53 protein-coding genes and 1 tRNA gene (2 of these 54 only partly in view) are annotated in these 57671 nt (G+C 34.3%); 31 read left to right on the forward strand and 23 right to left on the reverse strand.

Features of this window, described 5'->3' with window-relative positions; all coding sequences use genetic code 11:
* Positions 1-653 carry the 5' portion of an NAD(P)/FAD-dependent oxidoreductase gene (locus MQX03_RS14745; protein WP_242803963.1) on the reverse strand. Its footprint begins 403 nt before the window's first position, so only the first 653 of its 1056 coding nucleotides appear in the window; its start codon is at positions 651-653; its stop codon lies off the left edge, out of view.
* A gap of 154 nt (positions 654-807) precedes the next feature.
* On the opposite strand from MQX03_RS14745, the gene MQX03_RS14750 reads away from it, so the two are divergent.
* Positions 808-1578 carry a DUF3108 domain-containing protein gene (locus tag MQX03_RS14750; protein ID WP_242803964.1) on the forward strand — a complete coding sequence of 257 codons (771 nt, stop codon included), beginning with the start codon at positions 808-810 and terminating at the stop codon, positions 1576-1578.
* Positions 1579-2170: 592 nt separating this feature from the next.
* Here the strand turns inward: MQX03_RS14750 and MQX03_RS14755 are convergent.
* The 4 genes from MQX03_RS14755 to MQX03_RS14770 all read right to left on the reverse strand — a co-directional run bounded on the left by MQX03_RS14755 (position 2171) and on the right by MQX03_RS14770 (position 6413).
* Entirely contained in the window at positions 2171-2812 is a 642-nt protein-coding gene (locus tag MQX03_RS14755) for a response regulator (RefSeq protein WP_242803965.1), read from the reverse strand.
* Entirely contained in the window at positions 2809-4401 is a 1593-nt protein-coding gene (locus MQX03_RS14760; protein ID WP_242803970.1) for a sensor histidine kinase, read from the reverse strand. Before MQX03_RS14760 ends, MQX03_RS14755 begins: the two co-directional genes overlap by 4 nt.
* Before the next feature lie 214 nt (positions 4402-4615).
* Positions 4616-5626, reverse strand: a complete 1011-nt coding sequence (gene pheS, locus MQX03_RS14765) for a phenylalanine--tRNA ligase subunit alpha (protein WP_242803971.1) — start codon at positions 5624-5626, stop codon at positions 4616-4618.
* 127 nt (positions 5627-5753) lie between these two features.
* Positions 5754-6413 (reverse strand): YceI family protein, encoded by a 660-nt coding sequence (locus MQX03_RS14770; RefSeq protein WP_242803973.1) that lies wholly within the window; start codon positions 6411-6413, stop codon positions 5754-5756.
* A 73-nt stretch (positions 6414-6486) separates the two neighbouring features.
* Between MQX03_RS14770 and MQX03_RS14775 the strand changes: the two genes are divergently transcribed.
* Positions 6487-7422 (forward strand): sulfate/molybdate ABC transporter ATP-binding protein, encoded by a 936-nt coding sequence (locus MQX03_RS14775; RefSeq protein WP_242803975.1) that lies wholly within the window; start codon positions 6487-6489, stop codon positions 7420-7422.
* A 262-nt stretch (positions 7423-7684) separates the two neighbouring features.
* Here the strand turns inward: MQX03_RS14775 and MQX03_RS14780 are convergent, their stop codons facing one another.
* A complete protein-coding gene (locus tag MQX03_RS14780; RefSeq protein WP_242803976.1) occupies positions 7685-8029 on the reverse strand; it encodes a zinc ribbon domain-containing protein YjdM in 345 nt (114 codons plus the stop codon).
* Between the two features lie 206 nt (positions 8030-8235).
* Here MQX03_RS14780 and MQX03_RS14785 point away from each other — a divergent pair, with 206 nt between their 5' ends.
* The 18 genes from MQX03_RS14785 to MQX03_RS14870 all read left to right on the forward strand — a co-directional run bounded on the left by MQX03_RS14785 (position 8236) and on the right by MQX03_RS14870 (position 26085).
* Positions 8236-9441 (forward strand): RsmB/NOP family class I SAM-dependent RNA methyltransferase, encoded by a 1206-nt coding sequence (locus tag MQX03_RS14785; protein WP_242803977.1) that lies wholly within the window; start codon positions 8236-8238, stop codon positions 9439-9441.
* Between the two features lie 99 nt (positions 9442-9540).
* Positions 9541-11208 (forward strand): GLPGLI family protein, encoded by a 1668-nt coding sequence (locus MQX03_RS14790; RefSeq protein WP_242803978.1) that lies wholly within the window; start codon positions 9541-9543, stop codon positions 11206-11208.
* A gap of 315 nt (positions 11209-11523) precedes the next feature.
* On the forward strand, positions 11524-13191 hold the full coding sequence (asnB, locus tag MQX03_RS14795) for an asparagine synthase B (RefSeq protein WP_242803979.1): 1668 nt from the start codon (positions 11524-11526) through the stop codon (positions 13189-13191).
* Between the two features lie 143 nt (positions 13192-13334).
* A complete protein-coding gene (locus tag MQX03_RS14800; RefSeq protein WP_242803980.1) occupies positions 13335-14150 on the forward strand; it encodes a hypothetical protein in 816 nt (271 codons plus the stop codon).
* Between the two features lie 84 nt (positions 14151-14234).
* Positions 14235-15635 (forward strand): DHA2 family efflux MFS transporter permease subunit, encoded by a 1401-nt coding sequence (locus MQX03_RS14805; RefSeq protein ID WP_242803981.1) that lies wholly within the window; start codon positions 14235-14237, stop codon positions 15633-15635.
* Between the two features lie 126 nt (positions 15636-15761).
* Positions 15762-16637, forward strand: coding sequence for a pirin family protein (locus MQX03_RS14810; RefSeq protein ID WP_242803982.1), 876 nt, complete (start codon positions 15762-15764; stop codon positions 16635-16637).
* Between the two features lie 137 nt (positions 16638-16774).
* Positions 16775-17092: a GNAT family N-acetyltransferase gene (locus MQX03_RS14815; protein ID WP_129536240.1), complete on the forward strand. Its 318-nt coding sequence runs from the start codon at positions 16775-16777 to the stop codon at positions 17090-17092.
* Positions 17093-17169: 77 nt separating this feature from the next.
* A complete protein-coding gene (locus MQX03_RS14820; protein WP_242803983.1) occupies positions 17170-18069 on the forward strand; it encodes a pirin family protein in 900 nt (299 codons plus the stop codon).
* Between the two features lie 34 nt (positions 18070-18103).
* Positions 18104-18979 carry a subclass B3 metallo-beta-lactamase gene (gene bla / locus MQX03_RS14825; RefSeq protein ID WP_242803984.1) on the forward strand — a complete coding sequence of 292 codons (876 nt, stop codon included), beginning with the start codon at positions 18104-18106 and terminating at the stop codon, positions 18977-18979.
* Between the two features lie 44 nt (positions 18980-19023).
* The gene (locus MQX03_RS14830; protein WP_242803985.1) at positions 19024-19557 is read left to right on the forward strand and encodes an NADPH-dependent FMN reductase; all 534 of its coding nucleotides are present in this window, start codon (positions 19024-19026) and stop codon (positions 19555-19557) included.
* 3 nt (positions 19558-19560) lie between these two features.
* Entirely contained in the window at positions 19561-19779 is a 219-nt protein-coding gene (locus MQX03_RS14835) for a (4Fe-4S)-binding protein (RefSeq protein WP_129536236.1), read from the forward strand.
* Positions 19779-20177 carry an OsmC family protein gene (locus MQX03_RS14840; RefSeq protein WP_242803986.1) on the forward strand — a complete coding sequence of 133 codons (399 nt, stop codon included), beginning with the start codon at positions 19779-19781 and terminating at the stop codon, positions 20175-20177. Before MQX03_RS14835 ends, MQX03_RS14840 begins: the two co-directional genes overlap by 1 nt.
* Before the next feature lies 1 nt (position 20178).
* Positions 20179-20460 (forward strand): GNAT family N-acetyltransferase, encoded by a 282-nt coding sequence (locus tag MQX03_RS14845; RefSeq protein ID WP_242803987.1) that lies wholly within the window; start codon positions 20179-20181, stop codon positions 20458-20460.
* Positions 20461-20572: 112 nt separating this feature from the next.
* On the forward strand, positions 20573-22147 hold the full coding sequence (locus tag MQX03_RS14850) for a sodium:solute symporter (RefSeq protein ID WP_242803989.1): 1575 nt from the start codon (positions 20573-20575) through the stop codon (positions 22145-22147).
* Positions 22148-22266: 119 nt separating this feature from the next.
* On the forward strand, positions 22267-23259 hold the full coding sequence (locus tag MQX03_RS14855; protein ID WP_242803990.1) for a PD-(D/E)XK nuclease family protein: 993 nt from the start codon (positions 22267-22269) through the stop codon (positions 23257-23259).
* A gap of 244 nt (positions 23260-23503) precedes the next feature.
* A complete protein-coding gene (locus tag MQX03_RS14860; protein WP_129536233.1) occupies positions 23504-24355 on the forward strand; it encodes a transketolase in 852 nt (283 codons plus the stop codon).
* A 69-nt stretch (positions 24356-24424) separates the two neighbouring features.
* Positions 24425-25372, forward strand: a complete 948-nt coding sequence (locus MQX03_RS14865) for a transketolase family protein (RefSeq protein ID WP_242803991.1) — start codon at positions 24425-24427, stop codon at positions 25370-25372.
* A gap of 158 nt (positions 25373-25530) precedes the next feature.
* On the forward strand, positions 25531-26085 hold the full coding sequence (locus tag MQX03_RS14870; protein WP_242803992.1) for a hypothetical protein: 555 nt from the start codon (positions 25531-25533) through the stop codon (positions 26083-26085).
* 72 nt (positions 26086-26157) lie between these two features.
* Here MQX03_RS14870 and MQX03_RS14875 read toward each other — a convergent pair whose 3' ends face one another.
* The 3 genes from MQX03_RS14875 to MQX03_RS14885 all read right to left on the reverse strand — a co-directional run bounded on the left by MQX03_RS14875 (position 26158) and on the right by MQX03_RS14885 (position 32008).
* Positions 26158-26547 (reverse strand): hypothetical protein, encoded by a 390-nt coding sequence (locus MQX03_RS14875; RefSeq protein ID WP_242803993.1) that lies wholly within the window; start codon positions 26545-26547, stop codon positions 26158-26160.
* Positions 26548-26615: 68 nt separating this feature from the next.
* Positions 26616-27086: an Lrp/AsnC family transcriptional regulator gene (locus tag MQX03_RS14880; protein WP_047446659.1), complete on the reverse strand. Its 471-nt coding sequence runs from the start codon at positions 27084-27086 to the stop codon at positions 26616-26618.
* 134 nt (positions 27087-27220) lie between these two features.
* The gene (locus tag MQX03_RS14885; RefSeq protein ID WP_242803994.1) at positions 27221-32008 is read right to left on the reverse strand and encodes a translocation/assembly module TamB domain-containing protein; all 4788 of its coding nucleotides are present in this window, start codon (positions 32006-32008) and stop codon (positions 27221-27223) included.
* Between the two features lie 4 nt (positions 32009-32012).
* Here MQX03_RS14885 and tsaD point away from each other — a divergent pair, with 4 nt between their 5' ends.
* The 3 genes from tsaD to MQX03_RS14900 all read left to right on the forward strand — a co-directional run bounded on the left by tsaD (position 32013) and on the right by MQX03_RS14900 (position 34237).
* Positions 32013-33029 carry a tRNA (adenosine(37)-N6)-threonylcarbamoyltransferase complex transferase subunit TsaD gene (gene tsaD, locus MQX03_RS14890; RefSeq protein WP_242803995.1) on the forward strand — a complete coding sequence of 339 codons (1017 nt, stop codon included), beginning with the start codon at positions 32013-32015 and terminating at the stop codon, positions 33027-33029.
* 71 nt (positions 33030-33100) lie between these two features.
* Positions 33101-33511 (forward strand): hypothetical protein, encoded by a 411-nt coding sequence (locus MQX03_RS14895; RefSeq protein WP_242803996.1) that lies wholly within the window; start codon positions 33101-33103, stop codon positions 33509-33511.
* Positions 33512-33541: 30 nt separating this feature from the next.
* On the forward strand, positions 33542-34237 hold the full coding sequence (locus tag MQX03_RS14900) for an RsmE family RNA methyltransferase (RefSeq protein ID WP_242803997.1): 696 nt from the start codon (positions 33542-33544) through the stop codon (positions 34235-34237).
* Here MQX03_RS14900 and MQX03_RS14905 read toward each other — a convergent pair.
* Together MQX03_RS14905 and MQX03_RS14910 are read right to left on the reverse strand one after the other, a co-directional pair.
* Positions 34234-34893, reverse strand: a complete 660-nt coding sequence (locus MQX03_RS14905; protein WP_242803999.1) for an XAC2610-related protein — start codon at positions 34891-34893, stop codon at positions 34234-34236. The genes MQX03_RS14900 and MQX03_RS14905 overlap by 4 nt on opposite strands.
* Positions 34894-34902: 9 nt before the next feature.
* A complete protein-coding gene (locus tag MQX03_RS14910) occupies positions 34903-35565 on the reverse strand; it encodes a TrmH family RNA methyltransferase (RefSeq protein ID WP_242804001.1) in 663 nt (220 codons plus the stop codon).
* Between the two features lie 83 nt (positions 35566-35648).
* Here MQX03_RS14910 and MQX03_RS14915 point away from each other — a divergent pair, with 83 nt between their 5' ends.
* Positions 35649-36674, forward strand: a complete 1026-nt coding sequence (locus MQX03_RS14915; protein ID WP_242804003.1) for an asparaginase — start codon at positions 35649-35651, stop codon at positions 36672-36674.
* Between the two features lie 49 nt (positions 36675-36723).
* A tRNA-Ser gene (locus MQX03_RS14920) sits at positions 36724-36810 on the forward strand.
* A 134-nt stretch (positions 36811-36944) separates the two neighbouring features.
* Here MQX03_RS14920 and xerA read toward each other — a convergent pair.
* The gene (gene xerA, locus MQX03_RS14925) at positions 36945-37784 is read right to left on the reverse strand and encodes a site-specific tyrosine recombinase/integron integrase (RefSeq protein ID WP_242804004.1); all 840 of its coding nucleotides are present in this window, start codon (positions 37782-37784) and stop codon (positions 36945-36947) included.
* 164 nt (positions 37785-37948) lie between these two features.
* Here xerA and MQX03_RS14930 point away from each other — a divergent pair, with 164 nt between their 5' ends.
* The 5 genes from MQX03_RS14930 (at position 37949) to MQX03_RS14950 (ending at position 41751) form a co-directional block, all read left to right on the forward strand.
* Positions 37949-38368, forward strand: coding sequence for a hypothetical protein (locus MQX03_RS14930; protein ID WP_242804005.1), 420 nt, complete (start codon positions 37949-37951; stop codon positions 38366-38368).
* Positions 38369-38564: 196 nt separating this feature from the next.
* Positions 38565-38963: a nuclear transport factor 2 family protein gene (locus MQX03_RS14935; RefSeq protein WP_129536221.1), complete on the forward strand. Its 399-nt coding sequence runs from the start codon at positions 38565-38567 to the stop codon at positions 38961-38963.
* A 166-nt stretch (positions 38964-39129) separates the two neighbouring features.
* A complete protein-coding gene (locus tag MQX03_RS14940) occupies positions 39130-39645 on the forward strand; it encodes a hypothetical protein (RefSeq protein ID WP_129536220.1) in 516 nt (171 codons plus the stop codon).
* Positions 39646-39795: 150 nt separating this feature from the next.
* The gene (locus tag MQX03_RS14945; protein ID WP_242804006.1) at positions 39796-40788 is read left to right on the forward strand and encodes a dienelactone hydrolase family protein; all 993 of its coding nucleotides are present in this window, start codon (positions 39796-39798) and stop codon (positions 40786-40788) included.
* 168 nt (positions 40789-40956) lie between these two features.
* A complete protein-coding gene (locus tag MQX03_RS14950) occupies positions 40957-41751 on the forward strand; it encodes a GLPGLI family protein (protein ID WP_242804007.1) in 795 nt (264 codons plus the stop codon).
* Between the two features lie 369 nt (positions 41752-42120).
* Here the strand turns inward: MQX03_RS14950 and MQX03_RS14955 are convergent, their stop codons facing one another.
* The 5 genes from MQX03_RS14955 to MQX03_RS14975 all read right to left on the reverse strand — a co-directional run bounded on the left by MQX03_RS14955 (position 42121) and on the right by MQX03_RS14975 (position 49225).
* On the reverse strand, positions 42121-42819 hold the full coding sequence (locus MQX03_RS14955) for a hypothetical protein (protein WP_242804008.1): 699 nt from the start codon (positions 42817-42819) through the stop codon (positions 42121-42123).
* 154 nt (positions 42820-42973) lie between these two features.
* A complete protein-coding gene (locus MQX03_RS14960) occupies positions 42974-44416 on the reverse strand; it encodes a TolC family protein (RefSeq protein ID WP_242804009.1) in 1443 nt (480 codons plus the stop codon).
* Positions 44403-47597 (reverse strand): efflux RND transporter permease subunit, encoded by a 3195-nt coding sequence (locus MQX03_RS14965; RefSeq protein ID WP_242804010.1) that lies wholly within the window; start codon positions 47595-47597, stop codon positions 44403-44405. Before MQX03_RS14965 ends, MQX03_RS14960 begins: the two co-directional genes overlap by 14 nt.
* Before the next feature lie 7 nt (positions 47598-47604).
* The gene (locus tag MQX03_RS14970; RefSeq protein WP_242804068.1) at positions 47605-48687 is read right to left on the reverse strand and encodes an efflux RND transporter periplasmic adaptor subunit; all 1083 of its coding nucleotides are present in this window, start codon (positions 48685-48687) and stop codon (positions 47605-47607) included.
* Positions 48688-48835: 148 nt separating this feature from the next.
* Positions 48836-49225: a hypothetical protein gene (locus MQX03_RS14975; protein ID WP_242804011.1), complete on the reverse strand. Its 390-nt coding sequence runs from the start codon at positions 49223-49225 to the stop codon at positions 48836-48838.
* A 246-nt stretch (positions 49226-49471) separates the two neighbouring features.
* Between MQX03_RS14975 and MQX03_RS14980 the strand changes: the two genes are divergently transcribed.
* Positions 49472-49849: a putative periplasmic lipoprotein gene (locus MQX03_RS14980; RefSeq protein ID WP_242804012.1), complete on the forward strand. Its 378-nt coding sequence runs from the start codon at positions 49472-49474 to the stop codon at positions 49847-49849.
* Between the two features lie 38 nt (positions 49850-49887).
* Here MQX03_RS14980 and MQX03_RS14985 read toward each other — a convergent pair whose 3' ends face one another.
* The 6 genes from MQX03_RS14985 to glmS form a co-directional block, all read right to left on the reverse strand.
* Positions 49888-50919 (reverse strand): NAD(P)/FAD-dependent oxidoreductase, encoded by a 1032-nt coding sequence (locus tag MQX03_RS14985; protein ID WP_242804014.1) that lies wholly within the window; start codon positions 50917-50919, stop codon positions 49888-49890.
* Positions 50920-50973: 54 nt separating this feature from the next.
* Positions 50974-51912: a type IX secretion system ring subunit PorN/GldN gene (gene porN / locus MQX03_RS14990; protein ID WP_242804016.1), complete on the reverse strand. Its 939-nt coding sequence runs from the start codon at positions 51910-51912 to the stop codon at positions 50974-50976.
* Positions 51913-51934: 22 nt separating this feature from the next.
* Positions 51935-53527 (reverse strand): type IX secretion system motor protein PorM/GldM, encoded by a 1593-nt coding sequence (gene porM, locus MQX03_RS14995; RefSeq protein WP_242804017.1) that lies wholly within the window; start codon positions 53525-53527, stop codon positions 51935-51937.
* A gap of 40 nt (positions 53528-53567) precedes the next feature.
* Positions 53568-54260, reverse strand: coding sequence for a type IX secretion system motor protein PorL/GldL (gene porL, locus MQX03_RS15000; RefSeq protein WP_129536209.1), 693 nt, complete (start codon positions 54258-54260; stop codon positions 53568-53570).
* Between the two features lie 64 nt (positions 54261-54324).
* Positions 54325-55737, reverse strand: a complete 1413-nt coding sequence (gene porK, locus MQX03_RS15005; protein WP_242804018.1) for a T9SS ring complex lipoprotein PorK/GldK — start codon at positions 55735-55737, stop codon at positions 54325-54327.
* A 107-nt stretch (positions 55738-55844) separates the two neighbouring features.
* Positions 55845-57671, reverse strand: partial view of a glutamine--fructose-6-phosphate transaminase (isomerizing) gene (gene glmS / locus MQX03_RS15010; RefSeq protein WP_242804019.1) — the 3' portion only. It continues 27 nt past the right edge of the window; 1827 of the gene's 1854 nt are visible here — the last part of the coding sequence; its start codon lies off the right edge, out of view; the stop codon is at positions 55845-55847.

Consider the following 57671-nt stretch of genomic DNA (forward strand, 5'->3'; position numbering starts at 1 on the left):
CCTTTGATGGCCGTAACTTCTGCTGGAGTAATTAATTTAATTTTACCCTGATTCTTTAAGTCCTGAACTTTTTCTACAGAATCTAAAGCTCCACGGAATTCGTTTCTTCTGTGAATCAACGTTACTTCACTTGCTACATTGGATAAGAAAACGCTCCAGTCTAAGGCAGAATCTCCACCTCCTGCGATCACTACTTTTTTATTTCTGAAATGTTCAGGTTCTTTTACGAAATATTCCAGACCTTTTTCTTCGTAGTCAGCCACATTATCCATCGTTGGTTTTCTTGGTTCGAAAGTTCCTAAACCTCCAGCAATTGCGATAGCTTTACATCTGTGAACAGTTCCTTTATTGGTTACTACTTCAAACCATTCATCGTCTACTTTAGTATAAGAAATTGCTGTTTCACCCAAAGTGAATCCCGGCTGAAACTGTTTGATCTGCTCCATTAAATTATCTACTAACTCCCCTGCATTTACAGACGGATAACCAGGAATATCAAAAATCGGTTTCTTAGGATACAACTCTGCCAATTGACCTCCAGGCTGAGGAAGTGCATCGATGATGTGGCATTTCATTTTAAGCAAACCTGCTTCAAATACAGCAAAAAGTCCGGTTGGTCCAGCTCCGATAATTAATATATCTGTAGTAATCATAATATGATGATAATTTAATTGTATGTAACTGCAAATTTACTAATTTTAATGCGAAGCATATTTAATCGAACTTAAATAAAAAACTGAGATTTATCAAATCTCGTACTTAAGAAAACTGCAATTTATTTGGCAGTGTTTTTGTAAAATTTATAACATGAAGAATTTTTTTAATATTATAGCAATATTTGCTTTCTTTTTCAGCTATTCTCAAATCACTAATATTGCGAATGGCGAATCGATTACATTGCGAATTCATTATGGATTTTTAAATGCCGGAAGTGCTAATTTATCTGCACGCACCACCAATTTCCAGGGAGCACAACATCTTTATGTGAGAGGAACAGGACAAACCACAGGTGCTGTAAAAGCTTTCTTTAAAGTGGAAGACGTGTATGAGAGCTACATCAACATGGCAACAGAACTGCCTACTTACTATGTAAGAAATGTGAAGGAAGGAAGTTACTCGCAGCATTTGCAAACGGTTTTTAATCATGATAATCAAACGTTGCTCTTAACAGATAAGAAAAATCCTGCTAATGGAGTGAAAACCATAAAATCTGTGAAAGGCGTGCAAGATATGCTTTCATGTTTTTATTTTTTGAGAAGTAAAACCCCTGCAGAACTCAAAACCGGAACTATTTTTAATATGAATGTTTGGATTGATGACGAGATGTTTCCTTTTCAGCTAAAGGTTGTAGGAACAGAAAATTTAAAGACAAAATTCGGAACAATAAATGCACTGAAAATTATTCCGTCTGTAAAAAGCGGAAGAGTTTTTAAAGAAAAAGAAGGCGTGACGATGTGGGTTTCTAATGATAACAATCACATTCCTTTACTCTTGAAAGCGGAATTGGCTGTGGGATCATTAAAAGCCAGTATTGATGATTATAAAAATGTAAAATATCCTCTGAAGTTTTCTAAATAATCTGAAATCATATCAAAAAAAAGTAAGCCAAAGCAAAAAATATCGCTTTGGCTTTTTCCTGTATCGGTAACAAGCTTTGCAGTTTGTAATTATACTAAGGATTCATCATTCGTGTTTTAGAAACTTTTTCTCAATTTGTGTTTTAGTTTTTTTTTAGTATCTCATACAGAGCCTTTCGACTCTGCATGGCGATACTTTATTTTTTCATCATTAGTGTTACTTGATATAAAAAATCATCATTTGCGGCTTCTAAGCCATCATGAATTTGTGTTTCATTTTTTAGTATCTCATACAGAGCCTTTCGGCTCTGCATTTTGATACTTTTTTTTCATCACTTGTGTTTCATTCTGAAGTTTGAAATCATCATTTGTGTTTTTTGAACCAAACCTCACATTATTTTTCGGATATGATTATATAATCGATTATCTTGATACAAAAATACCAACATATTGAAATACAATTAGCATAAATAGCTTAGATATACATCGATAAGTCTGTAGATATTTATCTACAAAAAACAGAATCGTTGATGATTCTGTTGATAATTTATCGTAAAAATGAGTGGCAAGTAGTAAGTGAAATTTTAAAATTATCAATTATTTTTGATCAATTCAATAAGCTCAACAATATTTTCAATTTCCAGCTTTTCAAAAATTCTCTTTTTGATGGTGCTGATGGTATTTTGTTTTACATCTAATTTATTAGCAATTTCAAGATTACCAAAACCTTCGGCGTACAATTCTGCAATCTGAAATTCTCTTTCCGTTAAGCGTGACAATGGGTTTGCTCCTTTTGGATTGCGCAAAGAATTCAACAATAAACTTTGCGTTAGCGGAGAAATATATTCCCCGTACTGCAGCATTTTTCGCAACGCATTTTCTATCTCATCCTCTTCACTCATTTTGCTAAGAAACCCGTTAGCACCAGCGTTGATGTATTTTAATGATTGCATATTTTCGTCAATTCCCGTAAAAACCAGAATTTTAATTTTTGGTCTTATCTTTTTGATCTCCGGTAAAATCGTAAGGCTGTTTCCATCAGGAAAATGAGCATCGATGATTGCAATATCAATTTCATTAGTTTTCACCGATTCCAAAGCCTGCTGAAGATTAGATGCCTGAAAAATCTTACTGTCTGGAGAAATATCTTCTATCACAAACAAAAGCCCCTGCCTAATCAGGCTATGATCGTCTGCAAGTAAAAAAGTGATTGGCTTTTGATCTGACAAACTCATTGATTCAGTTTTAAATTAATAACAAAAGAAACCGTCGTTCCTTCATTCTGCTCGCTGGTTACAGAAATATTCCCACCATACAATTCTACAATTTCCTTACACAAACTCAGTCCCAAACCAGCTCCGAGATTTTCTACCTCATTAGACAATACACCTTGATAATAAGGTTCAAATATTTTTTCCAAATCAGATTTTGAAATTCCTGCACCAGTGTCACTTATTTTAGTGGTTAAAGTCACGGTATTTTCATCTGTTTTTTCTGCGGAAGTATCAACACTGATTTGCCCGTTCTCTGTAAACTTATTGGCATTCCCCAGAATATTCATAAAAACCTGATTGATTTTAGTATTATCAGAAAAAACGACAATATTCGGATCAATATTTTCCAGAACAATAAACTTGTTGTTTCTGGTTTCTATGTAAGGATCAATCGAAGTTAAGATCGATGTAATTTCATTTTTAAGATTAAAAACTACAGGAATCAGTTTATTTTCAACGTGTTGATTTTTGGTATACTCCAAAATTTGATTGGCCTGCATCAGTAAAGTGTTATTGGTAAAGCTTATTGACTTTAAATATTCTTTAATGCTTTCGTCAGTTGTCTTTTTATTGATTCTGTTGATGAAAATTCCAATAATTTTCAAAGGAGATCTCAATTCATGACTGAGCATTCCTAAAATTCTGTTTTTAAAATTCAGGTTTTCACTGATTTGTTTATTGGCAGCATTCAATTTTCTTTCATATATAAAAGCAATTCTTGTAAAATACATGATTAAAATGGAGACGATGAACATCAAAACCATTAATCCCAATACCAGATATCTTCTGATTTTGCTGCTCTCAGAATTTTGGTCGGCATATTCTTTTTCTAAGTCTGCTTTAGAATCTTTCACAGCAAACTCATAAATACTCATCAACTGATTGCTGTAAATCAAAAGATTACTAAATGTTGTATAAAATTTACCGCTGCTATCGTTATTTTTGGTTACGTTAAGCTGTATTTTTTGAATTTCCTTTGAATAATGATTGTTAATAGAATTTACAATACTATCCACTTCTCCTTTAATCGTGGGAACATCCAATGGCTTACCACTTTTCACGGTAACTACCACACTGTCTTTACGCACATTTTCTTTTCCGGATATTGCATCGCCTAAACGACCAAACAAACCTTTTTTCTTTAAAGTATCAGAAAATGTTTTAGTCTGAACCTCAAACTTGTCAAAATCATAATTTAGATTATACTTCGTAGCTTTTGGTAAGTCATCACGTACTCTGAAATTTGATTTGGCAGAAAACTGATAGGTAGAATCTACCAATAGTTTCAAGTCTTTTGTTTCTCCGGTATCTCTCTTATGTGAAGCTAAAATCTTTTTAAGTCTCGGATTTTGATATTTAAAATGATTGATACTGTCTAAATTTTTGGTAAGCTTGTTGACAGAGCTGAAGTAAGATTCCAAAAACTGCTTATCCTCACTCATCACATATTTCTGGAAAAAATCCTGAGCATTGATCAGTTCTTTTCTAGAATCATCGGTAAGATTCTCAAGCTGGTGAACTTCTTTGATTTGTTTCTCAATGAAAGTCAAATTTTTATTATTAACAAACTCGTTATAAAAAAATCCAGCTATGATACACTGTATTAGCAAAATGCAAAAAATAAGAGAATATTGCACAACTTTTCTCAATCTGAAACTCATTGATTTTCTAATCATTCTTGTGTGTAATTATCGTATAAATTTAATAAAAAATCCTGTAAAAACTTAATTTACAGGATTTGAATTTATTTTAATTATAAATTGATTATAATGACTTAAATTGTTCTAGTGTTCTAATGTCGTTTTCGAAGAACATCCTGATGTCGCTCATTTGGTAAAGAAGCATTGTAATTCTTTCAATACCCATTCCGAAAGCATAACCGGAATATTTTTCAGAATCGATATTTACGTTTTTCAAAACTGCAGGATCTACCATTCCGCAGCCCATAATTTCCAGCCAACCCGTTCCTTTTGTGATTCTGTAATCTGTTTCAGAGTTTAATCCCCAATACACATCAATCTCTGCACTAGGCTCTGTAAAAGGAAAATATGAAGGTCTCATTCTGATTTTTGACTTTCCGAAAAGCTCTGTTGTAAAAAACTGAATAGTCTGCTTCAAATCTGCAAAACTCACTTTCTCATCAATATATAAACCTTCAATCTGATGGAAAATACAGTGCGAACGTGAAGAAACTGCTTCATTTCTAAACACTCTTCCCGGAGACAAAATTCTGATCGGCGGCTGATTTTCTTCCATGTAACGAATCTGAACCGATGATGTATGTGTTCTCAACAAAATATCAGGATTCTGCTCGATGAAAAAAGTATCCTGCATATCTCTCGCCGGGTGATATTCTGGTAAGTTTAATGCCGTGAAGTTGTGCCAATCGTCTTCAATTTCAGGTCCGTCTGCTACAGCAAAACCGATCGATTTAAAAATATCGATAATTCTGTTCTTCACGATATTAATCGGATGTCTTGAACCCAATTCTAAAGGAAAAGCGGGTCTTGTAAGGTCTTCTTTTTCAAGAATTATAGAAGACTCAGAAGATGCTTTAAAATCTTCCAACTTGGCAGCCACAGCTTGCTTCAAAGAATTGATTTTTTGTCCAAAATCTTTTTTCTGGTCATTCGGAACGGTCTTTAATGATTCATAAAAATCATTTAAAACTCCTTTTTTACCATTATACTTGATTCTGAAGTTCTCAATCTCATCTTTGGATGTTGCGCTGAAGCCGTTTACTTCGATTAGTAATTCTTCTATCTTTTCTGTCATTGTTTTAACCCTTTCAAAAATGTATCTGCAAAAATAAGGTTTTCCAATTAAAAAAGTTTTGAATTTATCATAAAAAAACTGTCTTTTTACAGAGACAGTTTAATTTGGTTTATTTAGTATTAAATAATTATTTCTTTTCTAAGGCTTTCACATTAATCTGAAGACTTACCTCATCTTTAATCACGCCATTCTCAGCAGGACTTTGAAATTTCACCCCAAATTCTTCCCTCATAATATCCTTCGGCTCTGTCGCAATGCTTACAACACCTTCGTTTATCGAAACATTTGCTTTAAACTGGATAGGTTTAGAAATACCTTTTATCGTTAAATTACCATCTAAAAGCGTATTGTAATCACCTTCTGCAGACGGAGTTACTTTAGTTATTTCGTAAGAAGATGTTGGGAATTTTTCTGTTTCGAAAAAATCTCCGCTCTTCAAATGACCATTTAATTTATTTAATTGTTCTGCATTGTCTTTTAAATCAACAGAAGTTAAAGAATTCATATCTGTTACGAATTTTCCGCTTTCAAGTTTTCCATCTTTTACCGTAACGTCACCACTTTCAAAAGTAATCGTCCCGAAATGACTAGTATTTTCAGATTTAAAAACCTTATAACCCTTCCACTCTACCCTACTATTCAAAGTATCTAGCACATATTGATTACCATCTTTTGTTGTCGTAACTTCAGTCCCTTCACTAGTCACAGGTTTTTCCTTCTGACATGAAACAAAAACGGCTGCTGCAAAAATCGCGGGAACTGCCAAGGAGAATAATTTTCTATGCATGATTATAAATTTTAAGTCACTGCAAAATTACTAAAAATATGCCAGTGTTTTCTAAAAACCGTATTTTTGCCTAATGCTATTAGAGATAAACAATTTATATTTTTCGCATACATCAGAAAAACCTCTGTTCCAAAACTTTAACCTAAAATTAGGGGAAGGAAAAATAATTGCGTTGGCAGGCGAAAGCGGTTGCGGAAAATCTACATTATTAAGTCTTATTTATGGACTTCTCAATTGGGAGCAAGGAGAAATTATATTTGAAGGCACAAAATTGATGGGTCCAAAAGGAAATCTCGTTCCAGGAGAAGCTGAAATGAAGTTTGTAGCGCAGAATTTTGACTTGATGCCCTATGCGACCGTGGCTGATAATGTGGGGAAGTTTCTTTCTAATATCAATTTAGCCAAGAAAAAAGAAACGGTCTATGAACTTTTAGAAGTTGTGGGATTGGTAGAATATGCCAATGTTTTACCTAAAAATTTAAGTGGTGGACAACAACAAAGAGTCGCCATCGCAAGAGCACTTTCAGTTTTACCTAAATTACTTTTACTGGACGAACCATTCAGTCATCTCGATTATGCAAGAAAAATTGAACTTCGCGAAAAGCTTTTCAGATATGTAAAAGAAAAAAATATTTCGCTAATTATTTCTACTCACGAATTGCAGGACATTATTCCGTGGCTTGACCAGATTGTTATTTTGGAAAATGGTCGACTCATACAGAATGACCATCCGGAAGAAACCTACAAAAACCCTTACAACTCGTACGTTGCGAAACTTTTCGGCGAGGTCAATATTTTTACGGAATCTGAAATTAACGATTTTAGACTTTCAAATTTTGCGTATTACCCGCAACAGATACAAATTTCAGAAAATGGTTTGGATGCAGAAGTTATAGAAAGCAGATTCGGCGGAAATCACTATTGGAATAAAATTATTTCAAAAAATAAAGAACTCATTATCCAGACCAACGAAAAAATCGAAGGTTCATTGAAAATTTCATTCAAATAATTAACAATTCTTTAGCATCCTTAATGTTAATTTGTGGATAAATTAAACAGATTTATCTATCTGATTTTCAATATTATTAATACATTTGAGTCAGCAACAACATAAGGAAACTTTTGGTTCAATTCTCTTCCGCCAAAATAGACTGAAATTAGCTTTCTCCTGCAATGAAGTCTTGGAAGTTTACACTGTCCAATCTTTTCCTTTTTTTATGCAAAAAATGCGTCCGGATTAGAACGCATTATATATTATAAAAAAAATATTCTTAAGCCTTTTTCACAAATTCAGATTTCAAAGCCATAGAACCAAAACCATCAATCTTACAATCAATATTATGGTCGCTGTCTGGTCTTAAACGGATATTTTTCACTTTAGTTCCTGCTTTTACAGGTTTTGGAGCACCTTTTACCGGTAAATCTTTTACAACGACTACAGAATCTCCGTCTTGCAACTCATTTCCATTAGCATCTAAAATCTTTCCTGAATTATCAGTTTCAGCAACCGCTTCTTTAGGATTCCATTCGTAAAAACACTGCGAGCAAACCATCAAATCATCCTGCTCATAAGTAAACTCCGAACTACATTTCGGACAAATAACTACGTCACTCATATTTTTAAATTTTTGCAAAGGTAATTTTTTTGAATTACAAGTTTCAAATTGAAATTTAAGTAAAAAGAAATTCATTTTATAAAAGATGAATTGAATGAATCCTCAAATTAAATCCAAAAACCCACACTAATATAACTCATACGTATAAACTCCTAACTCTCAACTTAAATTCGTATTTTTGCAAGTTCAAACAGCATACTGCAACAATGGAATTAATACACAGAAACTTGGCTATCGGAATTCACGATGCTTTACAAGAAACTTTTTTTGAGAAAAATAAATACGCCGATAAAGTAATCGAAAGACTTTTAAAGGCTCACAGAAAGTGGGGAAGCCAAGACAGAGCAGTTGTTTCTGAGATTTTCTACAACATCATCCGTTGGAAAAGACGCCTTGAATATTACATGGGTGAAAGTGTAAAACCTAACAATGTTTATAAATTAATTGTTGCTTACTGTCTTTATAGTAAAACTAACTACAAAAGATTTGAAGAATTTGAAGGTATCAAAATCGCTGACATCACAACCAAACTAAAAAAAGGTACTGTTCCTACAAAGTCTATCGAATATTCAATTCCTGAATGGTTGGCAGAAACTTTGGAAAAAGAATTAGGTCCAATTTGGGAAAAAGAGATGAAAGCTTTGAACGAACAAGCACCTACCGTTTTAAGAGCAAATTCATTGAAAACTTCAGCAAAAGAATTGATTTCAGATCTTGCAGTTGAAAATGTAGTGGCTTACACGGTAAAAAACTATCCCGATGCAGTACAATTAGAAGAAAAAAAGAACGTTTTTCTTACCACTGCTTTCAAAGACGGATTGTTTGAAGTTCAGGATGCAACATCTCAGAAAATCGGATATTTTCTTGATGTAAAAGAAGGTCAGAGAGTGGTTGACGTTTGTGCCGGAGCAGGTGGAAAAACTCTTCACTTAGCCGCATTGATGGGCAATAAAGGCCAGATTATCGCTTTAGATATTTACGAATGGAAATTGGCTGAATTGAAGCGTCGTGCAAAAAGAGCCGGAGCTCACAATATTGAGACTCGTATGATTTCTGATAACAAAGTAATCAAACGTCTTCACGAAACTGCTGACAGATTGTTGATTGATGCGCCTTGTTCTGGTTTGGGAGTTTTAAAAAGAAACCCAGACAGCAAATGGAAAATCGATCAGGCTTTTATCGACAGAATTAAGAAAGAACAACAGCAAATCATTCAGGATTATTCTAAAATCCTTAAAAAAGGCGGAAAAATGGTGTATGCTACATGCTCTATTCTTCCTTCAGAAAACAACGAACAAGTTGCTGAATTTTTGAAAAACAATCCTGATTATAAATTAATCAAGGACGAAAAAATAATGCCAAGCCAAGGCTACGACGGATTCTATATGGCTTTGATCGAAAGATTGGCGTAAAATTATTTAAAATACAATATATAAACTACTCTATTTTTTAGAGTAGTTTTTTTTATTATCTAAATCAAACATTATCTTTGTAAAAACCATCAAGACATCATGATCAGACCAATATTACTCAGTTTTCTCACATTCTTCCTATCTGTTTTAAATTTCGCCCAGACTTACGAAATTCAATATGAAAGTTCTTACAACGGAAAAGTTCAGCCTAACCAAAACCCTACAATCATTTGGGTCAGTGAAAATGAAAATTATATTTTAAACTCTAAAACTAAGGAACAGAAAAACGACTATCCTTTTGAAATTAACAAAATTGAAAAACCTTCTAATACGATTGTATCTTACGGATTTTTAAAGCCTGGAGATATAATTTCTACTTCTGATTCACAGTCAATTGCCAAGCAAAGTTTTGAATTCACAGATAAAACCAAGAAAATTTTAGGCTATAACTGTAAACAGGCAGTTACCAAAATCAATTCAAATACGATTGAAGTTTGGTACACGAATGATCTGAAACTAAAAGGAGGACCTTCAAGTCTTGGACAAAATTTAGGTTTAGTTTTAGAAATCGAACGAAACGGAAACTCTGCAACGACTGCAACTTCTCTGAAAAAAATCAAAAAATCAGGAATTGAAAATATAATCAACAAACCTATCTCAACTACAGATCTTTTAAGCTACAAAGATTTACTTTGGAAAAGCAGATTTACCACATTGAAGGTTTTTGAAAATGAAATTATCAATTTCTCAGATCAGTCAAAATCAGATGAAAACATTAAAAGATTTGCTAATGGAACGATTATTTTAAGGAAAATCAAATTTCCAAAAATTTCTCAGGGTGAAAATATTTTTGCAGAATTAAAACAGCAATCCAACGGTGATGCTTACGACAGAACAGGAACCGTATTTTTTATTCCGGAAGATAAATCGCAATCTTTTTTTGATGGATTGGAAAAAGGAGTAAAAACACTTCCTGTATATGAAAACGGAAACGGGAAACAGTATTTTGGGATCATTTCAAACGAAAATTACCAGCCAACTGTCGAACTGATGAGATTTTTCACAGCATTTGGAATCAATAAGTTTAATAATTTAGAATTAAAAGATAAAATGTGGCAAACGGTAAGTCCGTTTCGACAGGACATTACTGAACTGAAACCTGCTCTTTCCGAAAAAGAAATCTGGGTCGGAACCTTCATCGGAAATTACGATAAAGGTGGTCACAAGGTCAGTTTAGACATTACCATTCACAAAAGTGATCAGATGGTCAACAAAAACAACAAAGTGATTCCGCTTTTTAACACGACCAATATTATGGAAATGGCCGGACAAGATTACGCGACGATGTTTAATAATGACAAAGGTTTATTTGTGGAATTCACTTTGGAAAAAGATTTAAAAGATGCGCAATTAAGATACATCACAACAGGTCACGGTGGCTGGGAAAATGGCGACGAATTTATTCCTAAAGCCAATTCTATTTATTTAGATGGAAAAATGACTTTCTCATTTATCCCATGGAGAACAGATTGTGGATCTTATCGTTTGTACAATCCAGCATCTGGAAATTTTCCGGACGGACTTTCTTCTTCAGATCTAAGTAGATCGAATTGGTGTCCGGGAACGATTACCAACCCGAACTATATTCAATTAGGAAATTTAAAGGCTGGAAAACACACCATTCAGGTAAAAATTCCACAGGGAGAACCCGAAGGAACAAGTTTCAGCGCATGGAATATTTCGGGTGCTTTATTAGGAGTTGAATAAAAACAAAACCTCCTTGCAATATTATTACAAGGAGGTAAAAACACAAATGATGAAAAAAAATTATTTCGAGCCACAAAGTAATGGAAAATAATTGAATAATTAATTATCATACATCAAGATTTTATAACTTTTTTTCACTTAAAAATAATTCTTCATTATCTCACAGAAAAAAATCAAGTTCAGACTAACAAATCCAGTCTTAAAAATTAATTTTTAAACCAAAATAATTTAATTAATTAAAAATATTAACTTTACGCAAACTTTTGTTTTAAAATTTATACACTATTCTTAATTTCGCTTCTAAATAAAAATAACATGTGTGGAATTGTATGCTTGTTTGATGCCAAACAGCCAACTGAAATATTAAGGCCTCAGGTCTTGGAAATGTCTAAAAAAATCCGTCATCGAGGTCCGGACTGGAGCGGTGTTTTTCAAAATGAGAAAGTTTTATTTTCTCATGAAAGATTGGCTATTGTTGACCCAACTTCAGGAAAGCAGCCTTTATTTTCTAAAGACGGCAAACTAGTTTTAGCTGTAAATGGCGAAATTTACAATCATAGAGAACTTAAACAAGAATTTCCAGACTATGAATTTCAGACTCAATCTGACTGCGAAGTGATTTTGGCATTGTATGAAAAATACGGAAAAGATTTTATCGAAAAACTCAACGGAATTTTTGCTTTTGCATTATATGATATTGAAAACAACATCTATCTGATTGCCCGTGACCACATGGGAATCTGCCCACTTTATCAAGGTTGGGACAAAAACGGAAACTATTACATCGCTTCTGAACTGAAAGCTTTGGAAGGCGTTTGTAAAAAAATCGATACCTTTCTTCCGGGACATTATGTGTACAGCGTTGAAGGAAGCGAATCTCAGCAATGGTACAAGAGAGATTGGGAAGATTTTGATGCTGTAAAAGATAACGTTACAGATATTCAGGCAATCAGAAAAGGATTGGAAGATGCAGTTCACAGACAGTTGATGAGCGATGTGCCTTATGGAGTTTTACTTTCAGGAGGTTTAGATTCATCCATCATTTCTGCGGTTACTGCAAAATACGCAAGACAGAGAGTTGAGAGCGGTGACACTCAGGAAGCTTGGTACCCAAGACTACACAGCTTTGCGGTCGGATTGGTAGGTTCTCCGGATTTGGCGGCTGCGAAAAAAGCTGCCGAACATATAGGATCTGTACACCATGAGGTTAATTTTACCGTCCAGGAAGGTTTAGATGCCATCCGCGATGTGATTTATCACTTAGAAACTTATGATGTAACCACCATCAGAGCATCCACGCCGATGTATCTTTTAGCAAGAGTAATTAAATCGATGGGAATTAAGATGGTGCTTTCGGGTGAAGGCGCAGACGAATTATTCGGAGGATATCTGTATTTCCACAAAGCTCCGAATGCTAAAGAATTTCATGATGAAACCGTAAGAAAATTAGGAAAACTTCACCTGTATGATTGCTTAAGAGCTAATAAAGCTTTGATGAGCTGGGGAATTGAAGGCAGGGTTCCGTTTTTGGATAAAGAATTTATGGACATTGCCATGAACGTAAATCCTCAGGATAAAATGATTAAAAAAGAAGAAGGAAAGATTGAAAAGTGGGTTTTGAGAAAAGCTTTTGAAGATCTTTTGCCTGAATCTATTGCGTGGAGACAAAAAGAACAGTTTTCAGACGGCGTAGGATATTCGTGGATTGACACGTTGAAAGATATTGCAGAAAAATATGTGACGGATGAAATGATGGCGAATGCAAAATTCAGATTCCCGTTAAATACTCCTCAAAATAAAGAAGAATACCGCTACAGAACAATTTTCGAAGAACATTTCCCAAGCGAAACGGCGGCGGCAACTGTTCCTTCAGTACCATCAGTAGCTTGTTCGACTCCTATTGCTTTAGAATGGGATGAAGCATTTAAAAAAATGAACGACCCAAGCGGAAGAGCAGTAAAAGTACACGAAACCTCTTATTAAAATCAATAAATTTATCAATCCTGTATTCGTACAGGATTTTTTCTTGAATAAAATCAATAATATTTGCATAATTTAACTAAGTATTAAACTTATTATCTAATAAATAATTATATTTGAAAAATCAAAAAAATCTTTGCTGTAAAATGAAAAGAAACATTACTATTTTATTTGCTTTACTATCTGTAAGCTTCGCTTTTGGACAAGGTAAATATGGAAAATATCTTAATTCTAAAAAACTGGCTCTTACCTATAAAAGTGTAAAACCTGTTGATAAAGATGATTACTATCAGCAATATTACTGGTTGGTAAAAGCTGAACAGCTGAAAACCTTCCCTCACCTTGCGGATATCAAGCCTGTAGTTCTTTATAACTTTGTGAAAAAGGTAAACCCTCAAAACCCAACAAAGAAATTAGATGACAGAGGAAAGGAGCTAAGAAAAACAGCAGCATTATCATTAGATCAGTATTTCAAAAACAAAAATTTCCAAAACAATCAAGTTTTATTGCTCAATTTGGAGACGTATGTTGACCCTTCTCAAGGTGAATATTTCACTAAAGTGGATGCAGAAAAAATTAAAGAATTAGCGCCAAAAGAATTTTTCGGATTTGCTTCTTTAAACAAAAAGACAATGGAAGAAACCAACTATTATCTTTGGGTAAACAAGAAAAAAGACGAATTCAAAATTGTAGACATTGTTCCTAACGAAAAAGAAGACAAAAAGTTTTATGCTTCTTTGAAACAGTATTTACCAAAATACAAATTCAACAGAAAATATATGCCGACTGTGAAAAAAGGAAGCAAAGCTGATAAAACAGACAAAGATTTCTTCTACATCATGCCATTTGAGCAAAACGTAGACAACATAGAATACAAAACAGATGATTTTGAAACTTTCACACTAAGCCAGGTTAAAAGAGAAGGTGAAGCGTGGATAGGAGTAGAAAAGCCTAAAAAATAAACCCAAAAGTTCTGCGATTTTTCGCAGGACTTTTTTAATGTTACAAAATGGTTTTAAAATTGCTTTTAAAATCATTTCTTGCTTATGCCAACAACAAAATCTCCACGCCAGACCGTAAAAAAAGTTCTTCCACTAATCTTAGCGACTGCCATTTTCATGCAGATGCTCGATTCTACCATTTTAAACACTTCCCTGCCTTCAATTGCAAGAGATTTAAACGAGTCTCCTTTGAATATGCAGAATGCGATCATCAGTTATGTTTTGACATTAGCTGTTTTCATGCCGGCTAGCGGATTTCTGGCAGACCGTTTCGGAACGAGAAGGGTTTTTATTTTTGCTTTGGTACTTTTCAGTTTAGGTTCGGTATTTTGTGCTCTTTCGCAGAATCTTACGCATTTGGTTATCTCAAGAGTTATTCAGGGAGTGGGTGGCAGTTTGATGACTCCTGTGGGAAAATTAGCTTTAATTAAAACTTTCAACAGAAACGAATTGCTGAAAGCCATGAATTTCGCCATAGTTCCTGCTTTGATCGGCCCTGTTTTAGGCCCTTTAGTCGGTGGTTATATAGTTGATTATCTTTCGTGGCATTGGATTTTCCTCATCAATATTCCGATTGGTGTTTTAGGAATTGTTTTAGGTTTAAAATATATGCCCAATTACAATTCACGGGAAACCGATTTTGATTTGAAAGGTTTTATGATTTTCGCAGCAGCCTCTCTCCTACTTTCGATTTCACTGGAATTATTTGGGGATATGCAGAATATAACGCCGGTTTTATTAGTTTCCATCTTAGGATTTTTATTTCTTTTCTATTATTATCGACATGCTAAAAGAGGCAACAATCCTATTTTTCCTTTAAATTTATTTCAAGTTCGTACTTTCCGTGTAGGAATTGTCGGAAATCTTGCCACAAGATTAGGCATCAGCTCCGTTCCGCTATTGCTTCCTTTAATGATTCAGATTGCTTACGGTCAATCTGCTGTTATGTCAGGTTGGATTATCGCCCCGATGGCTTTAACCGCAATGTTTGGAAAATCTTCTGTCATCAGAATTTTAAATAAATACGGCTACAAAAAAACTTTGATGGTGAATACTTTCGTGATTGGAACATTAATCTGTTGCTTAGCGATTCCAAATATTCACGATTCCATTTTTTGGTTTGTTCCGGTGATTGCCATTTTAGGATTTTTCAATTCGATACAGTTTACATCGATGAATACGATTTCTATCGCAGATTTACGAAACTTCCAAACCAGCAGCGGAAATTCTCTGATTTCAGTTAATCAGCAACTAGCTATCGGTTTCGGAATTGCATTTGGTTTGATTGTTTTAAAAATTTACGAAAACAGCCCTGAACTTATTCAGCACGAAACCCACAACGCATTTCGTTATACCTTTTTAACGGTGGGAATTTTAACGATTTTATCAAGCTTAGTTTTCAGGAGACTTCACGTATCAGACGGAAGAAATATGAAATCTGCATAATAAATACCCAAACATAAAAACTCTCATCCCCTCAAGCATTCCGACCCAAAAATCACTACTTACCACACATCAATGTAATTCTCTTCTTACCGTCTTAAATTTGTTTAAAATTAAAACAAACATATTATGACAACTAAAAAAGTAGAAATCGTAATTCCACCAAAGACTGCACATTTCGCAGGCGATGGTTTTAGGGTGCATAATTTTATTCCGAGCGCTCAAAAGCTGGATATGAAAAGAATGGATCCGTTCATCATGCTCGACTATAATTCTAAATTTCATTTTAATCCTTCCGAAACTCCAAAAGGTGTTGGTGTTCATCCACACAGAGGTTTTGAGACCGTAACAATTGCTTATCAGGGGAAAGTAGAACATCATGATAGTGCAGGCGGCGGCGGTATCATTGGCGAAGGTGACGTACAGTGGATGACTGCAGCAAGCGGCGTTCTTCATAAAGAATATCACGAAAAAGAATGGTCAAAGCAAGGCGGAATTTTCCAGATGGTTCAGCTTTGGGTAAATCTTCCTGCAAAAGATAAAATGAGCAAACCAAAATATCAGGCTATTTCAAATTCAGAAATGAAAAAAGTAGATCTAGACGACAATGGTTTTATAGAAATAATTGCCGGAGAATACAATGAAAATAAAGGTCCTGCATTTACCTTCACGCCTATCAATTTGATGAATGCTAAATTAAAATCAGGCGGAAAAGCAGAATTTAATTTCCCAGCCAATTTCAACACAGCGGCTTTAGTTATTGAAGGAAATATCATTGTGAATGGTGAAGAAAAAGCCCCCACCAACAATTTCGTTTTATTTAAAAATGAAGGCGAAAGCTTTACCATCGAAGCAACCGAAGATTCAATTATATTAATCATTAGCGGAGAACCCATTAATGAACCTATTTTTCCACACGGTCCTTTTGTAATGAATTCAAGAGAAGAAATTTCACAAGCTTTTGAAGATTTCAATACCGGAAAATTTGGATATTTGGAAGATTAATTTTCAATTATTAATTACATTATTTGTCATTCTGACGAAGGAACAATCTCTTTAAAATAAGATTCTTCACTACGCTTTGCTTCGTTCAGAATGACAAAAATTAAAAATAAACTCACAACTTAAAAAATATAAGCATCATGAAACCAGAATTTGAAAACATTCCGTTAGTAAAAAACGAAGAAAAAAAGAGATTTGAAATTGAATTAAATGGTCATTTTGCGTTTATCGATTACAAAGAAACCAGTCATCAGATTGCATTAATCCACACTGAAGCAGCACCCGAATTAGCAGGAACCGGAGCAGCTGCAGCTGTCGTTGAAAAAACGTTGATTTACATTGAAGAGAGCGGTAAAAAACTACTTCCCTTCTGTCCGTACGTTTTCGCCTTTATCAGAAAACATCCGGAGTGGAAACGTATTGTTGACGAAAGATTTGAAAGCTACGATAAGCTTTAATTTTACTTAAAGTACTGTAAATAGTAGAAATTTTTAATTAAATTAGCTTTACACAAAAAACTAAAATCACAATTATTATGTCAAATATCGGACTTATCATAGAAGAAAAATCAGCAGATATAGGAAATTTTTTAGTCGGAAGATTACTGCCTTTCCGCGAAAAAAGAGCAGTGGGACCTTTCGTTTTTATCGATCACATGGGGCCTGCCGAACTGAAAGATTATCAGAATCTTGATGTTGCTGCACATCCGCATATCGGACTTTCTACATTAACTTATCTGCTTGAAGGATCAATTTTTCACAGAGACAGCATAGGAAGCGCACTTGAAATAAAACCCGGAGCCGTAAACTGGATGACAGCCGGAAAAGGCGTTGTACACTCAGAGAGAACTCCCGAATATCTAAGAACTACAGATAAAAAACTTCACGGATTTCAGATTTGGGTAGGTCTTCCGAAACATTTGGAACAAAGTGAACCTACTTTTCATCACATCGAAGCCCATGAACTTCCGGTTTGGGAAGAAGATGAAGTTCAGTATAAATTAATTGCAGGTGAAGCTTTCGGAAAAAAATCTCCGGTTCCTGTTCACAGTAAATTATTTTTTATTGAAATTAAAACAAAAACTGCACAGAAAATCAATATCGGACAAGACCTTTACGGAGAAGCGGCAATGTATGTTTTAGACGGAACAGTCAATATTGAAGATAATTCTTACGGTTCAAAACAATTATTGATTGCCAAAAACACCAGGCTTTGCGAGTTTGAAATGAGCGAGAACGCTACTGTTTATCTTTTTGGAGGCGAACCTTTTGATGAAGAACGTTTCATTTTCTGGAATTTTGTCAATTCTGACAAAGAAGTTATAGACAAAGCAAAAGTAGATTGGAATGACCAGAATCATGAAGCTTTCCCTCTAATTCCAGGAGATGACAAAGAATATGTTCCGTTGCCAAAATCAATTTTGAACAGAAAATAAACCTAATTTTAATATTTAGACCAATCTTTTATAAATGAAAAACCTTGTAGTTTTATTCTTATTTTGTGCATCTTTTTTAGGGATTGCACAAACAACTGTAACTGAGCCTAAAAACAATCCGGCAGAATGGTCAAAAGACTATGAACCTTTCAAAATTGCAGGCAATCTGTATTATGTAGGAACCTATGACCTGGCATCTTATCTTGTCGTAACCAATAAAGGCAGTATTCTTATCAACACAGGTTTGGCAGATTCTTATACTACTATTAAAAGAAATATCGAAAAGCTCGGTTTTAAATATAAAGACATTAAAATCCTGACCTTAACACAGGCTCATTTTGATCATATGGGTGCAATGGCTCAGATAAAAAAAGAAACAGGCGCAAAACTTTATGTGGACGAGAAAGATGCAACAGAGCTCAAAAGTGGTGGAAAATCTGACCATGAAATGGGAAAATACGGGGTCACTTTCGAACCCGTAAATCCTGATTTTCTTTTAAAGAATAAGGCTAAAATAAAATTAGGAAATACAGTGTTAACATTGCTTCACCATCCGGGCCACACAAAAGGATCATGCAGTTTTTTGCTTGAAACCAAAGATGGAAACAAAATTTACAAAGTTTTGATTGCCAATTTACCTTCGATTATTATTGACCATAAATTTTCGGATGTAAAGAACTATCCTACCATTCAAAAAGATTATGCACAGACTTTTGAAGACATGAAAAAAATTGATTTTGATCTATGGGTAGCCTCACATGCAAGCCAGTTTGACCTTCATAAGAAACGAAAAGAAGGAGATCCTTACAATCCAAAATTGTTTATGGATAAAGAAAATTATTTTAAAAGGCTCAAAAATCTAGAAAACGATTATTTGGAAAAGGTAAAAGAAGATTCAGTGAAAAAATAATCAATTCAGGATTATACTTTTTGATAATTTAATAATAAATAAACATGAAAATATTAGCATTTGCAGGAAGTACATCTTCCACATCCATCAATAGAGAACTGGTAAAATTTGTTCTGAAAAGCTTTGAAGAAAACGAAATTAATCTAATAGACCTCAATGATTTTGATATGCCTGTATTTTCCGTTGACCGCGAAAAGAAAGGTTTTCCTGCTGAAGCACATAACTTTTTGAAGCAGATTGAAGATTGCGATGTGATTATCTGTTCTTTGGCAGAACACAACCGCTCTTATTCGGCAGCTTTTAAGAATGTTTTCGATTGGGCATCAAGAATTAATGTGAAAGTTTTCCAGAATAAACCGATGCTTTTAATGAGCACTTCACCCGGCGGTTACGGTGGTGGAAATGTAATGAATACAGCAAAAACTTTCTTCCCGCAATTTGCAGCAGATGTGAAAGAAACTTTTTCATTACCTAAATTTTATGAAAATTTTGATTTGGAAAGCGGTGTCATCAATCCTGAAATGCTGAAAGATCTTAATGATAAAATTGAAAACTTTAAAAATCAAACTAAATCGTAAGTCATGGAAACACATAAATATTCTAATGGTAACATTAATGTAATCTGGCAACCTAAGAAGTGTATTCACGCAGGAGTTTGTGTAAAAATGCTTCCAAAAGTTTATAATCCTAAAGATCGACCTTGGATAAAAGCAGAAAATGCAACTTCTGATGAACTACAAAATCAAATCAATCAATGTCCTTCCGGTGCATTGACCTACGAATTAAATACTGAAAAATAATGGCTGTAACCGTAAAAGCAAGTTTAGGCAAAACAAAATATTATACAGAAGTTGTCGCAGGTGAAAACACTCTGATTACCGACGAACCCGTTGATAAAGGCGGACAAAACAAAGGTTTTAATCCTTTTGAAATTCTGGCTACGTCTTTGGCAAGTTGTACTGCAGCGACTTTAAGAATGTACATCGACAGAAAAGAATGGGACGTTGAAAAAATCGACGTAGAAGTAGAACTGGAAAATTTTCCGCTGACAAAATTGGCTGTTTTTAAAAGAAATGTTAGTTTTGAAGGAAGCAATCTGAGCGACGAGCAACTGAAAAGACTTCATTCCATCGCAGATGCTTGTCCGGTACACAAAATATTACTTAACGAAATAGAAATTCAAACCAAATTTTCATAATATGATAGAAGTAAAACAAAACAACAACGAAAAACACGGAAGCTTTGAAGCTGTAATTGATGGAAACAGAGCAGGATTAATGACCTATACCTGGGCTGGTGAAGACAGATTCATCATCGATCACACCGAAGTAGACGATGCTTACAACGGAAAAGGTGTTGGAAAAGAAATGCTGATCAAAGCAGTAGAATTTGCTAGAGAAAACAGCAAAAAAATAATTCCGCTTTGTCCTTTTGCGAAAGCTACTTTTCAAAAAAATGAAGATTTGAGGGACGTTTTGTAGTATTACGATCAGAATTAAAATCTTAAAAACCTTTCACGAAATCTCGCTGAAAGGTTTTTCTTTTTCAACAGAAACAAAAAAAACTATATTTGCTAAAATTTAAAACCTTAGCATGAATCCAGGAACTGTCCTTTTGCTGTTTGTATTTGTTTATTTCGTAGGTCTTTTGGTGATCTCGTATTTTACAAGCCGAAATTCTGACAATCAATCATTTTTCATTGGCAACAAAAAAAGCAAATGGTGGCTTGTAGCCTTCGGAATGATCGGAACCAGCTTAAGTGGTGTAACATTTATTTCCGTTCCGGGAACTGTGGGAAAAATGACAGGAAGTGAATACATTTTCGGAGGTTTTGAATATTACATGATGGTGATTGGTTTTTTCATCGGGTATTTTATTGTGGCGGCAGTACTTCTTCCACTCTATTACAAGATGAATCTGACCTCTATTTACACGTACTTAGGCAGAAGATTCAATGTTGAAGCCCATAAAATTGGTTCGGTATTTTTCATAGTTTCAAGAGCGATTGGTGCAACGGCGAGATTATATTTGGTCGTGAACGTTTTACAGATATTTTTATTGGAAGGTTTAGGCGTTCCGTTTTGGGTAACGGCTTTGGTACTTCTGTTAATGGTACTTCTATACACTTTTGAAGGTGGAGTGAAAACTATTGTCATTACTGATACCTTGCAGACATCATTTATGATCATCAGTTTGATTGCCTGTATCGTTTATATTTTATCTAATTTAAATCTATCTTTTGGGGAAGCGTACACGATTTTAGAGCAGAAAAACTATACCCATTTTATCAATTTTGATCCGAATTCCAAGACATTTTTCCTGAAAACCATTTTGGGTGGAATTTTCATCACCATCGCAATGACCGGATTGGATCAGGAAATGATGCAGAAAAACATCTCGGTTGATAACCTGAAAAACTCAAAGAAAAACATGTTGACTTTCGCAGGAACATTGCTTTTTGTGAATTTGGCTTTCCTTTTTTTAGGTGGTTTGCTTTATCTTTTTGCACTGCAAAATGGCGCAGGATATTCTGAACTAATTAGCATTGTAGACGGAAAAGAAGTTGTTTCTAATGTTTTCGGATTCAAAGATGCTGCAGGTAATGTGAAAAACATCATGGGAGACGATTTATTCCCGGCTTTATCGCTTAATGGGTATTTTCCGATGGCAATTTCAGTAATTTTCATTATCGGATTGATTTCGGCTCTATTCCCTTCTGCAGATGGTGCTTTAACTGCCGTTACGAGTTCTTATTGTGTAGATTTATTAAATTTAAATGAAGATAAAACCAGAACAGAAAAGGAAAAGAAACATCTTCGTATGAAAATTCACTTGACGTTTACGGTCGTTTTCTTTATTTTAATTATGGTTTTCAAAGCGATGAATGACAAGTCGATTGTTTACCTCATCATGGAAATTGCAGGCTACACGTACGGACCGCTTTTAGGACTTTTTGCATTCGGAATCTTTACCAAATTTAAAATTTCAAAAAAATATTCAATTCTTGCGGTGACGCTTTTAGCACCGGTTATTACTTATCTAATAAATTATTTAGTAACCACTTACACCGATTACAGAATTGGTGTGGAATTGATTATTTTGAATGGTTTATTGACCTTTATTGGGTTGTGGTTAGTGAAAAATAAGAATTATTTAAAGTTGGTCTAAAATCATTTTTTTAAAATCAATTAATTTCCGTGAATGAGGATAATTGTGCTGGAATTAAGTCTTCTACATTCGACAACATAAGATTAGTGCGTTACGCTTAATTATAAATTTCAAACAAAATGTCTCAATTTAACTTTTTTAAAATATTAGAAAAAGACAATAAAGAATTAATTCATTCGGCATTTATTTCTTATTTACTTGATAACAATAAGAATTTTAGAAAAAATTTCATACACGAAAAAATAGGGAATTTTAAAATCTCTGAACTGGAAAAATCCTACTCTGATAAAAAGTTAAAAATTCGCATTGATATAGAAATTAGAAGTTCAGAAGGAAATTTTATAGCTTTTATCGAAAATAAATTTAAATCGTTCCCAACTAATAAACAACTACAAAATTATGATAAAGTATTTAAAAGCAAATTTGATAAATCTTTTGAGCTAAAGAAAATTCTATTTTGTTTTGATAAAAGTATTGCTAAACTTAAAACCAATTGGAAAATATTAGACTACAAAGATTTATTGGATTTTTTAAAAATAGATTATCAATCAAAAATTAATAGTGATGAAGATATTTTTGTAAAGCACTACATTACTTTTTTGTCAGACTACATTGAGACGTACAAAAACTTAAAGTACAATTGTAATCATTTATTCAAACCTAATTTAACTAAAGATCAAAAATTCTGGTTAAAACTTTTGAATTCCCAAATCGCAATGGAATTTGAAAGTGAATTTTCAGACCAACAATTTGTATTTATTATAAATCCAGGAAATACATCAACACCTTTATTGAGTATTATTCCTAAACATTGGAAAAGTAAAACAGGTGAAGAAGTTTTAATTCAATTTCAAGGTAATGAATTAAAATTCTATTTGCATTCAAAAAATAAGGAAAGCGCACAAAAGCTAATACATTATAGTATAGACAAGACTTGGAATAATAACATTGAGATAAAAAAACTGACTAAAAGAAATGAAAATTCTTGTTTTATTTTCAAGACAAAAATCACAGATAACTTAGATAATGATTTTACTTATAAAGAATTATATAAACTAATTATTGAATTTTATAATAACATCGAAGAAAAAATCATTAAAAACTACAAATAAGTTATACTTTTTCTTAATCTTATTTTTCTATAGAAACAACATTTTAGTATCAAGAAAATAATTACACATAATCATTTTTAAATTTTGGCTAAAACTATTTTTCCTATGTCTAAATCGAAATTAGACTAAAATCCCGACCTTATTGACACAAGCAATACTACTATTTCATTAGATTTTCCATTTCCGTAAGCCGACAAAAAATCGTAAATTCGCATGTATCAATTCTAATAATAAATCCTAATATATGAGTAAAAGTATTGAAGAGCTGAAATCTCTTACAACACAAATCAGAAGAGACATTTTGAGAATGGTTCATGCTGTAAATTCAGGGCATCCTGGTGGAAGTTTAGGCTGTACAGAGTACTTCACCGCACTTTATGGTAAAGTTTTAAACTACAAGTTACCATTCACCATGGAAGGTAAGAACGAAGATCATTTCTACCTTTCAAACGGACATATTTCACCGGTTTTCTATTCTACTTTGGCAAGATTTGGTTTCTTTCCGGTAGATGAATTGAAGACTTTTAGAAAATTAAATTCAAGATTACAAGGTCACCCAACCACTCATGAAGGTTTGGAAGGAATTAGAATTGCTTCAGGATCCTTAGGTCAGGGACTTTCTGTAGCGCTTGGTGTTGCTCAGGGTAAAAAATTAGACGGTGACAATTCTTTGGTGTATACCCTTCACGGTGACGGAGAATTGCAGGAAGGTCAGGTTTGGGAAGCTTTGATGTATGCTGCAGCTAAAAAAGTAGATAATGTGATCTCTACAATCGATTATAACGGACAACAGATTGACGGAAGCACAGAAAACGTACTTTCATTGGGAAATCTTCATGCGAAATTAGAAGCTTTCGGATGGATCGTTTTGGAAGAGAAAAACGGTAACGACCTTGAGGCCGTAATTGCTATTCTTGAAAGAGCAAAAACGGAAACAGGAAACGGAAAACCAGTGGCAATCATCCTTCACACAATTATGGGTAACGGTGTTGATTACATGATGGGAACTCACGCTTGGCATGGTAAAGCTCCGAATGACGAGCAGTTAGATACAGCTTTCAAACAATTATACTTAGAAGCTCCGGCTGACTATTAATTATTAGTAATGAATAATTAGTAATAAGTAATTATTCAATCTTTAAATATTATAATCTTTAAATTCAAAATGAAATATACATATACAGAAAAAAAAGATACACGTTCAGGATTTGGGGCTGGATTAGCTGAATTGGCTGATAAAAACCCAAATGTTGTAGCACTTTGTGCAGACCTTATCGGTTCTTTGAAAATGGAAAAATTCATCGAAAAAGCTCCTGAAAGATTTTACCAAGTTGGTATCGCAGAAGCAAACATGATGGGATTGGCTGCAGGTTTGAGCATTACAGGAAAAATTCCTTTTACAGGAACTTTTGCTAACTTCTCTACTTCAAGAGTTTATGACCAGATTCGTCAGTCGATTGCATACTCAAATAAAAACGTAAAAATCTGTGCATCTCACGCAGGTCTTACTTTGGGCGAAGATGGTGCAACACACCAGGTTTTGGAAGACATCGGAATGATGAAAATGCTTCCGGGAATGACCGTAATCAACACTTGTGACTACAACCAAACGAAAGCGGCTACTCTAGCGATTGCTGACTTTGAAGGTCCTGTTTATTTAAGATTCGGAAGACCGGTAGTTCCTGTATTTATTCCTGAAGATATGCCTTTCGAAATTGGAAAAGGGATTCTTTTACAGGAAGGAACAGATGTAACGATTGTTGCAACTGGTCACTTGGTATGGGAATCTTTGGTTGCGGCAGAAGAGCTTGAAAAAGAAGGTATTTCTTGTGAAGTAATCAACATCCACACAATTAAACCTCTGGACGAGCAAATCATCCTAAAATCTGTTGAAAAAACAGGTAAAATTGTTACTGCTGAAGAGCACAACTATTTAGGTGGTTTAGGAGAATCAGTAGCAGGAATGTTGGCTAGAAAAAGACCTACAAGACAAGAATTTGTTGCAGTAAACGACACTTTCGGAGAATCTGCAACTCCTGCCGAATTAATGAAAAAATATAAAATCGATTCTGCGGCTGTAATAGAAGCGGTGAAAAGAATTTTAGATAAATAAATTTCTTTTTGAAATCATATTTAAAACACGCTTTCGGGCGTGTTTTTTGTTTTGCATATACCGAAGCAGCGGATTGTAATTATGTCGAAATACTTGGTTTGGTAATTGCTGTTCTATTTTTAGTGAATAAAAATTTTAAATATAAAACCTAAAAAAACATGAAACAATTATTAACCCTACTACTTGGAATCATCTTTATTTTAACAGGAATTGATTCTGCAAAAGCTTGTTCACCAGTTCATACCCCATTTAATCAACTTTTAGATAATTTTGATCCAACATTAAATACTGCAGTAGAAGGTTATTTTATTTCTCCAAATACGTTTAAAGTGACCAAATCATACAATCCGGCGATAAAAGTCGGGAGCGAAAATAAAGTTTTCGAATATGGACCGTTCGGAAGCCAATGCGAAATGTACGAAATGGAAAGTGGCATTGATCCAAAATTTATTGGATCTAAAAACAGCAGAATATTATTTTTAAATAAAGACCGAAGCAAAAATGGAAAATTAGTAACCCCAATCTTTCATGGAGAAGGGGTATCAATTAATGGCTCAAAAACAGTAACGTTTAATCATTATATTTCCTCTAATAAAGTACCCTATTCTCAGGAATATCGCTTTTCTGCAACTTTAGATGAAGTAAGAAAACGTTTTCTTCAACAAAAAACAACTGTTCCGTTAAAATGGAATAAGAATGTTGTTAAAAGATAAAAAGTTTACTGTAAATAATTAATCCACCGAATATTCAGTGGATTTTTTTTTTAATAAATATTTTAAAATTAATTATCTAAAAAACTTCCACTTCGGGATAATCGCCAGCATTCCAAATCCTGTAAAAAGGAAAAGATTGGTGACGTCTGAATATAAGAACGTAGACAAATAATAATTGTGCATAAAGAAGTGCAAAACGAGCATCACAGGAAAAAGAATGATGCCTATTTTTCTGTAAAAAAACATGAGCACAATTCCTGTAATCATTAAAATATCGATTGAGAAAATAAAATAAAAATATCCAAAAGGAATATTCAGGGTTTCGTGTTGCAGATATTCGTCAAAATCGAGCCCAATCCCCATGAAAGTAAACAGAAGCAGAGACGCCAATGCTAAAATAAACCCCCATCCTTTTTTAGGATCTTCATCAAAATAACTATATTCTTTATATTCCTTTTCCATAGTGCAAAAATAAAGAACTTATGAATTACTTCATAAGTTCTTTGGTATTTATATCGTCTAAAATTTGATTAAATCGAGATTGCGTTGATCAATCTGTTTTTATCGCTCAAAAACTCTTCCATTGAGATCATACTCTCAGTTCTCATCACATCCTGGATGTCGTCGATCTGATAAATAATCTTCTTAGCGTCTTCAGTATTTTTAGCTTTTACCTTACAGAAAATGTTATATTTTCCTGAGATTACGCTTGCTTCTACAACGTTTGGAATGGTTCCTAACTCTTTCAAAACCTCTTGAGTGCGGTTTGATTTTGTTAAAAGAATTCCGATAAAAGCTGTAAAGTGGTAATCTAGCTTACCATAATCTAAATTAAGAGATGATCCTAAAATAATACCTGCATCTTCCATTTTCTTCACTCTTACATGAATTGTTCCTGCAGATACGTCCATCTGTTTTGCAATTTCTGTAAAAGGCATTCTTGTGTTTTCTACTAAGAAATCAAGAATTTTCTTGTCTATTTCGTCCAGTTGATAGTTCATATTAGTGAAATTATATTTTTCCTAAAAAATCGATAAATTTTTTACAAAATTAAGAAAAATAAATTAACTAAAAAAAATATATCAAACATTAACAATAATTAACACAGATGATAAAAATCATTCAAGGATTCAGATTATTTAACCGTTGATTTTACGGAATCTGTTTTTATTTCCTTATTAGCAGGAGGTTGTTTTTTATCTTTTCTCTTCTTTTTAAAGAAAGAATTGAAGCTTTTACTCCATACAATACCACCACCATACGCCTGATTTGCAGAACCGTTGGTACCAACCGTCCCAACACCCATTCCGATATTGGTAGGTTTAGAATAACCTCTCAGTAGTAAAGTACCGTCATTCTTTTTAGAAATATCATATTCTATACTTCCTTCTCCGGAGAGATAGTTAGTTTCTGTAGCATCTGTTTTATTTAAAGGAATACCTAATCCTGTTTTCACGGTAACTCGTGGTGAAAGATCAAAACTCACTCCAGCATTAGCACGGTCACCCAAATTTGAATTTTGGTCAGCTTTTACATAATTTAAATCGATCTGAAACTCATTACTCATTGTATTAAGCACTGACCCTAGTTGTTTAAGCAACATATTGTAACCTGATGACTCTGCTACACCAGCCGCATCAAAATTTAAATTCCCCGTATTAGAAACATTAAAACTGTTTAATAATAAAATGGAACCAAACTGCAAAACATTCTCCCCTTCCGTCTGGTTTATCCTTGCCGCTAAAGTTTCTTTTACCTGACTCGAAACATCAAGTGCAGTAACATTCAGTGCTATTTTAGGATCACTTAAAGTATTGGTGATATTTGCCTGCAAAAGTATACTGATCGGCTGTAATTGACCCATATTCAGATATTCTCCTGCATTAGAAACCATTCTCACATAATTTGCCGTGATATCAAGCATCGGCTTCATCGCATCACCGTCCCAACGGATGCTGCTATTTTTCTGAATCTGGAAAGTCCTGTTTAAGATTGCTTTAGACACAAACGTTCCGCTATCCACCATATAAGATCCGTTCATTGCAATAGCTCCCTGCCTTCCCATCTGGAATCTCAAATCATCAGCAACCCCTTTTACCGTAATATTTCCGACATCATCACCCACCAGAACATTTACCGTAGTTCCTTTATCAACATCAAGACTGAAATCGATATTCATGTTGGCTCCGGATTTTTTCTTGTCTTCTAAAGTGACCAGACCATCTTTTCCTTCTTTCAGGAACCTCAGCATTTTAAATTCTTCCACGTTTGAAGTTGAGCTTGAATTGAAAGTAAATGTACTTCCGTTCAACGCTTTCATATTCGGAGTTGATAAATTTAACGCAGAAACCGGACCGTCGACATACAAATCTCCCTGTCCGTAAACTCTTCCCCAGAAAAGATCATATTCTTTCTGAGTGGTATTCAGCATTAATAAATTATCGGCTCTCATTACCAAGTTGACCCCCATGGATGATAAGGTTTCAAACTGTATCGCCCCGGAAATTGTTCCTTGAGAATTGGTTCTTCCGTCATGTACTCCAATATTGTTGAGAATCGCCAAACCTTTAGAAAGCGGAATTACCGTATCGTCAAATGAGTAATCTACACCCGTGAACAATAGTTTTAAACCAAATTCCTTTAAAGCAATATCTCCGCTGTAATCAAGATTTTTGAGCGTTCCGTTTATTTTTAAATCTCCGGTTGCTTTTCCTCTTAGATTTCCAAAAATGGTCTGCACAAACTGTTGGGTAAATGCCAAATCGAAATCTCTTAGTTCAGTAACCAAATCAATTGTTGGAGATGGTGTATTGTTATTAACCGTACCCGTTAGGTGAAGGTTATTATTTCCAATCACACCTGCGGATGTTACTTTTACGTCGACATCATATACATTTAAAGAAAATCCGTTGACTGCAGAAATCGTAAGGTCTCCCATATCATTTCCGTTCATCATAATATCATCAACCGTTAAATCAACCAAAGGCTGCAACGTGCTTTTATCCATTTTGATTTTTACGCTTCCATTGGCTAAACCTTTAATATCCATCGGATTTCCGCCGGCTTGCATTTCCAACAGTTTCTCTATTGCAAAATCCTGAACTTCCGCATCCACGTAGAAATCTTTCGCAGATTTAAATATCGATTCATTAATTAACAATGAACTTTTATCTGAATAAATCTTAAGATTTCTGACTTCAAAATCTTGTGTTTTCTTACGATAACTAATGTAATGGTCGAGCTCAGGGCTTGTATCAATAGACCATTTTACATTATTAAAATTAACTTCAGTAGGCTCAAATTTGAAAATATAATCTCCCGCCGGATTTGTAGACTGATTAAAATTAATTGCGTAATTCTTCAGATTATCATCAAGCTCATCTTGTGGACTTCCATGTTTAAAGCTGGTTGCGATTCTTAGGGTTGAGTTGTTTTCATTTTTACCTGTAAGAAGAATGTCTTTCAGAATATTTTTATTGTATTCTACTCTTTTAATTTTTGCATATAACTGTTGGTCAAGATTTGCGGTATTAATTCTCACCATAACGCTATCGACCAAAGCACTGTCTCTGGTAATAACTTCTCTCGGATTTACCGTATATGCGGGGTTTGCATTGGCCAAAGCCATGTCTGCATCTGTGATTTCCTCTTTTTTGGTCATCACATACTTCAGAGAAGCGGCATCAAGATTTAAAATTAAATTGTTTGAATTTCCATCATATTCGCCTTCAACTGTTGCCCCTTGAGGAAGTTTTAAATCCGGCATAAAATAACTCACCAAACCTTGCTGAACATCGAAATTCATCGTAAAATTCTGTCCACGATACAGTTTTCTTGGTGGCGGACCGACTAAAATTTTGCCTAAACCGTTTTCCAACATTCCTGCCAAATCAGCAAGATTATATCGTCCTGAAATTTTACCATCTACTGCACCCGGAGCATTCACATCAATCACACGATTTCCGCCTTCAATAAAAGTTTTCACTTTCGCATTCGGAATCTGATAGCGTTGAGCTGCCGTTGCAAAATTGATATTATTGGCTTCAACATCAAGATTTAAATCATTCACATTCGTCATCGACATTTTCCCATTCACCTGACCGCTTACAATCTGACTTCCCGGTTTATCGGTGAAATAATTCATATTCAGATGCGTAACGTTCGCATCAACATTTGCATAAATTCTTTTGGTGCTAAAATCGATTAAACCTTTTACAGTTGCTTTTGCCTGTTCGTCATTTACGGTAATTAAACCGTTGTATTTTCTATGATCAAGCAAACCGTCCAAATTCAGATTATTGATTTCTTTATTCATGATCTCAATGCTTGAAATCTGAGATTTTGTAGTGATGCGCATCGTGTTTACATCAAAACTTTGTCCGTCAATATTGAATTTCCCTGAAATAAGACCCACTGTTTTACTTTTGGTAATCACCGAAGTGTTCAGATCTCTCACTTCCGCATACCCTTTGTATTTAGGTATCGTCGTACTGAAATCTGTTAGCGAAAAATTGGTGATTTTTGCCTGTCCGATTCCCGTCATCAGGTTTCCTGAAGAAACATAAACTTGTTTTGGAGTAACTTTTACGTCTCCGTTGTATTTTAATTTTCCGAAATCATCTGCGAAGTTTTTCATTTTGGTTGAAATGAAATTCGGCATCATCGCTTTCAGATCTTTGTAGGTAAAATCTGCGGAAAGATTATTGGTTTCAATTAAGAAATTACCTTTCAACAGATTGGTAATATTCATTTTTTGCGTGGCAATATTTACCGAAGGATTTCTGATCAGGAAATTATCTAACCTAAATTTATTCAACGGACCGGTCATTTTTCCGCTGATATTAAAAGGAATAAAGTTATCCCAATTGGTGACAAAATAAGAGATATCATAACCGCTCAACTGACTTCCCAGTTTAAGATTCATATCCCATTTTACTTTATTGGTAAAATCTGCCCAAGAACCTTTATTTAAATTAAATTTAATATCACCTTGAAGAAGTGAATGATCGGTATTTAGAGTTAAATCTTTCAGAAAAAGATAATCTTCAGTCATGGAGAAATCGGTAGAAAAAGTATCTACAAAGTGAGCTTTGCCCCATCTTTTCGTGGTGAATGTAAAATTATTGATGGTCGCATTGATGTTGACACCGTTAACTTTCAATTTTGGAGCAATAAGATTAACATTGGTTGCCGTTAACCATTTCCCAGGCTCACCGGGAGAGTTTTGATTGACGATAGAAACTTTAGAATCTAAAATCTCCAATCTTGAATTCAACTGAAACGGCGGTTTCGTTGGATCTTTTTTCTTCCCACTGTCGAATAATTGAGTAAAACGTATAAAGTTTGAAATGCTGTCACCTTTATAGGTAATCACTTTTATATCCGCATCGATAAGGCGTAAGCCGTTAAAACTTAATGAATTGTTTTTACCAACATTCGTAGCCAAAGAAAACCAATCTGAATTGGCTTTAAATTCTCTTGCTTTGATGAAGTCTAAATTTTTATAATCCTTAATTCTTAGTCCTTTAATCGTAACATCCCCAAAGAAATCTACTTCTACACTTTCGGTAGACATTTTTGCTTTGAAATCTCTGTTGACAATCTGCAAAGCCTGATCTGCTGCCCATCTTTTAGTTACCGGAAGATTAATCGCAATAAAAACAAAAGCTACAATACCAAGAACTGTCCAAAAAAGAATCAGTAAAAGTTTTGCCCACCAAGAATAGCTGGTTACGTCTTTTGCAGCCTGCTTACCAAATTCCTGAGCGGTATCTATCGGGTGATGAATAGCATCAGAAGCAAGCTCAGAAGCCTCTTTCACAGTCTCCTGAACATTATCAACCGTCTTCTGCACCTGATCACCTAAGTTTTCAGCTACTGATTTTTTATGCTCATTTTCGTTATTATTCTCTAACTTTGCCATTACTATGAGTGACTCTATAATTTTAGGTATCGAATCGTCTTGTGACGATACTTCAGCAGCCATTATCAAAGGAAATTCTATTCTTTCAAATATTGCCGCAAACCAGGAAATCCATAAAGAATATGGAGGCGTGGTTCCTGAGCTTGCGTCACGAGCTCATCAGCAGAATATTATTCCCGTAGTAGAAAAATCCTTTACCAAAGCAAATATACAACAAAATGCAATCTCTGCCATAGGCTTTACCCGTGGCCCCGGACTTTTGGGCTCTCTCCTCGTAGGAACCTCTTTTGCTAAGTCTCTGGCTATGAGTTTAGATGTTCCTTTGATAGAAGTTAATCACCTTCAGGCGCATATTTTGGCGCACTTCATCGACGATGCAAATCCTGTGCCGCCAAAATTCCCGTTTTTGTGTCTTACGGTAAGCGGTGGACATACCATGATTGTCTTGGTAAAAGATTATTTTGACATGGAAATTATCGGAAAAACCATTGATGATGCAGCAGGTGAAGCATTTGATAAAATCGGGAAAATTTTCGATCTCGATTATCCCGCAGGACCAATTATCGACCGATTGGCAAAAGAAGGAAATCCTGATGCCTTTAAATTTAATAAACCTAGATTAGAAAATTACGATTATTCTTTCAGCGGAATTAAAACTTCGGTTTTATATTTTATTCAAAAAGAAGTAAAGAAAAATCCTGATTTCATTAAAGAAAATATGAATGATCTTTGTGCATCTGTACAAAAATGTATTATTGAAATTTTAATGAATAAACTGGAGAAAGCTGCGAAAGATTTAGATATAAAAGAAGTTGCAATTGCAGGTGGAGTTTCCGCCAATTCTGCATTAAGACAAATCATGCAGGACAATCACGAAAAATTAGGCTGGAATATTTACATCCCAAAATTTGAATATACAACGGATAATGCCGCAATGATTGCAATAGTTGCACAGCTGAAATTTGAAAGAGGAGAATTTACAGATTTACGAACTACGGCAACATCAAAATACGATTTATAAAAGATTTTTTTTTCCAACTCTAAAGGGTAGAAAATTTCTTAAAAATAACGACTTAAAATTAATATCTACAGATGAAATTATTATTAGAAGAAAAAGTACTGGGAACGCAATCTAAAAAGAACTCAAAATATTATTGGGTTTTAGAAACGATTACCGGAAAAAATGAAGTTACAGAAAAATCTGAAGACGAAGATTATTTAATGATAAGTTCAGAAATAGGATATGTTCAAAATGTAAAGGAAGAGATTATCGAGAAAATGAATTCAGAAAATGTATTTAGTTTTGCTTACGAACCTAAAGAAGGAGATTATTTATCCATCAAAAATAATTTAAGAAAAAACGAATATCTGAATTTGATTTTTATGAATAATAGATGGGTTGAAGAGATTTACGCTTGTTCATACAGAGATTGTGAGGGCGATATTTACACCACAATAAAAACCGGTGTGGCATTTTTAAGCGATAATGAGATTACATTTTAAAAAATAAAATAACTGTCTGAATATCAATATATGAAACTTTTTTTTGGAGAAATCAATAACGGAAAAGCAATCATCAACGACGAAGAACAGCAGCACATCGTGAAAGTTCTTCGCATGAAAGATGGCGAGGAAATTCACGTAACCGATGGAAAAGGAAATTTAGCTTCCGGAGCATTGATTATTGAAGGTAAAAAAGCAGGAATTGAGGTTTTAGAAATTAAAACTGAAACTCCAGATTTCAATCCAAAACTTCATATTGCGATTGCTCCGACAAAAAATATTGACAGAATTGAATTTTTCGTTGAAAAAGCTGTAGAAATGGGAATTTCTGAGATCACTATTCTTCAAACCGAGAAAACAGAGCGTAAAAATCTGAATATTGATAAAATCAGAAAACAAGCGATCGCAGCATCAAAGCAAAGCTTGAGATTTCATTTTCCGATTATTAATGATTTGATTAAATTACCTGACTTTCTAAAAAATGTAGATTCTGAGACTACTTTCGTGGCGCACTGCAACGAAAATCTAGAAAGAATTAATTTAAATGAAATTCCAACATTAGAAAACTACACTTTTCTGATTGGTCCTGAAGGTGATTTTTCAGATAAGGAAATTTTGTTTTTAGCTGAAAAAGGAATTAAAGCGGTTTCTCTCGGAAATCAACGACTGAGAACGGAAACTGCAGGAGTTTTTGTTGCGGCTTGGAATTATAATAAGATGATTTAATAATCCTCACCCTCCACTTCAGCCTTTGTTTGTACAAATTTGCCATTTTTGAATTCATACGTAAAATAGTAATACGTTACAGGACCTGCGTGGTAGCTTGATGTAATTTCTTTATTCTTTTTATTTGCAATTGGATTTATAATTTTACTAAAGGAAGGTGAAAATTTATATTTTCCTGAATCTTTATCATAAAGCCACAAATAGTACGATTGGTCGACCATTCCAGTCCAATTGATCAGTTTAAAATCATTATAGCCATCAAAATTCCAATCTTCATCACAAGAAAAATTCACTTCATTGTCGTGATAAACAAAAGTTGAATCTTTATCAATTTTTAATTGTTGAAACAATTTGCCAGATTTCAAAATATTTACTTTTGTAAAATTGGTCATCCCACTTTTCTGTTCTTCGCAGAAAACTTTGTATTCAAAACCGTTTTCTTTCTTTAAAAGAGTATATTTTCTTACAATCTGCGATCTTTCTTTCTCCTCTTCTTTCTGAATCTTTAAAATTTCTTCGTCAGATAGTTTAACTTCTTTATTTTTCGAAATTACTGAAGAATCCTGTTTCATTTTAGGAACTGCAAGTTTCGGTTTTTTCTCTTTCTTACAAGAAAAAATCAATAGCAAACCTATCAACAGAACAATGTTTTTCATTGAATCAAATTATGAATTTTCTCTCGTATATTTAGCCATAATCTGCTCTCCGCTTTTTATAGAGTTCACGGCCCAACGGATTTTCATTCTCAAAAGTTTTTCCTCATCCAATTTATAATCAATACCAGACTTCATCAGTTTTTGCTTCAATTCATACATACAAAGTGATGCCGCAACAGAAACGTTAAAACTTCTCGTAAAACCATACATCGGAATCGCCAAGGTTTCATCTGCAAAATCTAAAATTTCCTGAGAAACTCCCTCCATCTCTGTTCCGAAAACGAGAGCGATTGGCTCGGTGATTTCATATTCCGGAAGCATTTTCGCATTATTTTCTAACGAAACGACAACGATTTTGTAGCCTTTATCTTTGATTTTTTGAAAAGATTCCATATTTCGGGGAAGCTTTTCCACTTCAACCCATGTGTCTGCACCTTTGGTGACTTTTAAATTGGGTTCGAAATTATTTTCTTCCTGCAAAGCAACCACTTTGTGAAAACCACAAGCTTCCACAGACCTTACAATTGCTGCTGCATTTCTGAACTGATAGACATCTTCTAAAACAGGAAGTACAAAATCTGAACTTTCAGGAGCGAAATGTTCAATTTTTCTTAATCTTTCTTCGGTTAAAAACTGTTTTAAATACTCGTAAGTTTTTGCTAAATCTTCCATCTATTTTCAAATCTTTGCAAATTAACGTAATTTTGAAATTCTGAACCTGAAAAGAAACTCAAAATCTTTAATTTAAATTTAAAATGAAGCGAAAAGTCCTTCTGATTTATACTGGTGGAACCATTGGTATGGAAAAAGATTACGAAACCGGAAGTCTCCGTGCCTTTGATTTCGGAAATATTTTTGAGAAAATGCCCGAAATGAAATTGATGGAATGTGAAGTTTTTGTACATCCTTTCGCAAAACCACTCGACTCTTCCGATATGGGACCGGAAGAATGGAGAATTATCGCCAATTATATCTTTGATAATTATAAAAAATATGACGGATTTCTGATCCTTCACGGAACAGATACGATGTCTTATACAGCTTCAGCATTGAGTTTTATGCTAAAAGGTTTAACGAAACCAGTGATTTTAACAGGTTCACAACTTCCGATCGGAGATTTGAGAACTGATGCTAAGGAAAATCTTCTGACAAGTTTATATTACGCAAGTCTTTACGAACAAAACGAAGCCGTGATTCAGGAAGTTGCTATTTATTTTGAATATAAATTACTGAGAGGGAACCGTACTTTGAAATATTCTGCAGAGTATTTTGATGCTTATTCAAGTCCGAACTACCCTATTCTTGGACAATCCGGAGTTCATTTAAAAATAGAAAAGGATAATCTTTTCCGTTGTGATGGAAGAATGGAGTTTCGTGTGGATGAACATATTTCTGAAGATGTTTTGTTCTGGAGAATTTTTCCGGGAATGAAACTGAATCATTTTAAAGAAATTCCAAAGATGAAAGTTTTGATTTTGCAGGTTTTTGGATCGGGAACAATTTTCAGTAGTGAAAAAACTCTGGAAACTTTGCAGCAGATCAGAAGCAACGGAACTGAAATCGTAGTGGTAAGTCAGTGTATTTCAGGTGGAATCTCGTTTGGGAAGTATGAAAATAGCAACATTTTCGTTAAAATCGGTGCGATAAGTGGAAAAGATATGACCGCTGAATCTGCGATTACCAAAGCAATGCATTTAATTGATAACCCAAATTACAAAGGAAGTTTTGCAGATAATTTCTCAAAAAATATTTGTGGTGAGATTAGTGAATTAGCAGATTAAGAATTTGTTAATTCGATAAAATAGCCTATTTTTGCAGTCTTCAAAACATAGAGAGGTGTCCGAGTGGTTGAAGGAGCTACCCTGGAAAGGTAGTATGCGGGTAACTGTATCGAGGGTTCGAATCCCTTCCTCTCTGCAAAAGCGTTGATTTTCAACGCTTTTTTTTAGTTTCTAACTATCGAAAATTTTAAAATAAATTTTCATTCTTTTTCTTATAAAATTATTTCAAAATTGAGCTTTCAATTAATCATGAAAAATTCTAACAATTTTTTAGTATTTTAAATAATCCAATGGGCTTTTCACATTACTTTTGTTGATATCCGTAATATGTGTATAGATTTCAGTTGTTTTAATATTACTATGACCCAATAAATCTTTGATGATTCTAATATCAATCCCATTTTCCAACAAGTGTGTGGCATAAGAATGCCTTAAAGTATGTACTGAAGCCGGAGTGATAATTCCTGCTTTCTTCAAAGAATTTTTCAGAATTTGCTGTACACTTCGTTCAGAATATTTTTCTGAGCTTTTACCTTCAAACAGGTAGTTTTTTGGTTGGTAAATTTTATAATAATCTCTTAAAGCATTTAATAATTGTGCAGATACAACCATCAAGCGGTCTTTATTTCCTTTTGACTGACGGATTAGTAGCAACTTTTCTTTTACCTTAATATCAGATATTTGCAGTTCCAAAAGCTCACTCAATCTCAAACCGCAGGAATAAATGGTCATAAGAATTGCTTTATGTTTAATATTTTCTGTGGCATCTAATATTTTTTTAATCTCGTCTCGTGTGAGAAATTTTGGCAGTTTATATTCTTTTCTTTTAGGATAGAGGTGCTTTAGGCAAATATGGCGTTGGAATATCTCTTTATAAAACTTGGTAATTGTAGAAATCATCGCTTTCTGATATGATTGCCCTACTTTTCTTTTTTCTACCAGCCAGATAACAAAATTTTCTATTTGTTGATCGGTAATATCTTCCGGCTTGTGTTTAGCAGAAAGTCTGAGAAAATAAGCAAGGTGCGATGCATAAGTCTTTACACTTCTATCAGCATAGCGTTGTATGCGGAGTATTGTTACAAATTGATCTATGAGATTTTGATTCATCTTTTATTGCGTTTATCCAAAGATATAGAAAATTAATCAACTAATTTATAGATAATTAACTAAAATAGTAAAGAGGATAAGCGCAACAATACATATCTTGTATTTACGCAATGCGTAAATTTGGATGTTAGCAGAAATGTTAAGCCGACCATAGAACATAAAGAATGAATAATAATTTAGATAGCATAATTGTAGAATTGGTTGTCACTGCTTGCCAAATGGAGGCGGATAATATATGGATGCAAGGTGATTTGGAAATAAGACTAAATACTGAAAAACCATATGCGGACAGTGACATTATTAATATTGATGAATTTCTGAAAAGTTTAGAACAAGACGGTGAATTTTCTATTTTTTCTTGCTGTTGTGGAGTACCAGAATGTAGCGGTTGGGAATTTGGAATTCAAGTTTTACACTTGGAAGAAAATATCAAATGGACTAATCCAAACAATGGTAAAACTTGGTGCTTTAGCAAACAAAAAGTAGAAACTGATTTAATTCAAATTCGAGAGGAATTGACAAACTACAAACATTTTTTCAGTCAAAAGAAAATTGAATATGTTGGTGTTGGACACAATTGGTGAAAAATAAACAATGAAAACTTGAGAAAACACTTCTGCTAACAAGGGTTTTGCGTCAGGCGGGCTGAAGTGCAAAATTCAACAGTAGTTTTTCAATTGAACTTTAGTAATAATACAAGCTTTTGTGCTTCGATTTCCCGCCCGAACGCAAAGCCCCAAAACGTTAGCGGTAATTTCTAACAAAAGTATAATACAACTTATGAATGAAAATGAAAAAATTGTAACAGAATTTCTTAAGATGATGTCAGAAAGAAAATCCGAAGATAACTTCGAGAAATTCTATCATCAAGATGCTGAACAAATAGAATACCCAAACTTAGTAACGAAAAATGTTGCAAAAAGAAGTCTGGAAGATTTAAAGATTGGATCTGAACGCGGTCGCAAAATAATGTCGAAAGAAGTATATGAAATCAAAAAACTATATAGTTTCGAGAATATTGTAATTCTTGAAGCTGTGTGGAAAGGCACAATATCAATTCCTATTGGAAAGCTTCAAATTGGAGAAGAAATGGTAGCGTATTTTGCTCAATTTTTTGAAATAAAAGATGGGAAAATATTCCGTCAAAGAAATTATGATTGCTTCGAACCTTTGGATTAATTAAGGAAACTACCGCTAACAGCCGTTTGGCGCAATAGCTGGTTTGTCTTTCTTGGAAAATACTCTCAACTTCAGCATTTCTTATTAAATTTTTCTTTAACTTGCCGCTACTACGCCAAGCCGCGGAACGTTAGCGGTAAGTTTTCAGAATATCTAATAGAAATTTATGTTGAACGAAGAATTAAAAGACCAAATTTTACAGACGAAACTAGTTTATCTTAACGGCTATCTTGCTTCTTTAGCTGCTATTAATTCTTTTTCAGTAATTGGAATGAATTACAAACTATTTGCTTATAATTTTTCGGATGGAAATATAGAAGGCGCTATACAGAATAATTCATATGAACTCTTCGGAGTATATCCAAATGATTGGGATGTAGAATTAACAGAAGTTAAAGATTGGAAAGAAAGATTAGAAATTGAATTAGTAAAACCTGTAATGCAGCAACCATCTATTTTAAGTGATAAAGAGAATGAAACAATAAGGGATTTGAAAAGTAGAATCAAAAATTCAATTAACGACTTTATAACTTTACTTGAGAAAGAATTCGCCGAAATATCAACAAACATTTACGAATCAACTGTTACTAAAGGTGGTTTTTACAGAATAATGGGAATAGATTTGGTTTTTGAGATTGAAGAAACAAAAATTATTTTTCTTCAAATACTCGGTAATGATTAAAAAACCTACCGCTAACAGCCGTTTCTCGCAATTGCGAATTTTGTAGTAAGTTCACGTTTACGTTTCGCAAGAATTTTTATCTTTAACAGAAAATAAAAAGTTCCGAACTTCGCAACTGACGAGAAGCCGCGGAACGTTAGCAGAAATTGTATGAAAATAGCACTCACCTTAATCTTTATAATCATTACAAATTTGTGTTTTTCACAATCTGTATCTGAATACAAAAGATTTAAACATTTTACAATATTAAAAGATAATGATACAATAAATTATCACATCTACTCACAAAATGAAATTACAGATAAAACAAATATTATATTATTTATTCAAGGTTCGGCAGCAGTTCCAATGTTTGATATAAAAAAAGAAAAAGAATCCGTCTCTGTGGTCTCTACAATTCCTTTTGATTTGAACAAAATACCGACTAATTACGCCTTTATAATTGTATCAAAGAAATGCGTTCCTTTTGCAACAATAAATGAAACTTTTAATCCGCCGAAATGCTATTATGAAAATGAATCTTTGGACTATAGAGTTTGGCAGTACAATAATGTTATTAATCACATTAGAAAAAAAATAATCAAAAATTCTGAAAAAATTGTTGCTTTAGGACATTCAGAAGGAAGTGATGTTGTTGCAAAGCTGGGCACTGTAAATAAAAAAATTACACATATTGGATTTTGGTCAGGCAGTGGAAATACTCAATACAATGATTTTGCATTATCCATAAGACAAGAAGCATCTAAAGGTAAAATTGATGAAGCTACTTCTATAAAAAAACTGGATAGTTTATATTCACAAATTGAGGATATCGAAAAAAATCCAACCTCAATAGATAAATTCTGGTTAGACAATACATACAAACGTTGGCACGAATTTTCAGAGCCACCAATCGAGAATTTACTCAAAATCAACATCCCAATATTTATTGCAATTGGAACCAAGGATCAAGCAGTTCCTATTGAATCGTCTTTAATTATAAAAACAGAATTTATACGACATCATAAGGACAATCTTACCTTTAGAATCTATCCTAATCTTGATCACGGATTTGAAACTCTTCCAAGCAATGATAATGAAGAATCGAAAGATATGTGGATGGATATTTTCGCAGAATTTATGGAATGGACAAATAAAAAATAACAACTTCTGCTAACCGCCGCTAACCAAAATTGCCGAGTTTTCGGTAGCCGGAAGTTGTGAGTTCACGAACAAACATTATCTTGGCAGAGAAAACTCAGTCCGCTTTGATCGGCAACTTCGGTTAGCGGCCAAACGGTAGCAGAAATTTTAAACAAGCACTCGTCACAAATGAAATTTATTATATTTTTTCTTGGAATTTCTACATTTTGCTGCTCGCAAAAAATTAGTTTTATTTACGAAACAAAATACAAACTGGATTCAGAAAAACCAGATGATGTTAATTCCGACAATATGATTTTGGATCTAAAAAGTAATATTTCAATTTTTAGAGATTCACTAGACAAAAAATCAGATTCAATAAGGTTGAATAATGGAAATGGAAGGTTTAAAATGGGTGTTGAAAACCAATTCTATGTCAAAAAGAATTTAACTCAAAAAAGAATTGAAAAAGTAATCACTTATTTGGGAACAGATTATCTTCTTCCAGTAGAGGAAATATTAAATTGGAAAATAACTTCCGAACAAAAAACAATTGGAAAATATAAATCTCAAAAAGCAGAAACAAATTATGGAGGAAGAAACTGGATTGCCTGGTTTACTACGGAATTACCTTTCAGTGATGGTCCATATATTTTCAATGGTTTACCTGGATTGATTGTTTCTATTCAAGATTCAAACAATGACTATTCATTTAATTTGATAGAAGTCAAAAAAGGCGGGAATATTTTTGACGCACGCACAAAAACTATAAAAATTGATTGGAAAAAATATGAAGCACTTGCAAAATCATATTTTAATGATCCTTATGATATAAATACAAAAGTGGCAATGGGAAAAACAGTTACATTTACCGGCCCGAATGGTATTGCAATGGATATTTCAGTAAAGACTAAAGAAATGCAAAAAAATATTTTGCAAGAAAATAATCCTATTGAGTTAAATCATAAAATAAACTACAAATAAAAACTTCTGCTAACATGGTATTTCCAAAATGAGAGGTTAGATTTCAGTTAAATCCAGCCCGCACTTCGCCAATATATTTTCGTTAGATAGAATAACGAGCTTAGTCGAAGTAAAAACACTATCGTTAATAATTTCATTTTTATAAATTTATCAAAAACAAAATCCAGATCAATGAATCTGGATTTTTGCTTGAAATACACTGTGATAAAATGCATTTCGACAATATAATAATGTATGAATGTTTGGTGTTTTAATGAAAGACTTCTCACCTAGCCCGGATTGCAACGACATCCTTTTTCTGAATTGGCTTTGCAAAAAAAGCACTGGCGAAAAAGATACAGTGGAAAGCCGGATTAAGCTCCTAAAAAATCAGTTACAAACCGTAAGGAAAGTCTGGTTTCTCATGTGAATTTTAATCATCGCTTCAGAGCGCAATTCGCTGTACATACTTTTTTCAAAAGCTTCAACCGCTTTCAGTTTGTAATCGATAAAATCTGCAATTCTCACAACCGAAAAATAGAAATTTCTGTACAAAGCCATATCGACTGTACTTCCAAAATGAGGCAGAAAAGCCTTTAAAAACGGAAGTTTTTTCTGATGTAAATTGTAATCTGGACAGTAGCCTGTTTTCTCTTTTGACGTAATGATTTCGTAATGATTGATGTAGTTTAAAATCGTCTCATTTTCTTTCATTGAAATTTTATTCTTCTGAAAGTAATGATGAATTCTGTCCAAAATATGTTGGGCATATTCCATCATGCTGATGGTTTTCAACTCAGAAACATTTTTGATTCCGGTTTTGAAACTTTTTGCGTTACCATGATTCATGTTAAATGAAATTCCAAAATTCTCATGGTATGGAAAGAAGCAGTTTTTTACGTCAATCACAGCATCTGCCTGCAATCTGTCTTCTGAAAAGTTGTAACACAAATACGGTTTGTACATCTCTTTTATATGAAGCAGAAAATCTGTTTCATTGGTGTTTTGATCGTTTTCAAACCACTTTTCAAGATTGTTGTAATATTGATTTTCGAATTCTCTGAAACTTAAATAAAACGGGATTTCCATAACTCTTAATATTTTATACTGCAAAGCTACAGGCGTAATGCGACAAAACTTGACGTGTTTTATTTTGAAATTTAATTTTATTAAAAAAAGTCCGGCTCTGAAAACAGAACCGGACTTCACGATTGAAATAATGATATATGAATAAAAAACTAACTTATTTCCAGCCGCCGCCTAAACTTTTATAAATATCGACAACGGTGCTTAACTGTTTCTCTTTAGCTTCAATCAACTCCATTTTTGCATCTAAAGCATCTCGTTGGTTCAACAAAACTTCAAGATAATCTGCTCTTGAGTTTTTGAAAAGTTGATTGGCAATATCGATGGATTGGTCTAAAGCTTGAGTTTCCTGAGACTTTAACTGATAATACTGATCGATGTTCTTCACTTTTGACATCAGATTTGAAATATCCAGATACGCATTCAAAATGGTTTTGTCATACTCGTACAAGGCCTGAATCTGTTTTGCATCTGCCGTCTGGAAATTGGCCTTGATTGCACTTTTATTGATCAGTGGTCCTGCCAATTCACCAACTAAACTTGTCGCGATCGACTCGGGTAATTTAACCAGATAAGAAGGTTTAAAAGCCTCCAATCCTAAAGTTGCTGAAATTTCTAAAGAAGGATAAAACTCTTTTCTTGCTACTTCAACATCTAATTTTGCTGCTTTTAATTCTAATTCAGCCTGTTTAATATCAGGACGGTTTGCCAATAACTGAGACGGAATTCCCGTATATACTGTTTGCGGAATGATAGACATAAAACTTTCTTTCGTTCTCACAATCGGCTGCGGATAACGGCCACAAAGTGCATTGATCTGATTTTCTTTTTCCGTGATTTCCTGACGAATCGTGTATTCCGTAGCTTTTGATTTTGCCAATTCAGCTTCAAACTTCTTCACTGCCAATTCTGTTGCAGCTGCGGCCTGTTTTTGAATTTTAGCAATTTCTAAAGCTCTCGTCTGCAGTTTGATATACTGCTGAATAATATCCAGCTGATTATCAAGCGCCAACAATTCGTAATAATTATCAGCAACTTCCTCGATCAGATTAGAAAGGACAAAATTCTTTCCTTCAACGGTTGAAAGATAGTGAGCAACGGCAGCATCTTTTTCGGTTCTGAGTTTTTTCCAGATGTCGATTTCCCAGTTGGCCATCAAACCACCTTCGAAATTCCCAAGCGGATCGGGCATTTCTCTTCCGGGTTCGATTTCAGTGGATGCATCACCCGCTCCTTCACTCGTGTAACGACCGGCTTTACTTACTCCGGCTCCTAAACCTGCTCTTACAGATGGACTTAATCTTCCTTTTTTGGCAACGATTCCGCTTTTGGCAATTTCGATTTCCTGAAGCGTGATCATTAATTCCTGATTATTTTTCAGAGAAGTTTCAATTAAACTAACCAAATTTGGATCTGTAAAAAACTGTCTCCAAGGGGTGGTTCCGCTGTTGTTATTAACGTCCTGTTGTTCATTTTGACTAAAATTCTCAGGAATTGTATTTTTTACTTCATCCTGAATAACGGTCGCCATGGGCGCCTTACAACTTGCTAAAACAAGCGATAAGGCGATGGCTGCTATATATTTATTATAAATCTTCATGTTTATTATCGTGCTTGTATGGTTCTGTTTGTTCGGTTAAAGGATTTTCCTCTTCATATTTTGACAATCGGGATTTATCGGCAATAGTTCCGAAAATGTAGTATAATCCCGGAATTATCAGTAGTCCGAAAACGGTTCCTATAAGCATTCCCCCTGCTGCAGCGGTACCAATCGTTCTGTTTCCAACAGCTCCCGGTCCGGTTGCCATAACCAAAGGAATCAAACCGGCAATGAATGCAAATGAAGTCATCAAAATAGGTCTGAAACGGATGGCCGCTCCTTCGATGGCCGCCTGTGCCACAGGAATTCCTTCTTCTGCTTTTTTCTGAACGGCAAATTCAATGATCAATACGGCATTTTTACCTAAAAGTCCGATCAGCATAACCATGGCAACCTGTGCGTAGATGTTGTTTTCCAATCCTAACAATTTCAAACATAAAAACGCTCCGAAAATCCCTGTAGGTAATGAAAGAATGACTGGTAAAGGAAGAATGAAACTTTCATACTGCGCTGAAAGAATTAAATAAACAAATCCTAAACAGATCAGGAATATGTAAACTGCTTCGTTTCCACGGCCTACTTCATCTTTTGAAATTCCTGCCCAGTCGATTCCAAAACCTCTTGGTAATGTTTTATCGGCAACTTCCTGAATGGCTTTAATCGCCTGCCCAGAACTGTAACCCGGAGCCGGAGTTCCGCTCACCTCAGAAGAATTATACATATTATGTCTCGTGATTTCAGAAAGACCATACACTTTTTCCAAATGCATAAAATCTGAATACGGAACCATCTGATCTTTATCGTTTTTCACGTATAATTTCAACAAATCACTTGGCAAAGCACGATATTGTGGACCTGCCTGAACAATCACTTTATAAGGTCTGTCGAAACGGATGAAACTGGTTTCGTAGTTTGAACCGATTAAAGTTGAAAGATTATCCATTGCTTTCTCGATACTCACGCCTTTTTGTTCGGCCAAATCATTATCGATTTTAAGCATATATTGAGGGAAACTTGCGGAATAGAATGTGAATGCAGAACCCAGTTCCGGACGTTTTTTCAATTCTTTCACAAAATCCGTACTCACCTGCTCCATTTTTTGGTAATCACCACTTCCGGCTTTATCCAAAAGTCTCAATTCAAATCCACCAGCAGCTCCATAACCAGGAATAGAAGGCGGCTGGAAGAATTCAATATTGGCTCCCGGAATATTTTTAGCTTTCTCTTCAAGCTTTTCAATAATCTCGGCAGCAGATTCTGAACGATCTTCCCAACTTTTAAGGTTAATTAAACATGTTCCTGAGTTTGAGCCAGTTCCTTCCGTCAAAATTTCGTAACCTGCTAATGAAGAAACAGACTGTACTCCGTCGATATCCTCAGATTCTTTCAATAGTTCTTTGGCAATCTGATTCGTTCTTTCTAATGTAGAACCAGGCGGTGTCTGAATAATTGCATAGATCATCCCCTGATCTTCTCCCGGAATAAATCCTGAAGGCAGTGAGTTGCTTAAAAAGTAAGTACAGGCACAGAAAATTAATAACAGAGGAAGTGTAATGAACTTTTTAGTCACTGTTTTGTTGAGTAACTTCTCATATTTCCCTGCTCCTTTAGTAAATATATTGTTGAATTTGTCTAAAAGAATCGTAATCGGACCTCTTTTCTTAGCTTTTCCGTGATTATTTTTTAGAATTAAAGCACATAAAGCCGGAGTTAAAGTCAACGCCACAACTCCCGAAAGAATAATCGACGATGCCATTGTAATGGAAAACTGGCGGTAAAAAACTCCAACCGGACCCGACATAAATGCTACCGGAATAAAGACAGCAGCCATTACCAAAGTGATTGCGATAATTGCTCCGCTGATTTCGTGCATTGCTTCTTCAGTCGCCTTTAAAGCGGAAAGACCTTTCTCTTCCATCTTAGCGTGAACTGCTTCAATCACAACAATCGCATCATCGACGACGACCCCAATTGCCATTACTAAAGCGAAAAGCGAAATCATATTTAAAGTAATTCCAAATGCGGACATCACAGCAAATGTTCCCACCAAAGAAACCGGAACTGCAATTGCCGGAATCAACGTTGAACGCCAATCTCCAAGGAATAAAAACACCACAATCGCAACTAAAATAAAGGCTTCAAATAAAGTATGAACAACCTTTTCAATTGATGCATCAAGGAATCTTGAAACGTCATAACTGATGTCATAATGCATTCCTTTCGGGAAATTGGTCTTCTCAAGATCAGCCATCAATGTTTTTACGTTTTTGATAACGTCACTTGCATTTGAGCCGTACGATTGTTTTACCGTGATTGCTGCGGAAGGTTTTCCGTTCAATGTAGAATAAATATCGTACATTGAAGAACCAAATTCGATATCGGCAACATCTTTTAATCTTACAAATTCCCCTGCAGATTTCGCTTTAAGAATGATATTTCCGTAATCTTTTTCATTATTAAAACGTCCAGGATATTTTAGAATATATTCGAATGACTGAGAACGTTTTCCTGAACTTTCACCTGTTTTTCCTGGTGATGCTTCCAAACTTTGCTCGTTTAAAGCTTCCATTACTTGATCTGCCGAAATATTGTAAGCCGTCAAACGATCAGGTTTCAGCCAAATACGCATTGCATACTCTCTTGTTCCTAAAATATCGGCAAAACCAACTCCACTTACCCTTCTCAATTCAGACATCACATTAATATCTGCATAGTTGAAAAGGAATTTCTGGTCAGCTTTAGGATCGTCACTGTACAGGTTAATATACATCAACATATTCGGTTCTTCACGGGTGATTTTTACCCCTTCACGAACTACCAACGGCGGAAGTTTATTTACTACTGAAGAAACACGGTTTTGAACATTAACTGCTGCAACATTCGGGTCAGTTCCCAAATCAAACACAACCTGAATGGATGTTTCACCGTCATTTCCTGCGTCGGAAGTCATGTATTTCATTCCAGGAACACCATTTAATCCTCTTTCCAAAGGAATAACAACAGATTTAATCAACAATTCGTTATTCGCTCCGGGATAAGTGGCGGTGATATTTACTTTTGGTGGAGAAATCGCAGGAAACTGAGTGATAGGAAGTTTCATTAAAGATAAAACTCCCATAAAAACAATGATCAGCGAGATCACAATTGACAGAACAGGTCTGCGAATGAATTTTTTAAACATAATTCTTCTATTCTGCTTTTAATTTTAAATTCTGAAGAACTTTCTTCGGATCTTGGAATTTCACTTTTACTTTCTGATCGTCTTTAACTTTCTGAACACCTTCCAACAGGATTTTTTCATCCGGAGAAATACCTGAAGAAACTACATAGATATCAGGAAGTTCATAAGAGACTTTGATGTTTTTAGATTTTGCAACTCCATTCTTATCAATCACAAAAACATATTTCTGATCCTGAATTTCGTAAGTTGCTTTCTGCGGAATGATTAAAGCATTTTTAAGCGGTAAAGTCATACGAACTTTTCCTGTCTCACCATTTCTCAACAGCTTTTCAGGGTTTGGAAATTTGGCTCTGAAAGCGATATTTCCTGTTTCATTATCAAACTGACCTTCGATCGTTTGAATTTCACCTTGCTGATTAAACATTTCGCCGTTTGCCATCATTAAGCTTACATTTTGGCTGCCGCGATCTGCAACGTGAGTCTGGTAATTCAAATATTCAGGTTCAGAAACATTGAAATAACTGTAAATATTGGTATTGTCTGAAAGTGTCGTCAAAAGATCACCTTCATCAACCAAACTTCCTAATTTCAATGGAATTCTATCGATAATCCCAGAAAATGGAGCCTTAATATCTGTAAATGAAAGATGGATTTGCGCTAATTTCATTTCTGCATTGGCCGCATCCAATTTAGCTTTTGCCATTAATCTTTCGTTTTTTGAAACAATGTTGTTGCTGGCAAGAGTGCTTGCATTTTTCAGTTCGATAGAAGCCTGCTCAACTTCCGCTCGTGCTTTAAGTAATTCTGCCTGATAGATTTGTGGCATAATTCTGAACAAAGTTTGTCCAGCTCTTACATATTGACCTTCGTCTACGTAAATCTTCTCAAGGAAACCTTTTTCCTGAGCACGAACCTCGATGTTCTTCACCGACTGGATCTGAGCGACAAAATCTTTGTTAATAATCGTATCCATTTTTACAGGTGAAGTCACTGGATACACTGAATCTTCCTGTTTTTCTTCCTTTTTATCATTGCAGCTTGCAAGTAAAAGGACAGCGCTTAAGACAACGCCTGGGAGAACTCTTTTCATCATAATCTAGAGTATTATTAAAATCGTTAAATGTTAGTTTGAATAAATAATTCTGGGGAGTACTTACATTATGAAATCAGAATAGACCACAATGCAAAGCTTTTTCACTCCGGTTCGGGAACAAAAAAGGTAATTGGAAAATGAAATTTTAGATTCTGATCGAACGAATCAGAATGAATGTTTTTACAGAATGAACATGCTGTAAAAATTCAGAAATAGAAGGTTTAAATCTTTTCTTAAATAATAGTCCAAATGAATAAATCAATCCAAAAACACTCGCAAAAAAGATAATTGCTTGTACGGTATCGGATAGCTGAAAATCATCCTCCGTCAATTCTAAAGTAAAATTATCAGCACTGTCGCTTATCTGCTGAACAGTAAATTTCGAACTAGATTGATTAGAATGATCAACTTTATTTGGGTAATTGTGAGAAATATGACCAGAAAAGTCGCTTCGCAAAGTTTTGACATTAAGCTTGCTTTCCACTACAAAAAGCAGAAAAAGGCTGGTCAAAAAGTATACGATATAGTTTCTCATTTGAAGAGGCAAAGGTAAGTTTAGATTTTAATACTCAATTCACTATTAACAAAATTTAACTCTTCTTGAATTTCGCTGAAAAGTGAATGAGAGAAACAATAAATTACATATACCTTTAAAAAAAATACATAAACAGACTCCAAATTCTTTAAATTATTAAAATTTAACATATTTTAAAGAAAAATAATTGTAATTTTACACAACCAAATCAATATTAATTGAAACTCATAAAAATCACAACTACAAATGAAAAAATCTCTTCTCGGATTCTTTGTAATCCTCACACTAGCAGCGTGTAAGCACTCTGCAAAAGACCCAGACTTATCCGTAGTAAATACTGAAGCGGCGTCTCAAGACGACATTACAAAAGAAACTATTTCTGACCGTCATGGCGACGAAATGGAGGTAATAACCAACAATACGAAAGATATTATCACAGTACACCTTAACGGAAAAACGTATGAATTGAAGAAAAATCATTCTACTCCCGGATTTTCTACTGAGGATAATAAATATTTGTACACCGAAACAAAAAATGAAGTAACCTTCCTGAAAAAAGAAATGGATATGGTTTTATTCCATGGGAAAAGAAATCAGGCCGAAACAAAAATGGCTTCACAATAAAAATACAAAAGACGTTCAATTTGAACGTTTTTTTTTGTTTAAAACCTATCTAAAGAAATTTCTTGAGGCAATTCAATTTTATTTTCAATAAAATCATAAAGATTTTTGGAGAAATAACAGCCATTCAAAATCCCTCTAGCGCCCAAACCGTTGAAGACAAAAAAATTCTGATGCTCAGCATGTCTTCCAACAATTGGTCTTCGGTCTTTTACAGTGGGTCTAAAACCAAAGTGGACTTCTTCTATATCGAAATCAGACGGATAAAATTCAGATAGTCCTTTTTGTAGCTGCTCTACTGCGGACTGATCAATATGCTCATGTAACTGTTCCCTGTCGTAGGTTCCACCATAGAAATGCAAACCATTATTTAACGGAAATAAAAAATGTTTCTTTTTGATGGTAATATCTTTCTGAAGCGGCTGAAAAAGTTTAACTCTGATGTGATGTCCTTTATTTGGAATCACCGGAATATCTGAAAAGTAAGGATTATTTTTAACACCCATTCCTTCGCAGAAAATAATATTTTTAAACTGAAAATTCTGATACGTCGAGTTTTCAGCATTAACTTCATTATAATTAAATTTTTCTTTAATTAATTGAGCATTACTTTCATGAAATTCAAGTAAATCATTGAAAAATCCATGAACGTCTAATCTGGCAGACTGATTGACCATTCCTGAATTAAAATCATTTTTAACGCCTTCTAAATGCTTAAAGTTTTCGTGTAAAAATTCAGAAAGTTCTTCTGATTGCGATTTTTTAAGCCATAGTTTCTGTTCGTTCTCATCATGAAAAATTCTGTGAATGGAAGCATCAATTAAATAATTTGCTCCAGTATACTTTTCTATTTCATTGAGTGAGGTTTTGAGAAAATCTAATTGTTCCTGAGCGAGCCAAAAAGTCGTAAATTTTTTAAGAACAACAGGATTTATGATTCCTGCAGATATTTGAGATGCACTTTTCCTTCCTTCTGAAAAAATAACGAATGACTTGTTATTTTTTGTCAATTGATGGGAAAAAAATAATGCGGCATAACCGTCACCAACAATAATATAATCTACATTTTGCATAATAAAAAAACCTGAGTAAAAGTACTCAGGTTTTTTATAAATATCAAGTGAAATTTAGTAATTCCACATATCATTCTCCATTTGAAGAATTTGTCCTTTGATTCTGTCACTTTCTTCTAATTGCTCCTCAGCATTTCTAGGAATGTAGTCTTTAATAACACCATCACCTAAACCAGTTGAAGATTTATAAATAATAGAAGAAAATCTTCTTGCGTTGATTATATCGTCAAAAGATAAGTCTGCAGATGAATTATTTCTGTTGAAAACATAGTTGTTTGCTAAGATCTCTCTAGCTTTTGGATAGTAAATCCAAAATAAATCAACTAATTCATTAGCTCCTGCCATTGGTTTCCCTTCAGCATCAAGCCTTCCAATTGATGTAGGATCCGGCCCCATTGCAGCTATACCAAGAGGTCTGTATTTCATCTGACCATCTCTCTTATCAACAAACCACATTCCCATAATTTTAAGAACTTTAACTTTTTCAGTTGTAGTTACAATATGGTCAATAAGTCTTTTCTTTTCTTCTTCTGTAAGCTGACGTCCTGAATTTAGAATCTCAATAGCTTCCTCATCCATTCTTACGCTCTCCAACTTTTTCTCAATACCTTCCTTATTAAGTCTGGTAGTGAAATTTTCGTCATCATATACTTCTTCCAATTGCCCATTCATTGCAGCATCAAGAAGAATTTGGTATAATGATCTTGTAGTTTTTGAAAGTAAACCGTCTGGATTATCATAATAGAATGGCTGATTAATTTTATCATTCATGTCTATTATTTCCCATACCATCATACTTTTTGCGATGTCTTTATCATCTACAAAACCATATTCAAGTGGTTTTACCTTATTGCTAATAACAGTATCTCCCACTTTTCTCATATTTTCAGCTCTCATTTGTCTGAACTCTTCCGGAGAAGAAGCATTTAGAATAGTTTGGGAGAATGCAAACCCAGAAGCTAAAACTAAAAGACTGCTAATATATTTTTTCATAATATGAATTTACAAATTAATCTTATTGAACGTTAATTGTTACAGGTGAAATTTCTTTCAGTCTTTGATTACCAAGTCCCGTTGCAGTTGCTTGAATATCATAAATCTGAACAACATCACCGGATCTAAGATTTCTTAACAATCCTTCAGCCGCAGATAAAGAATTACCTTGAATCATTGTACCTGCTCTACCTGGAAGTTTCAAAATGAAACTATTTACAGTAAATGTAACTGGGAAGTCAAAATCAGGTAGCGTTGCCGCAACAATCTGATTTGGAATAGAAGTTACAGGCATAAAATTAACCGCTTTACCTCTAATTTGTCCTTGTGGTCTAGGAATACCTTTAATTCTATATTCAAATACCTGAGAAACAGATTTTCCTGTTGGATCTGTACCAGAAAGTGTTAATTTAACAGTATTTCCAGTAGAAGGAATAACATCCCATTTACCTTTACCTGTATTTTTAACAACAGCTCCCGGAGCAGATAGAGATAATTTAGCATTGTCTGCACCAAGGATAGATCCTGTTACAGGGTTTTCTAAACCTCTATACATTACATTCATCTTATCAGCAGAAAGTAATAAACCTTGTTCAAGCTTCACTTGCTGTGGACCTGCAATTACATTATAGGTATGAGTGAACGGGAATTGCTGTGCTTTTCCTGTAGCATCCGTCAAAGTAATTACACCTCCAATTTTCTTCTCACCAAGACCTCCGGTATTTAAAGGAAGATATCCTTTACCGTTTTCTTGCCTGCTTACACCACTGATGCTGATTTTATTGCTGTTAGAATAAGTTCCTAACATAATCACTGCTTCAGCTTTCTTTCCAGACTGGATATCAGCAGGAGCAGAAACAATTGCCTCATATTGGTTAAACTTGATACTTGCATCTACTTTCTCCTGAAGCATTAAAGCTAATGCATCAGACTGCACGTTTCTCGCATCATTCTGAATAATTTCTAAGTTAGAAATCGCAGCAATTAAAGGTTGATTGTAGAATTTATTCTGAAACCAAGTTTTTCCGTTTGGAGATTTACCATTAGCATACTCTGCAGACAATGAAGCATTTGCTCTTTCAACTAACTTTTTCAGTTGCTCATTATTTCCAAATTTGGTATTAATGTAATTTCTTACATCATCCATCTTCTTTTTAAGCTCTAAAGCATTTGCTGAAGGACTATTTTCATCACCATCTTTGAAAAAATATTCTATTGTAGCTTCATTATTATTCAATGCTGAGAAGTTCTCGCTCACATCCATATCCTTACCGGTTGCTGGATCTTTATCAATAAACTCTGATTTCTTTTTAAGGGTTTTTTTAACTTCTTCTGTAGAAGATACCAAAAGATCTAGCTTTGCTTTAAGACCTTTATAATCTTCCCAAGGCTGAGCATAAGTATCTGGTACCTGCTGAGCTTTAGCTTCTAAAGTTTTCTCAAAAATATCTTCGTTTTTCTGCTCTGTCAAGAACCTTGTTTCTTTAAGAGCTCTCGTAGAATCATAATATGATCTAATGATCTCAACATCAATGTTTAGGGCCATCATTGCGATGAAAACCAGATACATTAGGTTGATCATCTTCTGACGTGGAGTCTGTTTTCCTTTTGCCATTCTCTTTTCTTTAGTTTTTTATTAAATTAATGGTTCGGGATTATGACTTCATTGCAGTTAACATACCACCGTAAACTCTGTTTAAGCTGTTTAAGTTTGTTGTTAAACCTTGTAATTCTTGATTAAACTTCTCAGAATGTTCAGCTGATTTCTGCATATCTTCAACATATTTTTTAGCAAAATCAGATTGTCTCTGACCACTTTCTAATTGCATTGCATATAGAGCGTTCATGCTTTCCATGTGTTGAGCAGCTTTGTTTAACTGATCGTTATACTTGTGAGTAGAAGCAGATACATCAACAGTTTGGTTGATTTGATCTACCGAACTTGAGAATTTATCGATTCCTGTTCTTAATCTGTCAAATAACTGTACATCTAATTTTGCATCCTGAAGCATCTTATCTAATTTACCAGATAGAGAGTTTTCTAATTCAGCAAAATGATCAATCGTATTTTTAGAAGAAACATTTGAATGTAATGGGTTTGGGTTTGCATGCTTATCTAATAGTTCAGGATAAACATTTTCCCAATGGTAAGACTCTTCAGCTGCTGGAGGGTCAAAAGCGAAAATAATAAAGATAATTGCCTCTGTAACAAGCCCTACTGTAAGTGCGATGTTACCATTGATTGGGCCAAATGAAATGTGAGTAATTTTAAGCCAAGCTCCAAGAATTACAATTGCAGCACCGAATGAATAGAAGAAATTCATCCAAGCATCTTTAGTCTTAAACATATAAGTTAGTTTTTTTTAATGTTAAATAAAATAGTTTCTGAAAATAATTTAATTGAAGTGATTCTTATTTGGTAACTCTTTTTACCTTCACAGCTGCTTCAGGAATATCCTGTACTGTTCTGAATCCGATGTAACTTCTTGCAGAATCTTTACTTTCATAATCTCTAGATCCGTTCATCAACATATATCCAACATCTTTCCAAGAACCTCCTCTTACAGATCTTTTAGAATCTTCTCTATCTTTAGTAGAAGGATTTAAAGTTGAAGAAAAACCATATGAAGAGTTATTATATGCAGACTCGGTCCATTCAGAAACGTTTCCAGCCATATCAAATAATCCGAATCCGTTTTTCTTGAATTTCTTCACTGGAGCAGCATACATATAAGTACCTTTTTTAGCATCTTCCATATAATCACCTCTTTTTGGCTTGAAGTTTGCAAGATAACAACCTCTATCATCCATCAAATAAGGACCACCCCAAGGATAAGTAGCATTTTGCTTACCACCTCTAGCAGCATATTCCCACTCTATTTCGGTTGGAAGACGGAAAGAGATTGGTCTTTGTTTCTTTCTTTTCATGCTTTCATTGTAATCAGACTTTAATTTTGATCTGAAGTTACAGTATGCTCTCGCCTGATCCCAAGTTACCCCAACAACAGGATAGTCTTTGTAAGCTTTGTGCCAGAAATATTGTTCGAATAATGGTTCGTTATAAGTAAAGTGGAAATCTTTAACCCAAACAGTTGTATCAGGATAGATTGCAATACTTTCGCTTCTCAAGAAGTTAACACCTCTTTCGTTTTCTGCGAGAGCAGCATTCATATCTCCCCATCTATAATTATATTTTAATTTACTAACATCAAGAAGTCTTTCGCTACCAACTCTAGAAGAAGCTGGTAAATACATAGATTCTAAAACTTCAGCATATTCTACATCTGGATATTTAGATGTATTCCAATGCAATGGAATTTTCCAATCTAATTTTTTAGTATCATCAAAACCGTCTCTACCACCTGCACCTTCAAGATATTCTTGATACGCAGTAAGGTTTTCTTCTTTTTTTGCAAGGTATGCATAATCTCCTATGCCTGTACCTTTACCACCACCTTCTCCACCTTCTCCAGCAGCTTCAGCAAGCATGGTTCTTGCAATAGAGTCTCTTACATAATTAATAAATACCCTGTACTCTGCATTAGTAGTTTCAGCTTCATCAATAAAGAATGAAGATACAGTAACTGTTTTCAGTGCAGCTTTCTCAGGGCTTCCCGTAGGATCCCAATCAGCTAAACCTGCAACAAAAGATCCACCAGGAATGGCAACCATACCAAATGGTCTTTCTGCAACAAATGATTTTGTTTTTTCTCTAGGTATCAATTCCCCTTTTGTTCCTGGCTTCCCAACAGAAGAAGATCCACCACCTGAACAAGATACCGATGCTACCGACGCAGACAATAATAAAAGAAATATCCTTTTCATGTTAATTTTTATAATTAAGCCGTAAATATATAATTTTTTTAAGAAACTTTTAAGATTTTTTTTAGAATAACGAAAAAAATCTAAATTTATTTTATTTGCAAGTATTTTTACTCAACAGTTACAGATTTTGCAAGGTTTCTCGGCTGATCAACGTTTGCCCCTCTATAAACCGCTATGTAATAAGCGAGTAGCTGTAAAGGAACAGAGGCAACAATTGGTGAAAAACACTCAGAAGTCTCAGGAATCTCAATAACGTAATCTGCCATAGCACTTACCTGAGTATCTCCTTTATTTACAACTGCAATTACTTTCCCTTTTCTAGCCTTAATTTCCTGCACATTGCTTACAATTTTATCATAATGACCTTTTTTAGGAGCAATGATTACGATCGGCATATTTTCATCAATCAATGCAATAGGCCCATGCTTCATCTCTGCTGCCGGATAACCTTCTGCATGGATGTAGGAAATTTCTTTCAATTTCAATGCACCTTCTAATGCTGCAGGATAATTGTAACCTCTTCCTAAATAAAGGAAATTGGTTGCATTAATAAAATCTTTAGCAATGCTTTGTGTCAATTCGTGAGTAGCCTCTAAAACTTCCTCAATCTTTTTAGGAATAGCATTCAATTCAGCTGCTAAGCTCATGAATTCTGCATTTCCTAGGTTTCCGTTATGCTTTCCTAACTTCAATGCAATAAGCGATAGAATCGTAAGCTGAGCAGTAAATGCTTTGGTAGAAGCAACACCAATCTCAGGACCTGCATGAGTGTAAGAACCTGCGTCTGTAATTCTTGCAATTGAAGAATCAACTACATTACAAATACCATATATAAATGCACCTCTTTCTTTCGCCAACTTTAATGCTGCCATTGTATCTGCAGTTTCTCCTGACTGAGAAATAGCAATCACAACGTCTTTATCCGTAATAATTGGGTTTCTGTATCTGAATTCAGAAGCATACTCTACTTCAACAGGAATTCTTGCAAATTCTTCAATTAAATATTCACCAATAAGACCTGCGTGCCATGATGTACCGCAAGCGATAATGGTAATTTTGTTCGCATTTTTGAATTTCTCAAGGTGATCCCAAATTCCAGCCATTTTGATAATTCCTTCTTCCACAAGGAGTCTCCCTCTCATGGTATCGTGAATTGATTTTGGCTGTTCAAAGATTTCTTTCAGCATAAAATGCTCATAACCACCTTTTTCGATTTGCTCTAAATTTAATTTAAGCTCCTGAATTTCAGGAACGATTTTAGAGTTATCATTAATTGTTCTGATGTCTACACCCTTTTCTAAAGAAAGAATTGCCATGTGACCTTCTTCTAAATAAATGGCTTCTTTTGTAAATTCTACGAATGGAGAAGCATCTGAGGCAATAAAATATTCCTGATCGCCAATCCCGATTGCTAACGGAGAACCTAATCTTCCCACAACCAAAACTCCAGGATAATCTTCGTGCATTACCGTAATTGCATAAGCACCATATACTTCATTTAAAGCATATCTTACAGCAGTAGGAAAATCTGTTTCCGTATTTAATTCTGTAAAGTACTGAATCAAATTAACCAAAACTTCAGTATCTGTTTCAGATTTGAAAGTATATCCTTTATCCGTAAGCATTGTCTTTATGGTATCGTAATTTTCTATAATACCATTGTGAACGATTGCTATTTTCCCGTTATTAGAGACATGAGGATGAGAATTTCTATCGCTAGGAACACCATGTGTTGCCCAACGTGTATGCCCCATACCTACTTTTGCAATTCCTTTTAACTGACCAGAGATATTAACAAGGTCATCAACTTTACCTTTAGTTTTTTCAACGTTAAAACTATTGTTTTCACCTTCTAAAACAATTCCGGCACTGTCATATCCTCTATACTCTAATCTTCTAAGACCATTAATGACAATTTCATAGGCATCTTGAAA

The sequence above is a fragment of the Chryseobacterium aahli genome (assembly GCF_022699665.1).
In the GTDB taxonomy this organism is placed as follows: Bacteria; Bacteroidota; Bacteroidia; order Flavobacteriales; family Weeksellaceae; genus Chryseobacterium; species Chryseobacterium aahli.

Bases quoted from the DNA above. Each gene is read 5' to 3' on its own strand.
- MQX03_RS14965 (WP_242804010.1), bottom strand. From the start codon at position 47,597: ATGTTTAAAAAATTCATTCGCAGACCTGTTCTGTCAATTGTGATCTCG.
- MQX03_RS14780 (WP_242803976.1), bottom strand. From the start codon at position 8,029: ATGAGTGACGTAGTTATTTGTCCGAAATGTAGTTCGGAGTTTACTTAT.
- MQX03_RS14800 (WP_242803980.1), top strand. From the start codon at position 13,335: ATGAAAAGAAACATTACTATTTTATTTGCTTTACTATCTGTAAGCTTC.
- MQX03_RS14790 (WP_242803978.1), top strand. From the start codon at position 9,541: ATGATCAGACCAATATTACTCAGTTTTCTCACATTCTTCCTATCTGTT.
- MQX03_RS14955 (WP_242804008.1), bottom strand. From the start codon at position 42,819: ATGGAAATCCCGTTTTATTTAAGTTTCAGAGAATTCGAAAATCAATAT.
- MQX03_RS14945 (WP_242804006.1), top strand. From the start codon at position 39,796: ATGAAAATAGCACTCACCTTAATCTTTATAATCATTACAAATTTGTGT.
- MQX03_RS14770 (WP_242803973.1), bottom strand. From the start codon at position 6,413: ATGCATAGAAAATTATTCTCCTTGGCAGTTCCCGCGATTTTTGCAGCA.
- asnB (WP_242803979.1), top strand. From the start codon at position 11,524: ATGTGTGGAATTGTATGCTTGTTTGATGCCAAACAGCCAACTGAAATA.
- MQX03_RS14975 (WP_242804011.1), bottom strand. From the start codon at position 49,225: ATGAGAAACTATATCGTATACTTTTTGACCAGCCTTTTTCTGCTTTTT.
- MQX03_RS14775 (WP_242803975.1), top strand. From the start codon at position 6,487: ATGCTATTAGAGATAAACAATTTATATTTTTCGCATACATCAGAAAAA.
- MQX03_RS14755 (WP_242803965.1), bottom strand. From the start codon at position 2,812: ATGAGTTTGTCAGATCAAAAGCCAATCACTTTTTTACTTGCAGACGAT.
- MQX03_RS14820 (WP_242803983.1), top strand. From the start codon at position 17,170: ATGTCAAATATCGGACTTATCATAGAAGAAAAATCAGCAGATATAGGA.
- porL (WP_129536209.1), bottom strand. From the start codon at position 54,260: ATGTTTAAGACTAAAGATGCTTGGATGAATTTCTTCTATTCATTCGGT.
- porK (WP_242804018.1), bottom strand. From the start codon at position 55,737: ATGAAAAGGATATTTCTTTTATTATTGTCTGCGTCGGTAGCATCGGTA.
- MQX03_RS14895 (WP_242803996.1), top strand. From the start codon at position 33,101: ATGAAATTATTATTAGAAGAAAAAGTACTGGGAACGCAATCTAAAAAG.
- MQX03_RS14980 (WP_242804012.1), top strand. From the start codon at position 49,472: ATGAAAAAATCTCTTCTCGGATTCTTTGTAATCCTCACACTAGCAGCG.
- MQX03_RS14840 (WP_242803986.1), top strand. From the start codon at position 19,779: ATGGCTGTAACCGTAAAAGCAAGTTTAGGCAAAACAAAATATTATACA.
- MQX03_RS14810 (WP_242803982.1), top strand. From the start codon at position 15,762: ATGACAACTAAAAAAGTAGAAATCGTAATTCCACCAAAGACTGCACAT.
- MQX03_RS14875 (WP_242803993.1), bottom strand. From the start codon at position 26,547: ATGGAAAAGGAATATAAAGAATATAGTTATTTTGATGAAGATCCTAAA.
- MQX03_RS14850 (WP_242803989.1), top strand. From the start codon at position 20,573: ATGAATCCAGGAACTGTCCTTTTGCTGTTTGTATTTGTTTATTTCGTA.
- MQX03_RS14910 (WP_242804001.1), bottom strand. From the start codon at position 35,565: ATGGAAGATTTAGCAAAAACTTACGAGTATTTAAAACAGTTTTTAACC.
- MQX03_RS14785 (WP_242803977.1), top strand. From the start codon at position 8,236: ATGGAATTAATACACAGAAACTTGGCTATCGGAATTCACGATGCTTTA.
- MQX03_RS14855 (WP_242803990.1), top strand. From the start codon at position 22,267: ATGTCTCAATTTAACTTTTTTAAAATATTAGAAAAAGACAATAAAGAA.
- MQX03_RS14970 (WP_242804068.1), bottom strand. From the start codon at position 48,687: ATGAAAAGAGTTCTCCCAGGCGTTGTCTTAAGCGCTGTCCTTTTACTT.
- MQX03_RS14930 (WP_242804005.1), top strand. From the start codon at position 37,949: ATGAATAATAATTTAGATAGCATAATTGTAGAATTGGTTGTCACTGCT.
- MQX03_RS14900 (WP_242803997.1), top strand. From the start codon at position 33,542: ATGAAACTTTTTTTTGGAGAAATCAATAACGGAAAAGCAATCATCAAC.
- MQX03_RS14845 (WP_242803987.1), top strand. From the start codon at position 20,179: ATGATAGAAGTAAAACAAAACAACAACGAAAAACACGGAAGCTTTGAA.
- tsaD (WP_242803995.1), top strand. From the start codon at position 32,013: ATGAGTGACTCTATAATTTTAGGTATCGAATCGTCTTGTGACGATACT.
- MQX03_RS14835 (WP_129536236.1), top strand. From the start codon at position 19,561: ATGGAAACACATAAATATTCTAATGGTAACATTAATGTAATCTGGCAA.
- MQX03_RS14885 (WP_242803994.1), bottom strand. From the start codon at position 32,008: ATGGCAAAGTTAGAGAATAATAACGAAAATGAGCATAAAAAATCAGTA.
- MQX03_RS14905 (WP_242803999.1), bottom strand. From the start codon at position 34,893: ATGAAAAACATTGTTCTGTTGATAGGTTTGCTATTGATTTTTTCTTGT.
- MQX03_RS14985 (WP_242804014.1), bottom strand. From the start codon at position 50,919: ATGCAAAATGTAGATTATATTATTGTTGGTGACGGTTATGCCGCATTA.
- MQX03_RS14805 (WP_242803981.1), top strand. From the start codon at position 14,235: ATGCCAACAACAAAATCTCCACGCCAGACCGTAAAAAAAGTTCTTCCA.
- MQX03_RS14940 (WP_129536220.1), top strand. From the start codon at position 39,130: ATGTTGAACGAAGAATTAAAAGACCAAATTTTACAGACGAAACTAGTT.
- bla (WP_242803984.1), top strand. From the start codon at position 18,104: ATGAAAAACCTTGTAGTTTTATTCTTATTTTGTGCATCTTTTTTAGGG.
- MQX03_RS14935 (WP_129536221.1), top strand. From the start codon at position 38,565: ATGAATGAAAATGAAAAAATTGTAACAGAATTTCTTAAGATGATGTCA.
- xerA (WP_242804004.1), bottom strand. From the start codon at position 37,784: ATGAATCAAAATCTCATAGATCAATTTGTAACAATACTCCGCATACAA.
- MQX03_RS14870 (WP_242803992.1), top strand. From the start codon at position 25,531: ATGAAACAATTATTAACCCTACTACTTGGAATCATCTTTATTTTAACA.
- MQX03_RS14830 (WP_242803985.1), top strand. From the start codon at position 19,024: ATGAAAATATTAGCATTTGCAGGAAGTACATCTTCCACATCCATCAAT.
- porN (WP_242804016.1), bottom strand. From the start codon at position 51,912: ATGAAAAAATATATTAGCAGTCTTTTAGTTTTAGCTTCTGGGTTTGCA.
- MQX03_RS14880 (WP_047446659.1), bottom strand. From the start codon at position 27,086: ATGAACTATCAACTGGACGAAATAGACAAGAAAATTCTTGATTTCTTA.
- MQX03_RS14950 (WP_242804007.1), top strand. From the start codon at position 40,957: ATGAAATTTATTATATTTTTTCTTGGAATTTCTACATTTTGCTGCTCG.
- pheS (WP_242803971.1), bottom strand. From the start codon at position 5,626: ATGACAGAAAAGATAGAAGAATTACTAATCGAAGTAAACGGCTTCAGC.
- MQX03_RS14915 (WP_242804003.1), top strand. From the start codon at position 35,649: ATGAAGCGAAAAGTCCTTCTGATTTATACTGGTGGAACCATTGGTATG.
- MQX03_RS14815 (WP_129536240.1), top strand. From the start codon at position 16,775: ATGAAACCAGAATTTGAAAACATTCCGTTAGTAAAAAACGAAGAAAAA.
- MQX03_RS14860 (WP_129536233.1), top strand. From the start codon at position 23,504: ATGAGTAAAAGTATTGAAGAGCTGAAATCTCTTACAACACAAATCAGA.
- MQX03_RS14865 (WP_242803991.1), top strand. From the start codon at position 24,425: ATGAAATATACATATACAGAAAAAAAAGATACACGTTCAGGATTTGGG.
- MQX03_RS14750 (WP_242803964.1), top strand. From the start codon at position 808: ATGAAGAATTTTTTTAATATTATAGCAATATTTGCTTTCTTTTTCAGC.
- porM (WP_242804017.1), bottom strand. From the start codon at position 53,527: ATGGCAAAAGGAAAACAGACTCCACGTCAGAAGATGATCAACCTAATG.
- MQX03_RS14960 (WP_242804009.1), bottom strand. From the start codon at position 44,416: ATGAAGATTTATAATAAATATATAGCAGCCATCGCCTTATCGCTTGTT.